At 36.0% G+C, this 57,671-nt stretch carries 48 protein-coding genes, 1 pseudogene and 1 riboswitch (2 of these 50 only partly in view); of the genes and pseudogenes, 13 read left to right on the forward strand and 36 right to left on the reverse strand.

Going from position 1 to position 57,671, the window contains the following annotated elements; translation table 11 throughout:
• The 6 genes from IGL32_RS08915 to IGL32_RS08940 form a co-directional block, all read right to left on the reverse strand.
• Positions 1 to 41, reverse strand: the beginning of a protein-coding gene (locus IGL32_RS08915; protein WP_010712654.1) for a nucleobase:cation symporter-2 family protein. The gene continues 1,279 nt to the left of window position 1, outside the view; 41 of the gene's 1,320 nt are visible here — the first part of the coding sequence; its start codon is at positions 39 to 41; its stop codon lies off the left edge, out of view.
• Positions 42 to 43: 2 nt separating this feature from the next.
• On the reverse strand, positions 44 to 625 hold the full coding sequence (locus IGL32_RS08920) for a xanthine phosphoribosyltransferase (protein WP_002356804.1): 582 nt from the start codon (positions 623 to 625) through the stop codon (positions 44 to 46).
• Between the two features lie 154 nt (positions 626 to 779).
• Positions 780 to 877, reverse strand: a riboswitch (purine riboswitch).
• Between the two features lie 147 nt (positions 878 to 1,024).
• On the reverse strand, positions 1,025 to 1,711 hold the full coding sequence (locus IGL32_RS08925) for a hydrolase (RefSeq protein WP_002356802.1): 687 nt from the start codon (positions 1,709 to 1,711) through the stop codon (positions 1,025 to 1,027).
• 19 nt (positions 1,712 to 1,730) lie between these two features.
• Positions 1,731 to 2,372 carry a glycoside hydrolase family 73 protein gene (locus IGL32_RS08930; RefSeq protein ID WP_010712655.1) on the reverse strand — a complete coding sequence of 214 codons (642 nt, stop codon included), beginning with the start codon at positions 2,370 to 2,372 and terminating at the stop codon, positions 1,731 to 1,733.
• A gap of 99 nt (positions 2,373 to 2,471) precedes the next feature.
• Positions 2,472 to 2,651, reverse strand: coding sequence for a hypothetical protein (locus IGL32_RS08935; protein WP_033623963.1), 180 nt, complete (start codon positions 2,649 to 2,651; stop codon positions 2,472 to 2,474).
• Between the two features lie 59 nt (positions 2,652 to 2,710).
• A complete protein-coding gene (locus tag IGL32_RS08940; RefSeq protein WP_002382789.1) occupies positions 2,711 to 3,235 on the reverse strand; it encodes a hypothetical protein in 525 nt (174 codons plus the stop codon).
• A gap of 166 nt (positions 3,236 to 3,401) precedes the next feature.
• On the opposite strand from IGL32_RS08940, the gene IGL32_RS08945 reads away from it, so the two are divergent.
• Complete coding sequence (locus tag IGL32_RS08945) at positions 3,402 to 4,361, forward strand: Gfo/Idh/MocA family protein (RefSeq protein ID WP_033624708.1); 960 nt, start codon at positions 3,402 to 3,404, stop codon at positions 4,359 to 4,361.
• Between the two features lie 46 nt (positions 4,362 to 4,407).
• Here the strand turns inward: IGL32_RS08945 and asnS are convergent, their stop codons facing one another.
• The 9 genes from asnS to rseP all read right to left on the reverse strand — a co-directional run bounded on the left by asnS (position 4,408) and on the right by rseP (position 21,505).
• Positions 4,408 to 5,760 (reverse strand): asparagine--tRNA ligase, encoded by a 1,353-nt coding sequence (gene asnS, locus IGL32_RS08950; protein WP_002376912.1) that lies wholly within the window; start codon positions 5,758 to 5,760, stop codon positions 4,408 to 4,410.
• Between the two features lie 16 nt (positions 5,761 to 5,776).
• Positions 5,777 to 6,976, reverse strand: coding sequence for a pyridoxal phosphate-dependent aminotransferase (locus IGL32_RS08955; RefSeq protein ID WP_002376910.1), 1,200 nt, complete (start codon positions 6,974 to 6,976; stop codon positions 5,777 to 5,779).
• A gap of 38 nt (positions 6,977 to 7,014) precedes the next feature.
• Positions 7,015 to 7,533 carry a DUF5590 domain-containing protein gene (locus IGL32_RS08960; protein WP_002382785.1) on the reverse strand — a complete coding sequence of 173 codons (519 nt, stop codon included), beginning with the start codon at positions 7,531 to 7,533 and terminating at the stop codon, positions 7,015 to 7,017.
• Between the two features lie 75 nt (positions 7,534 to 7,608).
• Positions 7,609 to 10,398 carry an ATP-dependent DNA helicase DinG gene (locus IGL32_RS08965; protein WP_156210249.1) on the reverse strand — a complete coding sequence of 930 codons (2,790 nt, stop codon included), beginning with the start codon at positions 10,396 to 10,398 and terminating at the stop codon, positions 7,609 to 7,611.
• 180 nt (positions 10,399 to 10,578) lie between these two features.
• Positions 10,579 to 11,955 carry a hypothetical protein gene (locus IGL32_RS08970; protein ID WP_156210248.1) on the reverse strand — a complete coding sequence of 459 codons (1,377 nt, stop codon included), beginning with the start codon at positions 11,953 to 11,955 and terminating at the stop codon, positions 10,579 to 10,581.
• A gap of 216 nt (positions 11,956 to 12,171) precedes the next feature.
• Positions 12,172 to 13,629, reverse strand: a complete 1,458-nt coding sequence (locus tag IGL32_RS08975) for an amino acid permease (RefSeq protein WP_002356790.1) — start codon at positions 13,627 to 13,629, stop codon at positions 12,172 to 12,174.
• A gap of 211 nt (positions 13,630 to 13,840) precedes the next feature.
• A complete protein-coding gene (locus IGL32_RS08980) occupies positions 13,841 to 18,196 on the reverse strand; it encodes a PolC-type DNA polymerase III (RefSeq protein WP_002381593.1) in 4,356 nt (1,451 codons plus the stop codon).
• Between the two features lie 250 nt (positions 18,197 to 18,446).
• A complete protein-coding gene (locus IGL32_RS08985) occupies positions 18,447 to 20,165 on the reverse strand; it encodes a proline--tRNA ligase (RefSeq protein ID WP_156210247.1) in 1,719 nt (572 codons plus the stop codon).
• 71 nt (positions 20,166 to 20,236) lie between these two features.
• Positions 20,237 to 21,505 (reverse strand): RIP metalloprotease RseP, encoded by a 1,269-nt coding sequence (rseP, locus tag IGL32_RS08990; RefSeq protein ID WP_002362168.1) that lies wholly within the window; start codon positions 21,503 to 21,505, stop codon positions 20,237 to 20,239.
• A gap of 415 nt (positions 21,506 to 21,920) precedes the next feature.
• Here rseP and IGL32_RS08995 point away from each other — a divergent pair, with 415 nt between their 5' ends.
• Together IGL32_RS08995 and IGL32_RS09000 are read left to right on the forward strand one after the other, a co-directional pair.
• Entirely contained in the window at positions 21,921 to 22,700 is a 780-nt protein-coding gene (locus IGL32_RS08995; protein WP_010713222.1) for an SDR family oxidoreductase, read from the forward strand.
• An 85-nt stretch (positions 22,701 to 22,785) separates the two neighbouring features.
• A complete protein-coding gene (locus IGL32_RS09000; protein ID WP_002389010.1) occupies positions 22,786 to 23,388 on the forward strand; it encodes a YczE/YyaS/YitT family protein in 603 nt (200 codons plus the stop codon).
• Positions 23,389 to 23,744: 356 nt separating this feature from the next.
• Here IGL32_RS09000 and IGL32_RS09005 read toward each other — a convergent pair whose 3' ends face one another.
• Both IGL32_RS09005 and IGL32_RS09010 read right to left on the reverse strand, forming a co-directional pair.
• Complete coding sequence (locus tag IGL32_RS09005) at positions 23,745 to 25,220, reverse strand: hypothetical protein (RefSeq protein ID WP_231594492.1); 1,476 nt, start codon at positions 25,218 to 25,220, stop codon at positions 23,745 to 23,747.
• A complete protein-coding gene (locus IGL32_RS09010) occupies positions 25,217 to 27,016 on the reverse strand; it encodes a restriction endonuclease subunit M (RefSeq protein WP_156210245.1) in 1,800 nt (599 codons plus the stop codon). The genes IGL32_RS09005 and IGL32_RS09010 overlap by 4 nt, the downstream gene beginning before the upstream one ends.
• 621 nt (positions 27,017 to 27,637) lie before the next feature.
• On the opposite strand from IGL32_RS09010, the gene IGL32_RS09015 reads away from it, so the two are divergent.
• The 5 genes and pseudogenes from IGL32_RS09015 to IGL32_RS09035 all read left to right on the forward strand — a co-directional run bounded on the left by IGL32_RS09015 (position 27,638) and on the right by IGL32_RS09035 (position 31,169).
• Positions 27,638 to 28,033 (forward strand): hypothetical protein, encoded by a 396-nt coding sequence (locus tag IGL32_RS09015; protein WP_156210244.1) that lies wholly within the window; start codon positions 27,638 to 27,640, stop codon positions 28,031 to 28,033.
• 51 nt (positions 28,034 to 28,084) lie between these two features.
• Positions 28,085 to 28,282, forward strand: a complete 198-nt coding sequence (locus IGL32_RS09020; RefSeq protein WP_167591359.1) for a JAB domain-containing protein — start codon at positions 28,085 to 28,087, stop codon at positions 28,280 to 28,282.
• 191 nt (positions 28,283 to 28,473) lie between these two features.
• Entirely contained in the window at positions 28,474 to 29,118 is a 645-nt protein-coding gene (locus IGL32_RS09025) for a hypothetical protein (protein WP_156210243.1), read from the forward strand.
• A gap of 90 nt (positions 29,119 to 29,208) precedes the next feature.
• Positions 29,209 to 29,598, forward strand: a complete 390-nt coding sequence (locus IGL32_RS09030; RefSeq protein ID WP_156210242.1) for a hypothetical protein — start codon at positions 29,209 to 29,211, stop codon at positions 29,596 to 29,598.
• Positions 29,599 to 29,978: 380 nt separating this feature from the next.
• Positions 29,979 to 31,169: pseudogene (locus tag IGL32_RS09035) on the forward strand (tyrosine-type recombinase/integrase).
• Positions 31,170 to 31,266: 97 nt separating this feature from the next.
• On the opposite strand, the gene IGL32_RS09040 reads toward IGL32_RS09035, so the two are convergent.
• Complete coding sequence (locus tag IGL32_RS09040; RefSeq protein WP_156210241.1) at positions 31,267 to 32,229, reverse strand: AbiH family protein; 963 nt, start codon at positions 32,227 to 32,229, stop codon at positions 31,267 to 31,269.
• 541 nt (positions 32,230 to 32,770) lie between these two features.
• A complete protein-coding gene (locus IGL32_RS09045) occupies positions 32,771 to 33,958 on the reverse strand; it encodes an FRG domain-containing protein (protein WP_156210240.1) in 1,188 nt (395 codons plus the stop codon).
• Between the two features lie 440 nt (positions 33,959 to 34,398).
• Here IGL32_RS09045 and IGL32_RS09050 point away from each other — a divergent pair, with 440 nt between their 5' ends.
• The 3 genes from IGL32_RS09050 to IGL32_RS09060 all read left to right on the forward strand — a co-directional run bounded on the left by IGL32_RS09050 (position 34,399) and on the right by IGL32_RS09060 (position 39,885).
• The gene (locus IGL32_RS09050; RefSeq protein WP_010709709.1) at positions 34,399 to 35,418 is read left to right on the forward strand and encodes a DUF4238 domain-containing protein; all 1,020 of its coding nucleotides are present in this window, start codon (positions 34,399 to 34,401) and stop codon (positions 35,416 to 35,418) included.
• Between the two features lie 363 nt (positions 35,419 to 35,781).
• Positions 35,782 to 37,803: a P-loop NTPase fold protein gene (locus IGL32_RS09055; protein WP_167591355.1), complete on the forward strand. Its 2,022-nt coding sequence runs from the start codon at positions 35,782 to 35,784 to the stop codon at positions 37,801 to 37,803.
• Positions 37,804 to 37,950: 147 nt separating this feature from the next.
• A complete protein-coding gene (locus IGL32_RS09060) occupies positions 37,951 to 39,885 on the forward strand; it encodes a SpaA isopeptide-forming pilin-related protein (protein ID WP_197080444.1) in 1,935 nt (644 codons plus the stop codon).
• Between the two features lie 85 nt (positions 39,886 to 39,970).
• On the opposite strand, the gene sufB is transcribed toward IGL32_RS09060, so the two are convergent.
• From sufB to IGL32_RS09115, 11 genes are all read right to left on the reverse strand, one after another.
• Positions 39,971 to 41,365, reverse strand: coding sequence for a Fe-S cluster assembly protein SufB (gene sufB / locus IGL32_RS09065; RefSeq protein ID WP_002356769.1), 1,395 nt, complete (start codon positions 41,363 to 41,365; stop codon positions 39,971 to 39,973).
• Positions 41,366 to 41,383: 18 nt separating this feature from the next.
• On the reverse strand, positions 41,384 to 41,851 hold the full coding sequence (gene sufU, locus IGL32_RS09070) for a Fe-S cluster assembly sulfur transfer protein SufU (RefSeq protein WP_156210125.1): 468 nt from the start codon (positions 41,849 to 41,851) through the stop codon (positions 41,384 to 41,386).
• Positions 41,838 to 43,073: a cysteine desulfurase gene (locus IGL32_RS09075; RefSeq protein WP_156210124.1), complete on the reverse strand. Its 1,236-nt coding sequence runs from the start codon at positions 43,071 to 43,073 to the stop codon at positions 41,838 to 41,840. Before IGL32_RS09075 ends, sufU begins: the two co-directional genes overlap by 14 nt.
• Entirely contained in the window at positions 43,070 to 44,356 is a 1,287-nt protein-coding gene (gene sufD, locus IGL32_RS09080) for a Fe-S cluster assembly protein SufD (RefSeq protein ID WP_002368983.1), read from the reverse strand. Before sufD ends, IGL32_RS09075 begins: the two co-directional genes overlap by 4 nt.
• A 14-nt stretch (positions 44,357 to 44,370) precedes the next feature.
• Positions 44,371 to 45,141 carry a Fe-S cluster assembly ATPase SufC gene (gene sufC / locus IGL32_RS09085; protein WP_002356763.1) on the reverse strand — a complete coding sequence of 257 codons (771 nt, stop codon included), beginning with the start codon at positions 45,139 to 45,141 and terminating at the stop codon, positions 44,371 to 44,373.
• A gap of 369 nt (positions 45,142 to 45,510) precedes the next feature.
• Positions 45,511 to 46,068: a ribosome recycling factor gene (frr, locus tag IGL32_RS09090; protein ID WP_002356762.1), complete on the reverse strand. Its 558-nt coding sequence runs from the start codon at positions 46,066 to 46,068 to the stop codon at positions 45,511 to 45,513.
• Between the two features lie 3 nt (positions 46,069 to 46,071).
• On the reverse strand, positions 46,072 to 46,794 hold the full coding sequence (gene pyrH, locus IGL32_RS09095; protein ID WP_002356761.1) for a UMP kinase: 723 nt from the start codon (positions 46,792 to 46,794) through the stop codon (positions 46,072 to 46,074).
• Positions 46,795 to 47,054: 260 nt separating this feature from the next.
• Positions 47,055 to 47,936, reverse strand: a complete 882-nt coding sequence (tsf, locus tag IGL32_RS09100; protein WP_002356760.1) for a translation elongation factor Ts — start codon at positions 47,934 to 47,936, stop codon at positions 47,055 to 47,057.
• A gap of 105 nt (positions 47,937 to 48,041) precedes the next feature.
• Positions 48,042 to 48,827 (reverse strand): 30S ribosomal protein S2, encoded by a 786-nt coding sequence (rpsB, locus tag IGL32_RS09105; protein WP_002356759.1) that lies wholly within the window; start codon positions 48,825 to 48,827, stop codon positions 48,042 to 48,044.
• Positions 48,828 to 49,010: 183 nt separating this feature from the next.
• Entirely contained in the window at positions 49,011 to 49,448 is a 438-nt protein-coding gene (locus IGL32_RS09110; protein WP_002379667.1) for a GNAT family N-acetyltransferase, read from the reverse strand.
• A 19-nt stretch (positions 49,449 to 49,467) separates the two neighbouring features.
• Positions 49,468 to 50,244: a TrmH family RNA methyltransferase gene (locus IGL32_RS09115; RefSeq protein WP_002367051.1), complete on the reverse strand. Its 777-nt coding sequence runs from the start codon at positions 50,242 to 50,244 to the stop codon at positions 49,468 to 49,470.
• A gap of 106 nt (positions 50,245 to 50,350) precedes the next feature.
• On the opposite strand from IGL32_RS09115, the gene IGL32_RS09120 reads away from it, so the two are divergent.
• Complete coding sequence (locus tag IGL32_RS09120; protein WP_002356756.1) at positions 50,351 to 50,626, forward strand: acylphosphatase; 276 nt, start codon at positions 50,351 to 50,353, stop codon at positions 50,624 to 50,626.
• Between the two features lie 166 nt (positions 50,627 to 50,792).
• The gene (gene yidC / locus IGL32_RS09125; protein ID WP_002356755.1) at positions 50,793 to 51,725 is read left to right on the forward strand and encodes a membrane protein insertase YidC; all 933 of its coding nucleotides are present in this window, start codon (positions 50,793 to 50,795) and stop codon (positions 51,723 to 51,725) included.
• 33 nt (positions 51,726 to 51,758) lie between these two features.
• On the opposite strand, the gene IGL32_RS09130 is transcribed toward yidC, so the two are convergent.
• The 6 genes from IGL32_RS09130 to IGL32_RS09155 form a co-directional block, all read right to left on the reverse strand.
• A complete protein-coding gene (locus IGL32_RS09130; RefSeq protein WP_002356753.1) occupies positions 51,759 to 51,950 on the reverse strand; it encodes a DNA-directed RNA polymerase subunit alpha C-terminal domain-containing protein in 192 nt (63 codons plus the stop codon).
• Positions 51,951 to 51,989: 39 nt separating this feature from the next.
• The gene (gene glyS, locus IGL32_RS09135; RefSeq protein WP_002362185.1) at positions 51,990 to 54,074 is read right to left on the reverse strand and encodes a glycine--tRNA ligase subunit beta; all 2,085 of its coding nucleotides are present in this window, start codon (positions 54,072 to 54,074) and stop codon (positions 51,990 to 51,992) included.
• A gap of 1 nt (position 54,075) precedes the next feature.
• Positions 54,076 to 54,984 carry a glycine--tRNA ligase subunit alpha gene (gene glyQ / locus IGL32_RS09140; RefSeq protein WP_002379669.1) on the reverse strand — a complete coding sequence of 303 codons (909 nt, stop codon included), beginning with the start codon at positions 54,982 to 54,984 and terminating at the stop codon, positions 54,076 to 54,078.
• A gap of 640 nt (positions 54,985 to 55,624) precedes the next feature.
• Complete coding sequence (gene recO, locus IGL32_RS09145; protein WP_002374343.1) at positions 55,625 to 56,419, reverse strand: DNA repair protein RecO; 795 nt, start codon at positions 56,417 to 56,419, stop codon at positions 55,625 to 55,627.
• An 82-nt stretch (positions 56,420 to 56,501) separates the two neighbouring features.
• Positions 56,502 to 57,404: a GTPase Era gene (gene era / locus IGL32_RS09150; protein WP_002359745.1), complete on the reverse strand. Its 903-nt coding sequence runs from the start codon at positions 57,402 to 57,404 to the stop codon at positions 56,502 to 56,504.
• Between the two features lie 13 nt (positions 57,405 to 57,417).
• Positions 57,418 to 57,671 carry the 3' portion of a diacylglycerol kinase family protein gene (locus IGL32_RS09155; protein WP_002382764.1) on the reverse strand. 148 nt of this gene lie beyond the right edge of the window, so only the last 254 of its 402 coding nucleotides appear in the window; its start codon lies off the right edge, out of view; it ends in the stop codon at positions 57,418 to 57,420.

The following is a 57,671-nucleotide window of genomic DNA, read 5'->3' on the forward strand; positions in this document are numbered from 1 at the left end:
GTTTCCGTCTGTTGTGGTGTATTCAATTGTTTTGTTTCCAAGATTATGCATCCTCCTCTAAAAACGTCACCGTTCCTTCACTTAATGAAGCAATACGTGCTAAAGAGACTACATTTAAGCCCATGTCTTCTAATAACTGACGACCATCTTGGAATGATTTTTCAATTACAATACCAATTCCTTCAACCTTTGCACCAGCCTGTTGGCACAATTCTACCAATCCTTTGGCAGCTTGTCCGTTAGCTAAAAAGTCATCAATAATCAACACTTTATCAGCATCAGATAAAAATTTTCTTGAAATTGAAATTTGACTTGTCACTTGTTTTGTAAATGAATAAACTGAAGCCGTTAAAAGCTCTTCATCCATGGTTAAACTTTTTGCCTTACGAGCGAAGATCATTGGCACGCCTAATTTTTGCGCTGCGTATAAGGCAGGAGCGATTCCTGATGCTTCAATTGTAATTACTTTGGTAATGCCTGCTTCTGCGAAAACCTCAGCAAAACGATTACCCATAGCCTCCATCAATTCTGGATCCACTTGGTGCGTAATAAAACTATCTACTTTTAAAACACCTTCACCTAATACACGGCCATCATTTTTAATACGTTCGACTAATTCCTTCACAATATGAACTCCTTTACTTATTTTTCGATAGATGCTTTGTTCTCATCCTGAGGAAAGGACGGTTCGTTAAAAACGAACGAAATAAAACAAAGTGCTATTTATATTCGTGTTCTAACAAAAGAAAAAAGCCCATTTTGCCAAAGCAAAAAAGGGCTATCCGCTCTTCTTCACTTATAGACCAGCATTTACGGTGCTGGGTAGAGACGGTCAACCGTATTTTGACCTTATACAAGCTTCTATGTTTCTCTAGGATAGTACAAAAATCTCTAACTTTCAATGGTTTAACAACTTTTTTTCATTAGAATTTTCAAATAATTGGTTCATTCTTCCATTGTTCCGTAAAAGCGAACATTAAATAGCCAAAAACGCTTTGGCAGTCTATCCTGCCAAAGCGTTTTTTTATTCTTCATCGGTTGCTTTTTCTTGTTCACGATATTTTTTCATTTTTTTGCTGAATAATTCACCGTTACTAGGGGGCGTATATGTAATAGCATTCGCTCCGGCGATAATGGTTTCATGAATACTCGATTCAGTTGGTCCTCCTGTTGCAATAATCGGTAATTCTGGATACTTGCCACGGAAATAGCGTACAGTGGCTGCAGTGTCTTTTCCTGCACTGATATTAATCATATCCACGCCAGCCGCAAGTTTTTCATCGATTGGCGTATGAATAGAAGTTACTGTGCTGATAATAGGAATATCGATTGCTTCATCCACCATTTTAATTGTTTCAATTGGTGTAGGACCATTCAAAACGACACCCATTGAGCCTTGTGCTTCTGCAAATAAACTCATATAAGCAGAACGCATGCCTTGCGTTAAACCGCCGCCGACTCCTGAAAAGACAGGAATATCCGCTGCTTCAATAATGCCTTTTGTAATCGCTGGATGCGGTGTAAAAGGATATACAGCAATCACTGCCTGTGCATCCGTATTGCGGATAATCGCAATATCTGTCGTAAAAATAATTGATTTTATTTTACGGCCAAAAATTTTAATGCCACTGGCTTGCCGAATAATCTCTGGCATTTTTACAATATCTTGTTTCAGCGGCGTCATAATTTCTGGAATCCACTTTTCGCTCATTGTCATCGTTCCTCCATGCTTAACGGTCGTATTTATTTAAATTGTATTCTTCAATTACATGAATGATCTTATCAGCGTATGTAGGATCTGTTGCGTATCCAGCATCTTGAAGCGCTTGTGCAGCCTCTTTATAATTTTTGGCTAACAAGACTTTTTCATATAAATTTGGATCCCAATCGACTCCATCAACAAATAACTTGGTATGATCTCGCATGGATTCTTCCCAATTGTCATAAACTCGAAAATCACCCTGAATCGTAATCCAGACCTCATTGACATACTCTTTTGTTTCTAAATTGACTTTTGGTTGATTGCCATATGCTTTAATCCCAAAAAGATTGTTATATTTCGATGCTAATTGACTTTGTCCAAAATTTGATTCTAAAACTGCTTGCCCCATAATAATACTTGGTAATACCCCGTAAGATTCTTGTAATTCACGTGCATACGGTGTGATTTCAGCAACAAATTCTTCTTTTGAGATGTTTTCATTTTGGCGATTGACTGACTCGTTTTGTCCCTTATCTGAATCAGAAAGGACAGATAACGAAAAGACAAAGGCCAAACCGACGACAACTACGCCTAAGAATAACTTTGGCAAATTCAGCTGCTTTTTTCTTTTTTTCTGATAGTTGCTCACTTCATTAATTCCCCACTTCATCTTTTATTTTCCGATAAAATGTTTCACTATCTTTCACTTTCGTGATTGATTTCATTTGTTACTATAACCGAATAATTGTATCATTTTCACAGAAAATTATCAACTTTCATCACTGCTTATGCTCGTGATTTCAGTACTTGATTCAGTGGTAGCAGTTGAAGAAACTGTACTACTTTCAGAAATTTTAGTGGATGATTTCACTGTTGTTTCAGTTGATGTGTGAACAGATTCTTCAACTGGCTTTTTGCCAAAAAAGACAAAAATTACCGCACCAAACATAATAATCACAGATAAAATCCCAGCAATTGTGTATTTCAAAAGACCATCCTTCCTATTCGTTATTCACCTACGTAAGTATCCATCAGATTTTCGTTGACCCAATCTAATAATTCAACTTTTGAACCTTCCAATTGTCGTTGAATCGTAGCTGGTAATCGGAATGTAATAATGTCATCAAAACCCCATTCACCATAGGCTAGCGTCACTTTCAAATCAATATAACCAGCAGCAATTTCTTGTTCCTGTTTATTGTTAGGAATTAATTCTACAACGCCCAAATCAGATTGCAGCCATTTTTTGGCAATTGTTGTTTTTAACCGTTTATATTCCGAAACAGCTAGGTTACGTTTTTCCGGAAATAAGATGGTTTGGCGGAGTATTTTTTGAGTCAGCATCCACTCATAATCTGTAAACAAATTCTTAATTTTTTGCATAACTTCATTGTCCAAACCAAATTGGCCTTCTTTCCAAGCTTGCCAATCGGCTGCTTGAATTTGATAAGCGGAGTAAAAATTTTCTTCTGTTTGATACTGTTCAATAATTGCGTCAACAATAATATCTACATAAACTTGATGCATAATCATTCGCCTCCATTTTCTATTTTACTGAAATTCTCTAAAAAAAGCATCTTTTTATCTCTGGATTTTATCATATTTACAAAATTGTCCTTGTTTTCTAATTTCTCTTGTTTACAGTATAATAAATAATGAAGAAGATTTGAAGAAATTGCATAGATTAGGAGGACTTCTTTTGACAAAAAAATTATATCAATGGGGCATCGTCGGATTAGGTGGGATCGCCCACGAATTTGCTTCAACGTTTAAACAAGAAACTAGCCAACTTGCAGCTGTTGCTTCACGGACATTGACTAAAGCAGAACAATTTGCCGCTGATTATTCAATCCCTAAAACCTATGGTTCTTATGAAGAATTGCTAGCAGATGAAACGATCGATGTTGTCTATATAGCAGTGCCAAATAAACAACATGCTGAACACATTTTAAAAGCGCTCCAGGCTGGAAAACATGTGTTGTGTGAAAAAGCTATTACGATGAACGCGGCAGAATTAAAACAAGCCTTGGCAGTTGCAGAAAAAAATGACCTTATTTTAGCAGAAGCCATGACTATTTTTAACATGCCACTATACGACGAATTACGTCGCTTGATGGATGCTGGCAAATTTGGTCAGTTAAAAATGATTCAAGCACCATTTGGAAGTTACAAAGAACCCGATCCTAAAAATCGCTTTTTTAATCCTGACTTAGCAGGCGGCGCATTGTTAGATATTGGTACTTATGCGGTTTCGTTTGCTCGTTGGTTTCTCAGCTCACAGCCAGACGTTTTAGCTTCTAGCATGGTTCCCTTCTCTACTGGTGTTGATGAACAATCGGTGACATTGCTTCGGAATAAAGAAAATGAGTTGGCTACTATTTCATTAACATTCCAAGCAAAAATGCCAAAGCAAGGAATTGTTGCTTTTGAAGATGCCTATATTACCATTACAGATTATCCACGCGCAGATGAAGCGATTGTTCACTACAACGACGGTACGGTTGAGACCATCGTTTCTGGGTACTCAGCTGAAGCCATGAATTACGAAATCTACAATATGGTTGAAGCAATCAAAGGTACACAACCCAACCGCTCCTTATTTTTCACGACAGAAGTCATTGATATTTTGGACCAGATGCAAAAATTATGGCAGAATTAAAAAAAGAACTTCGGCTTTTGCTGAAGTTCTCTTTTTTATTTGTTCTCTATGGATAAATACGGTTTAACATACGTGGGAACGGAATCGCTTCACGAATGTGTTCATTACCAGTAATGAACGTAACAGCACGTTCTAAACCTAATCCGAAGCCAGAATGTGGCACTGAACCGTATTTACGTAAATCTAAATACCAGCTGTATTCTTCTTCAGATAAGCCAAACTCAGCTACTTTTTCTTTCAAATAATCATAATCAGTTGCACGCTCTGAACCACCGATAATTTCACCATAACCTTCTGGCGCAATTAAATCGGCACAAATTACAACATCTTCACGTGTTGGATGTGGTTTCATATAGAAGGCTTTAATTGCTTTTGGATAATTTAAAATGAATGTTGGAACGCCATAGTAATTTGAAATAAAGGTTTCATGTGGGCTACCAAAGTCTTCGCCCCATTCAATGTGATCATAATCATTGTTTGCTTCTTCTTTTTGTAATAACTCAATCGCATCATCGTAAGTAATACGTTTGAATGGTTCCGAAACATATTTTTCCAGTAACGCTGTATCACGTTCTAAAACATCCAATGGATATTGTTGATTTTTCAATACTGATTTAATTAAATGTTTTACGTAGGCTTCTTGAATATCTAGTGATTCTTCATGAGTTGTGTATGCCATTTCTGGTTCAATCATCCAGAATTCCGTTAAGTGACGACGAGTTTTGGATTTTTCCGCACGGAAGGTTGGTCCAAAAGTAAAGACTTTTCCAAATGCCATCGCACCAGCTTCTGCATATAATTGACCTGTTTGTGATAAGAATGCTGGTTGTCCGAAGTAATCTGTTTCAAATAATTCTGTTGTGCCTTCTGGTGCTGAGCCTGTTAAAATTGGGCTATCAATTTTAATGAATCCTTGTTCGTTAAAGAACTCGTAAGTAGCACGAATAATTTCGTTACGAACTAACATGATTGCATGTTGTTTGCTTGAACGTAACCATAAATGACGATGATCCATTAAGAAATCTGTGCCGTGTTCTTTCGGCGTGATTGGGTAATCTTCTGAAGCGCCAACGACTTCTAAATCAGTGATATCCATTTCATAGCCGAATTTAGAACGGCTATCTTCTTTGATAACACCAGTAACCATGACTGCTGTTTCTTGTGATAAATGTTTAATTTCTTGGAATTTTTCTGTACCAGCTTCTTCACCAAAAGCTTCAATGAAGTTTGGTTTGAACACGACACCTTGGAAAAAGGCTGTCCCGTCACGTAATTGTAAAAAGGCAATTTTTCCGCTTGAGCGTTTGTTAGCAATCCAAGCGCCAATTTTTACTGTTTCTCCAACATGTTTGTTTGAATCAATAATTTGAATTTGTTCCACGTTTGTCTCTCCGTTCATTTCTTAGTTTATTCTTTTAGGCGTTGTGCTGAATCCGTTTCTTTTCTATAAAGTCGTTCATTCGCTCAATCGCTTTTTCTAACGTCATTAAATCTGTCGCATAGCTCATCCGCACATGTTCTGGTGCACCAAAGCCCTCTCCCGTTACCAGAGCAACATGCGCTTCTTGTAATAAATCTTCCACCCAATTAGTCACGTTATCATACCCACAAATTTCTAATGTTTTTTTGACATTCGGGAATAGATAAAAGGCGCCTTCAGGTTTTATTAGCGAAACACCTGGCAAAGCTGCTACTTTTGGATAGATATGATTCAGGCGTTTTTCAAAGGCCTGACGCATGTCTTCAACTGTCGTCTGTTCACCTGTTAAAGCCTCAATTGCCGCATATTGGCTAACTGCGACTGGATTACTGGTAGATTGTGAAGCGAGTTGTGTCATTGCTTGAATAATTTTTTCATCACCGACTGCAAAACCAATGCGCCAGCCTGTCATTGCATATGTTTTGGAAACACCATTAATAATGATTGTCTGTTGACGAATTGCTTCTGAGATGGTTGCAATTGGTGTGAACCGATGTCCATTGTACACCAAACGGCCATAAATATCATCTGCAATAATGAGGATATTATGAGCAACTGCCCATTCACCAATTTGTCGTAATTCTTCTTCCGTATAAATAACACCAGTTGGGTTAGATGGTGAATTTAAAATGATTGCTTTCGTTTTGTCTGTTCGTACAGCTTCTAATTGTGCGACTGATACTTTAAATGATTGCTCTTGCGTGCTTGATACAAACACTGGCTTGCCTTCTGCTAACTTGACTTGTTCACCATAACTTACCCAATAAGGGACAGGGATAATCACTTCGTCCCCAACGTTCAAAATGGCTTGAAATAATAGATATAGCGCATATTTGGCACCATCTGTCACAATAACTTGCTTGGGTTGATAACAAAGTTGATATTCTCGTTCCACATAAGAAACAATCGCTTGCTTTAATTCAGGAATACCGCCAGAAGGTGTGTAATAACTTGCTCTTCCATCCTCAATTGAAGCAATTGCTGCTTTTTGAATATTTTTCGGGGTTACAAAATCTGGTTCCCCAACCGTTAAGCTTAAAACATCTACACCTTTTGCTTTTAATGCTTTCGCTTTGGCGGCAGCTGCTAATGTAACAGAAGGAGTCAATTGCTGTGCTCGATTTGATACGTTCATACACCTTTCACTCCCACTTTCATCAAAACCTATCTAAATTAAATATCTTTGACAACGTTAATCTCTTCGCCTTTATCAAAGCTCATCAGATAATACGTTAGTACTCCTTGATCATTTTCGGTGACCACTTCCCATGCAGGGCGCTTATCATAAAGCCCTAACGTAGCTTTCATCACCGATTCATCGGGATGGGCTTTAGCAACAATGTCTGTTATTTGTTGTTCTGTTTGACCATCTTTTTGATTTAAGACCGTGACTTTTTCTCCCGATTTAGGGACAATCACGACAATCTCTGTGCCTTTATCATTTTTGCCGGTTAAAGTAAAATACGTATTTTTGCGTGTAAACCAGTAAAATTTATCAACTGTTTCTAAATTAGCAGAAGTTTTGGCAATTGCGGTTGCTTCTTTTTTGGCTTGAGCCATTGGTTGATTGGTTCGTACAAAAAAGATAATTATTGTTACAAGAATTGCTAAAAGGATTGCCAATAGGGTTAAAAGGACAGTAATCCGTTTCTTCTCTTTCTTTTCTTCTAATTCCTCCAAAAATCCTTCCATCCTCTCTAAACTTACTGGGTCTTATTATAGCAGAAAAATAGCGGCCTTTCACAAATATGACCTAAAAATAATCGATTATTTGTTTAAAAATTCCTTTAATTCTTCTAAAATTTCAGGCATGGGCGCTTCTTTTACTGAGAGTCCCTTAGGAAACGCTTTGATTAATCGTTTGCCATATTTTGCAGTGACTAAACGACGATCCAGAATCAGCAATGCCCCTCTGTCTTCTTCAGAACGGATTAGACGGCCCAGTGCTTGTCGCAAACGTAAGGCTGCTTTCGGTACCGCTTCTTGAGCAAATGGTTGTATCCCTTCTGCTTCTAAATATGCATATTTTGCTTGCACAAGTGGTCGTTTCGGATTTTCAAAAGGTAAACGCGTGACTATCAATAACTGTAAAGCTGTTCCTGGTAAGTCCACACCTTCCCAAAAGCTATCGGCTCCTAGCAAGACATTCGGTTTTCCATTAGAGAACCGTTTAAGAATTTTTTCACGACTGCCGCTAATCCCTTGGGCGAGGACCTCTTGTCCTTTTTCCAATAATCTTGGCTGGACTTGATGATACACGGTGGACAATAATTCATGCGAAGTAAAAAGAACCAACATCGAACGTTCCTCTTGCGCCATCAATTTTTCAATGGTATCTGAAATGTATTGACCCATTTCATAGGAAGAGGCATTTTGAATGGCTACTGCTTCTTCCGGTACATAGACTCGCGCATTTTCTGCATAGTTATATGGCGTTGGCAGGGTTTTGAACGTCACCTCTGTTAAACCTAACCGTTGCGGTAAATACTTTTTATTGTTGCCAAACTTCAATGTGCCGCTTGTATAAATAATTCGTTCATACCGCGGATACCACTTTGTTTCAGGAAGCAAACTAGCTTCTAAGTCATGAATTTCAATCAAGCCATGGTCTTCATTTTGTGGTAAATATTCTTTTACCCAACGTGGACGCCAATCATCAAGATAAATGGTAAAACAGTGGTGAATACGTTCAATTTCATCAAAAAATTGAAACAAGCGAACAAAAACGATGCGATCAGCCAAACTAAAGGTTTCCAACTGACTCATAATTGTTTGCTGTAACTTACTTTGAATAGTTAACAGCTCCTGCAGTAAAAGCTGGAGCGTTTGACTATGTTTTTCTCCCGCAGCAGATAAATAATCAATACGTTCTTTGGTTAAAAGCAACTCCTGATGGTCTATCCGCTTCTGCGTTTTACTAAATAAACGATGCAATTCAAAAAGAAAATCTTGCCATTCATCCACAAAATCCAGTAAACCTTGCTGATAAACTTTTACAAGCCGCTGCTCTTCAGAAAACTGTTGAAAAATTTGCTGTAAAGCAACAAAAAGTTGCTCTTTTTCAATAAAATGCGTGACTTGTTTTTTTAGTATCACACTGTTCACTCGTTCGCTCGCCATCCGACTAGCGATGTCTGGTAAATGATGTGCTTCATCAATAATTAGCCACGGACTTTCAGGTAATAACGGTTGTTTCCTTAGCGACTCTTGCGCCAAAAATGCATGATTAACAATCAACACGTTACTTTGAGCGACTTTTTTATACAGATATCTTAAAAAGTCAACTTCATAAAGTTCATCTTTTTTTGAAAGAAAATCCAATCCGCGATGTGTAACTTCTTTCCAGAATAAATGATTTAAATTCGTCAATTGTAGTTCATCTAAATCGCCCGTTTCTGTTTCTAGCAACCAGACGAGAACGCCCATTTGATAAAGAGCGTATTGTTTTTGCGGAGTTGGCTGATTCAACGTTGCCTTAAAGCGTTGTAAATCAAGATAGTGTCGATGGCTTTTAATAACAATGCCACGTAATTTCCCTTGGCAGATTTGATTGGCTAACGGTAAATCTTTTTCCACTAATTGATTTTGTAAAACAATCGAAACTGTTGAAATGATGACTGGTTTTTCTGGCGTTGCTAAATAGCTCATCGGCAACAGATAGCCTAATGTTTTTCCCGTTCCAGTCGCTGCTTCAATAAATAAATCTTTTGTCGTTCCTTCTGTAAAATGATCATAGACTAAATTCATCATCCGACTCTGTTCCGCACGATAAGCGAAACGTTCGCCAAACAGTTTTTCTTTGGCTTTTTTAGTTTTGGGATACGTACTAGTCTGATAGAACGTTTCTTCAAAAAGAGGAACTTCTTTTTTGCGTAAAGCAATACCACTGACCACTTGATAAGCTGGATTTAATGGCGTCACTTGTTTTTTCATTTGTTCATACGTTTGTTGAATAAAGGCACTGGTTTCCCGCGCTGTCTGTTGACTTAATTCCGCAATTTTTTCCATAGTGACTAATGGTAAAGATTTCATTTTTTCTTGAATTAATAACAAAAGTTCGGCTGTAACCTGCGCATCACTATCTGCTTGATGGGGATTCTCATGAGACAAACCTAAGCTTTCCGACAAATCACTTAAACGGAAACTTTTTTCTGTCGGTAAAAAAATCTGTGCCAATTCCACTGTATCAATGGCTGGAATGGTAAGTGGCGGCGTGCCACACCGTACCAGTTCACGAGCTAAAAAATTATAATCAAAGTGGACGTTATGCGCCACAAAAATAGTATCTTCCAGATAATGATAAATTGTATGTGCTACATCTTCAAAATAAGGCGCTTTTTGAACTTGCGTATTACTAATCCCCGTTAAACTTTGAATTTGTTTTGGTACTACTTGATTGGGATTCACATCTGTCGCAAAGTTCGCAATAATCTTTCCATCTTGAACGAGAACGCATCCAAACTGAATGATCCGATCACTTGTAGGATCTGTTCCAGTCGTTTCAAGGTCAACTACTGCATACACTTGTTTGTCTTTCAATGACTTCACGCCTTTCATTCATCTTTGAAAATTATACTACAATTTATAGGATTTTCACTAGTATTTCAAAAATTCTCTTGAAATCTTTTCCAGAGATAATAAGAAAGAACCTGAAACAAAAATCCAAAGTGATTTTTGTTTCAGGCTTAAAAACTGATAAACTGAACGTTTTTGTCTTACCTTTTCCTAAATAAACGATTAATAACAGTCAAAGATTTTCTGCATATACTGGTTTAATTGCCCATAGCCTTCCAATTCTCTGATTACTGGTAGCGGACAACGAACCTTTTTATTAAATAATGTCCGCTTTTCAACATATTCTGTAACTTCATCTAAAAATTTATCTAATCCTTTTTCTAATTTCATACAACTTAACTGATTGCAAATTTGTATGTCTCCTGCCTTTTTCTTTTGAACTTGTTTAAATGATTGTGAGAATGCTTTTGCTTCAAGCATTTGTGCTTCTAACTGTCTTTTTTCAATCGTTATTTTTGGTACTGCTTGATTTCCATCAGTATCCTCTAACTGGCGACTCATAAAGCGACGATAAATTTCCTCTTCTAATTCGTCCAATTGTCGTTGAAAGTCTGCAGGAATTGTCCGACTTGATGAACTTTCTTCTTCACTTTCCATAGAGGCAGCTTCTTTTTCTGGCTTCTGCTCCTCCTCTTTTTCGGCAGACTCATTCACTGAATTTAGCGAGCTTTTTTCTGTTTCTTGTGGAAAAGTAAATAAAGGTTTTTCCACGGTGCTCTGCTGGTTTTCTTGAGGTTCTTCTGGCAGCGCTTCTTCAAATGGCGCTGGTTTAGATAACACTGGTTCTTTCGCTGGTTCTTCAAGTACTAGTTTGTTAACAGGAAGCACTGCTTCACTTGTTGCTACAGTTGTTTCACCTTCCTGATTTTCCAGATTATCAGGCGAGAGATTGACGTCTGGTTGTTTCAGATTAGCATCCTCTGATACTTTCAGCGATGCCTGTTCTGCGGTTATCACAGGAGAAGCTCTTTTCAAATGGATCGTTTTTATTTGTCTAGAAATGACGGGATTTCTCGTTTGATTAACGGCTTCATTCAAGGAGGCTAAATTTTCTTTTAAAAGTGTCAACATTTCACGTAAGACAGCAATTTCACCAGCTAATTCCGTTATTTGATTTTCTTGCGGCACTACTTGCACATTGGTTTCATTCGTACGGACTGTTTTTTTATTTTTAGTTGTCGGTATTTCATACATCCATTGTTTTAGTGCGAATCGTAAGTCACGAGTGGTCGGCTCAAAGCTTCCAAAATAAATAGTGTAGTACATTAACTCCGTTTCAACATAGACATAAATCTTTTTAACAATTAACTCTTCAAACTGTTCTGATTCATCCCAACTTTCACATAAAGCCTCAAAAAATTGTTCCCCTTCTGCTAAATTTTGGTACTCTTTCGCTAAATAAAGCTTGCGAATTAAGTAAAAATTATACGGTGTTTCAACATTATCCGCATAAATTTCTCGTCCTAAAAAATCTGGATTTGTTTCTTTACAAAGAAAGACCGTTTTCTCTTCTGGTTGTGTTTCAAGTGTTTTAGTCATGAGGTTCACTTCCTTTTTCTCCGTTAATAACCATTTTTAATGATAGATACCTTTAGTATACAGGAGAAATTCTTCTAATTTTCTCATATTTTTAAGAGACAATAGAAATTTTAGAGAAAAATCGACAGAAAAAAACGTGAGACAAACAGTCCTATTGACCATTTATCTCACGCAAAATACTTATACTAACTATTTTATCCTTGGACATGTAACCAATTATTCTGCTGAATCAATTGGCAAAATTGTGTCTTTTTTCTCGCGACGTGCAATTGCTGGTAGAATCATTCCTAATAGAATTAAGACGATTGGTGTCACAATGTTAGAAGCTAATTGGAACAACCAGCCTTGAGGGTCTGAGGCATACTCAAATTTAGGCACCATTCCTAGGATACAAGCAAAGGCTGTAAATAGGAAACACCAAAGACCAAAAACAAAACCAATTTTAGGATTTTTAACAAATTTATATTCTGAATTAAATTGTTTGTATGCTTTGTTTAGAAGCATATAGGCAAAGAAGACCCACAAGTAACGCATTGGCATAACTACAGAATTTAAGTTAGTTAGCCATTTAACCACTTCGTTCATGTCCTTCAACCCAAACATCGGTAAAGCGATAATAATACTTACTAAAATACCTGTTAATAGGTAACCATTAATTAACGTACCTTTTTTCGTACGTTTACGTAACCAACTTGGAACAAATTCTGGATCTGCTTCAGCTAAAAGAATTTTCAGTGGAGCATCAATTGAAAAGGCTAGCGCAGCCACTTGACCCACTGTATTCGTTAACGCATAAACAATCATTAAGAGATTACCGACACCATAATACGCACCTAATTTTTGGAAGGCACTGTAGGCACCATTTGCCATTAAATCTTTAGGAATATTGTCACTTGAGAATAACATGCCCATTGCAAATGAACCTAAAACAGCCGATAAACCAACCATTGCTGCTAGGAAAATCATTCCTTTAGGGAACTCTTTGGCTGGATTTTTAGTTGCATTTACGTAAGGAGAAATTTTTTCAGCGCCACCTACCGCAAAAACTAACATCGATACGGTTGTAAAATAACTAAAGTCAAATTTAGGAATATAGGTGCTGACTTGTGACATGTTTGGCGTCGCAAATTCAACCGTTGAATTAATAAATGGAGCGCCTACCGCTAATAAAATGAATAAAATAGACATCACAAACATGGCGGTTCCAGCTAAACCACCAATAACTTTTAAGGTGGTTAACCCTTTTGTTGATAATAACAAGAAAACCAAGAAAATTATTAATGAAATAAATGATACCGTTACAATTGGCATCGTATTGACTAAGTTTCCATTCCCTTGAACTGCCCAACCTAAGGCAATTAAAATTGCTTGTGGTTTTTGTGCCAAGTAAGGAATGTGCACTACCCAATAAGTCCATGCTGCATAATAGGCTAGACGTTTAGTACTGGTGTTTTGCACCCACGAACTAACCCCACCATTGCTGTCTTTAAATGTTGAACCTAACTGTCCTACGATTAACGCATAGGGAATAAAATATAAAACTAAAATCAAAAGCCATGAAGTGACCACTGAAATCCCTTGTTGTGCATAATTATTCACAACATTTCCAAGACCCCAGACCATGTTAAAGGCAATTAACCCGACAGTGAACCATCGTAATTGCTTTTTGTCCATATAACCAATTCCTTTCTTATTAAAAAAAATAAAGCTCTTCATTTATCATAAGCATTTTACTTTTTATGCACAAGCTCAACATAATTAAATAAAGATGGCTTTTTACTAAGTAATTAAAACGCTTCTAGCAATGATTTTCTAATTTATTTGATGACTAAAAAAGGCCGGTGAATAAGTTGCTTCACCAGCCTTTTTCTAAAAGATTTTTCTTTTATAACATATCAAATAATGATAATTGGTTTTCATCTGGCAAGTCTTTTAAGACACCATTTTCATTCATGTATTCAATCAATGTTTTAGAAACTTTGCCTCGTGTTGCCAAATCTTCTTTCGACAAGAACGGTTGCTCTTCTCGCGCAGCAACAATGGCTTTCGCTACGTTGAGGCCTAAACTTGGCACTGCTCGGAAAGGTGCAATCAAGGTATCCCCTTCAATCACAAAATTTTCAGCATCTGATTTGTACAAATCAATCATGCCAAATTTATAGCCCCGTTCCAACATTTCATTACATAATTCTAAAACCGTTAATAAGTTTTTCTCTTTGGTGGAGGCGTCCATCCCTTTGTCCGTAATTTCTTTCATTCGTGCTTTCACAGCTTCTTTCCCTTGTGACATTGCCACTAAGTCAAAGTCATCCGCCCGAACGGAGAAAAATGCACAGTAATATAAGATTGGGAAATAAACTTTAAAGTAAGCGACCCGCAATGCCATTAATACGTATGCTGCCGCATGGGCTTTCGGGAACATATATTTAATTTTAGAACAAGAATCAATATACCAGTCAGGGACGTTGTTTTCCTTCATCGCATTTAAATACGTATCCCGTAGTTCATCAGGAATCTTATTCCATTGTCCTTTACGTACCGTTTCCATAATCTTAAAGGCCATCCCACTGTCCAAACCAGCATGAATTAAATAAACCATGATATCATCCCGACAACCAATTACTTCAGCAAGATTGGCTTCGCCACGGCGAATCAATTCTTCTGCATTCCCTAGCCACACATCGGTTCCGTGAGACAGTCCAGAAATTTGAAGTAATTCTGCAAAAGTTGATGGATGGGTCTGTTCTAACATACCTCGAACGAAACGTGTCCCAAATTCAGGAATTCCTAAAGTTCCTGTTTTAGAATAAATTTGCTCTGCATCCACACCTAGAACATCAGGTCCTTCAAAAATACGCATCACTTCTGGATCGTCTGTTGGGATGGTTTTTGGCTCAATCCCAGATAAATCTTGTAACATCCGAATCACGGTTGGATCATCATGTCCCAGAATATCAAGTTTTAAAATATTATCGTGAATGGAATGGAAATCAAAGTGCGTCGTTTTCCATTCTGCCTCTTGATCATCAGCAGGGTATTGGATTGGCGTAAAGTCATAAACATCCATGTAATCAGGAATTACAATAATACCGCCGGGATGCTGCCCAGTCGTCCGTTTAACCCCTGTTGAACCTTTAGCTAAGCGATCAATTTCAGCACCACGCAAATGTAAATTATGATCTCTTTCATATCCTTTAACAAAGCCATACGCTGTTTTGTCGGCTACTGTACCAATGGTTCCTGCCCGGTAGACATATTCTTCACCAAAAAGAACTTTCGTGTAGTTATGGGCTTCGGCTTGATAATCGCCAGAAAAGTTCAAATCGATATCGGGAACTTTGTCGCCATGGAATCCTAAGAACGTTTCAAAAGGAATGTCGTGACCATCTTTAAACAATCGAGCGCCACATTTTGGACAGGCTTTTTCAGGCATATCAAACCCTGAACCATAGGAACCATCTTCATAGAACTCAGAATATTGACACTCAGGACAATAATAATGTGGCGCTAAAGGATTTACTTCAGTAATCCCTGTCATTGTCGCAACAAAACTCGAACCGACAGAGCCCCGTGAACCAACTAAATAACCGTCTTCATTACTTTTATGCACCAGTTTTTGAGAAATTAAATAAATGACCGAGAAACCATTCCCGTTAATCGAATTCAGTTCCTTTTCTAACCGTTTTTCGACAATTTCTGGTAAAGGATCGCCATACAATTCGCGCGCACGATTGTAGCTTAAATCAGTGATTTCTTGTTCAGACCCAGGAATTTTTGGCGTATACAAATCGTCTTTTACTGGAATAACTTCTTCACATAAATCAGCGACTTTGTTGGGATTTTCTACTACAATTCGCTTAGCGACGTCTTGTCCTAAAAATTGGAATTCCGTTAACATTTCATCGGTGGTTCGGAAATGAACCTTTGGTAAACTATGGCGATTTAACGGATTAGCGCCACCCATAGACCCGACTAAAATTTTCCGATAGATGGCATCTTCTTCATTTAAATAATGAACATTTCCAGTGGCGACAACCAGCTTGCCAAGTTCGTCACCGATTTTCACTAAATTACTAATAATTTCTTCCAAATCTGCTTCATTTTTCACCAATTCTTGTTCAATTAATGGCGCGTATACTGGTTTGGGCATAACTTCAATATAATCGTAGAATTTGGCACGATTTTTTGCTTCTTCGACACCTTTTTGCATCATTGCTTCAAAAATTTCGCCGTTTGAACATGCGGAACCGATTAAAAGCCCTTCTCTTAATTTCGATAATTGCGAACGAGGAATCCGTGGTACTCGGAAAAAATAATCTACATTGGACATGGAAATCAATTTAAAAAGATTTTTTAATCCTGCTTGAGTTGTTGCTAAAATCGTTGCATGGAAAGGTCGAGCTCGTTTGTATGAGTCTCCTTCGCCAATATGACGATTCAAATCATCATGGAAATGCATATCATGATTCTCTTTCGCTTCTTTTAAGAAAATCCAGCACAAATGACCTGTTGATTCCGAGTCATAGATGGCGCGGTGATGTTGTTCTAAGTTGACGCCAAATTTTTTCGATAAGGTATTTAGACGATGGCTTTTGAAATGCGGATACAAGAACCTAGATAATTCTAATGTATCGATGACGGGATTAGCCGCTTCAGGTATTCCATGTTTGCCATAACTTGTATTTAAGAACCCCATATCAAAAGAAGCGTTGTGGGCCACTAAAATAGTTCCTTCTGAAAACTCTTTAAACATGCGTAAAACTTCTTCTTCGGATTTTGAACCGCGCACCATTTCATCTGTAATCCCAGTTAAATTAATTGTCGTTTGAGATAATGGATGGCCAGGATCAATAAACTGCTCAAAAGTCTCAATGACATTTCCTTTGTGCATTTTGACTGCGGCCAATTCAATAATGGTATCATAAACAGCGGAAAGCCCCGTTGTTTCCACGTCAAAGACCACATAGGTAGCATCTGTTAATTCAATATGTTCTTCGTTGTAAGCAATAGGTACACCATCATCAACAATATTGGCTTCCACGCCGTATAAAATTTTAACGCCTGCTTTTTTACCTGCAGCATGGGCATCAGGAAACGCTTGGGCTCCGCCATGATCCGTAATTGCGATGGCCTTGTGCCCCCATTTCCCCGCTTGCGCCACCAAGTCACCGACTTTATTGGTCGCATCCATTGTACTCATGTTACTATGCATGTGTAATTCTACACGTTTTTCACCTTCTGGCGCGTAGTCTTTTCTTGGCGCATGGGCGACTTCCATCAAATCTTGAGCATTCATGACTAAATCACGCATGAAGGTATCTTCTTGTACACTACCACGAACACGAATCCAACTTTGTGGTTGAATCGCATCAAAAACTTGTTCATCTTTTTCCCCATTCGAAAATTTCTTCACCACGAAAGAGGAAGTATAATCAGTTATTTTCAAAATTAAAATTTTTCGTTTAGAACGCAATTCACGCACTTCTTTATCAAAAATAAAGCCTTCAATCGTTATCCGACGTTCTTCTTCCAGTATATTTCCCATTGGCATAATGGGTTCATCATTGGGAATATTCCGACCTAAACGAATTGGACCATCAAACGCAGGCGCTTGTTGTTGTTTTTCTTTTTTCATTTGTTCATGTTTAACAAGCGATTCAGCAGCTTGTTGTTGAAAGGCTGCGGCTTGTTCTAATTTTTGCTCTTCAAACTTTTTCAGCACTTCTGCAGCTTGCTGTTGATCCATTTTTGGTTCAATATGAAATTTAGGAAACCCGTAAGAGAAATAAAGTTCCTCAATAATTGGTAAATATTGTTGCTTCAAATAAGGAATAACTGCTTCATTATCAACAGGTAAGATAATTTTCCGATCTTCAAATTGTGGTGTCTGTGTTTTTAAGACTTTCTGAACTAACGGCGTATTGCATTGGCTATTTAACAAGGCCAATTGCCAATAATCCGTTAATTGTTCCTCAGTAAATGTTGTCTGATTTGTGGTTATTTGAACGGATACCTGCGCAATTTGTTGAAAAGCTAGTTCCAATTGTTGCATAAATGTTTGATATAGCATCACTGGCATCAATTCATCAAAACTTAAATGAAATTCCCATAAGCGACTTTGTTGGTGAACAATGACCTTGTCAATCCGGCCATTTTGAATTAAGGGATGTTCTTTCGCTGTGTCATCTAACTGAATTTGCGTCATCAGTTTATCAAATAAATCGCGTGCTTTTTCTGTCACAAAATGAACCTCCTTCTATCATTGAAAAAAGGCCCTCAGACAAATCTGTCAAGTGCCTTTTTTCGGTTTCTCTGCATTCGCTTCTCTTTTAAGTATACTCGTTTTTTGTAAAAAAACAATCTTGTTTCTTTTCTAAAAAGAGCTAAGAAGAGCTTGAAGCAAAAATCACTTTAGATTTTTGCTTCAAGCTTAAACGCTGATAAGTGGCGGAAACAGTTTATCCTAATCATTCTGTCCGCCCTTTTCATTATTATTCCGCTTCTGATGTTGTGTTCATCAAAATAGAAAGTGTACTTTCTAATTCTTCTTTGCGTACTTCTAACATTTCACCAGTACGTTTGATTTTGACTTCTACCACACCATCGACTGCTTTTTTCCCGACTGTGATACGGATTGGACAACCAATTAAATCAGCATCAGCAAATTTTACGCCTGCGCGCTCATTGCGGTCATCAACTAATACTTCGTAGCCCGCTTCGGTCATCATTGCTTCAACTTCTTGTGATAGTTTTGTTTGATACTCATCTTTCACATTCATTTGGACCACGTGTAAATCAAATGGCGCAATTCCTGTTGGCCAATTAATACCGCGCTCGTCTGCATTTTGTTCAACGATTGCTGAAAGTAAACGACTAACACCGATGCCATAGCAACCCATGATCACTGATTTTTCACGACCATTTTCATCTAAAACTGTTGCGCCCATAGCATCACTGTAACGCGTTCCTAATTTGAAGATATGACCAATTTCGATTCCTTTGGTAAAGGCTAAGACACCATTGCCATCAGGAGAAGGATCGCCTTCTTGAACAAAGCGTAAATCTTCGTAACTAATTGGTTGGAAATCACGATCTGGATTTACATTTGTCAAATGATAGCCATCTTCGTTAGCTCCAACAATGGCGTTGGCTAAATCTTGAACAGCTAAATCTGCATAAATTTTAACATCTTCGGCAACATTGACTGGACCAATTGAACCAAAGCCAGCTCCTAAGACACGGCGAGCATCTTCTTCTGTTGCTTCATCTAGGAAATCAGCGCCTAAGAAGTTTTTCAATTTGACGTCATTGACATCATGATCGCCACGAACCAAGACCATTACTGGCTCTTCATCGGCAATAAATAGTACTGATTTAATAATACGTTGTGGCTCAACTTCAAAGAAGTTTGCCACTTCGGCAATTGTACCCACATCTGGTGTTGCAATTTTTTCTAAATCTAATTGTGTTTCATGTGATTTTTTCGGCGTATAAAGACTTGTTGCCATTTCTAAATTGGCAGCATAATCACTTTCTGTTGAATAACAAATAGTATCTTCCCCAATTTCAGAAATCGCCATAAATTCTTTAGAATCTTTACCACCCATGGCACCACCGTCCCCAATAATGGCACGGAATTCTAGTCCACAGCGTTCAAAAATGCGTGAGTAAGCTTTTTCGTAATCACGGTATGATTGATCTAAACTAGCTTCATCGGCATGAAAAGAATAGCCATCTTTCATAATAAATTCACGGCCTCTTAATAAGCCAGAACGAGGGCGTTTTTCATCACGATATTTTGTTTGAATTTGGTATAAATTCAAAGGTAATCGTTTGTAAGAATTGATTTCATCACGAATTAATTCTGTGAAGGTTTCTTCATGCGTTGGGCCTAAGATATAGTCACGGTCATTGCGATCTTTTAAGCGATACAAGTTAGGTCCATAAGTTTCATAACGGCCTGATTCTTTCCAAAGTTCTGCGGGTAATAACGCAGGCATTAACATTTCAACTGCATCAATTTTCTCAAATTCTTCTCGCATAATCGTTTTTAATTTTTCTAAAACACGATTGGCTAAAGGTAAATAAGAATAGATCCCTGCAGCGACTTGACGAATATAGCCTGCGCGCAACAGAATTTGATGACTTAAGACTTCTGCATCATTTGGTACTTCTCTTAACGTTGGAATTAACATTTTTGACTGTTTCATTAAAACTCTCCTCTATTTTAAAATCAACTATTTTTGATTTCTTTACACACTTTTTTACTTAAGCTTTCTCCTTAAAAGAAAAAGCGTTGAATATCGTTCCAAGTAACTAACACCATTAACACCATGACAAACCCAAAGCCAATTAACGTAATGATGCCTTCTTTTTCAGGACTAATTGGTTTTCCACGTACACCTTCAATAATGTTTAAGACAATTTTCCCGCCATCTAAAGCTGGGATCGGCAACAAATTAATAATCCCTAAGTTCATTGACAACATGGCCATTAAGAATACAACTGTACTTACTCCAGCATTGGATGCTTCTTCCGATAATTTAAACATCATGACTGGCCCACCTAGTTTGTTTAAGCTAAAACCGGTGAATAGTGAGCCGAGTGCTTTAAAAATCTGTGTCGTACTATTTAAAGTATCCTGAATACCGCCCATCAATTTTGACGGTAAATCGGTTTTCATATAAGGATAAACGCCGACTTTACCAATCGTTTGTTTTTCCACTTTTTGTTTTTCTGGTGTCACTGTTAGTTGCTCTTCTTTGCCGTTACGCTCAACTACGAACGTTAACGGCTTTTCGGGGTTCTTCTGCACAATGGTTGTAAAATCTTCGTATTTTTTGATTTTTTGATTATTAATCGATAAGACTTTATCATTTTCTTTCAACCCAGCTTCTGCGGCTGGGCCATTAGGAATCACTTGTCCAATTTGATTCGTGTTTAAATCAGTAACGCCTCCTTGTAGAAAGACCGCTAACGTAAACAGAATAAACCCTAAGATAAAGTTATTCATGGGTCCCGCAAAGTTCGTCAAAATGCGTTGCGATAATTTCGCTGATTGAAATTGAACGTCAAGTGGCGCAATCCGCACCTCGGTTCCATCACTTTCAATAATCGTTGCATCATGGTCAACTTTATAAACGGTTTCTTCTTCCTCGTTTCCATTGACATAGCCCTTGATGAATAATTCTTTTTCAAGATCAAAATCAACGACTTCCATCGGAATACTATGAGGTAATTGTACTTTTTTACTTGTATTAATTTTAACCACATTACCCACGGCATTTAACTCAACAGATAGAGGCATACCTGGTGTGATTTCTGTCATGTCTTCGCCCATCCCAGCCATTCGCACATAGCCACCAATTGGCAATAAGCGAATCGTATAAGTGGTGCCATCTTTTCCACGATGCGCAAAAATCTTTGGTCCCATTCCGATTGCAAACTCACGAACTAAAATACCCGCTCGTTTTGCAAAATAAAAGTGGCCAAATTCATGTACGAGGACAAGAATACCGAAGACAATAATGAATGTGATAATTGTTTTCATAGATGTCCTTCTTCCTTCATTCACTGACGTTCAGTGCTTTTTATTATTACATGGGAAAGTCTCGTAAAACTTGCTCTGTTCCCTTCCCGATAAACCAGTGCAACTGTTTACTGAGAACAGTCGCCACTGTTAGTGAACAAATCTTTCCTTATGTAAGACAAGTTTTATTTTAGCATATTCACTCATAAATAACCATTGGACTTGACCACTTCGCCTAGATATTTTGTGTTTTTTTAGAAAACTCTATAAATGAGAGGAATTGATTACTACGACCAGTATTTTTTTAAAGACCTTCAACAATAGTAGCTAACTTTAGACCATAAACTTTTCCGACAGTTTGTCGTATTTTATCAACACGCTGATTGACATGTGCTACCATGAAAGTATTAATAGTAATTTTAGGGGGAATGAATCAATGTATGGAGAATTACATGGTAAAGTGGCCGTTGTCACTGGTGCAGCTACGGGTTTAGGATTATTTATTACTCTGCGTTATATCTTAGAAGGTATGAATGTTGTTGCTGACTATGTCGGTGAGCTGCCTAAAGAATTTGAAGATGTTCAAGCCAAGCACGCAGACCGCGTAAAATTCGTGAAGGCTGATGTCTCTAATGAAGAAGATATTAAAGCGTTAGCTGAAACCGCTTTAAAAGAGTTTGGTCATGTTGACATTTGGGTAAATAACGCCGGTGTGGAGGCTTCTTTTCCGACAATTGATATGCCATTAAAAGAATGGCAACGTGTCATTGATGTCAATTTAAACGGTGTCTTTTTGGGTTCTAGAGAGGCACTCCGAATATTTAGAGAACAAAAAATCAAAGGGTCAATCATTAATATGTCCTCCGTTCACCAAAGAATTCCTTGGCCAACGTTCGCCCACTATGCGGCAAGTAAAGGCGCAACCGAAATGTTCACGAAAACAATCGCTTTGGAATATGCGGAATATGGTATTCGTGCCAACTGTATTGCACCTGGAGCGATTAACACACCTATTAATGCTGAAAAATTTTCCGATCCCGAACAGTTAAAACAAACAACGAGCATGGTTCCTATGGGCATTATTGGTAAACCAAATCAAGTAGCTGCTGCGGCCGCTTGGTTAGCTTCTGATGAATCCTCATACGTAACCGGAACAACACTCTTTGTAGATGGTGGGATGTCTCTATACCCTTCGTTCCAACACGGAGCTGGTTAAAAAGTAGTCTGCAACAAAAATTCTCTATGAATTTTTGTTGCAGACTTTGTACTATCACACACAAAATCTATTCAGGAGGCTTACCATGAAACTAGTCAAAAATGTTCTTTTAATTTTAATTGGTTTAGTTATTATCGGGATTGGCGCATCCACTTTAAGAGTGGCAGGTTTAGGAGTTGATCCTTTCACTGCTATGAATATCGGACTTTCTTCGATGTTTGGTATGCAATTAGGCATTTTTCAAATTATTGTCAATGCGTTTATTTTATTCTATGTCTATTTAAAAAACAAAAAAGCCATTGGTCTAGGAACTATTTTAAATATGCTTTTAGTAGGAATTTTGATTCAACAGATTTCTACTTGGCTTCAACCTTACGCCAATAGTTTAGGAGGCTCAACAATTGGCAAACTACTTTCTTTATTCGTCGGAGTCCTGATTTTTACATTTGGCTGCGCCTTATACATGGCTACAGATCAAGGCGAATCCCCCTATGATGCGATTGCGCCAACCATCTGTCAACAAATCAACAAACCTTACGCTTCTGTTCGAAAAGCACAAGATTTGTTGGTCCTATTAATTGGCTTTATTGCTGGTGGTCCAATTGGGATTGGTACAATTATTTGTGCATTTGGTGCTGGCCCACTCATTAGTTTCTGGAACAAGTTACTTCAACCTTTAGTAAAATAATTTTTTAACTAAAATATAAGAAAAAGCGATGACTTCATAGAGATTTTTTTCTCGAGTCATCACTTTTTTATTTGTGCTTCTTTGAAGAAGCATGATTAGTGTGTTTCTTGTTTGGCTTTCCGTTGTTATTTTGGTTGATTATTTTGTTGGTAGAGTGAAAAACTAGCTGACAGAGCCTTCCAGCAAAGGGATGGTGTTTTCTACAAGTTTCAATAGCTTCTAAATGCTGTTATATCAACATCCGCCGTTTTGGACGGTACCGTGAAATTCTGATGTTTTTTCGGTATTGTTGCTAGTTTGGGTGTTAGTTTTAATTGCTTCAGTATAAAATTTTCAACGTTTTATCAAATAAATAATTAAAAATTCGTCAAATCAACAGCGGATGAAAAAATATTTTCTCTTGCTTCAATCCGTTTCTGAACAATATCCTCTACTTGTTGAGAAATGACTTTTTTCATCTGATTGGATTTTGGAATAGGTAACAGAACTTCATCCAGCCGTTTCCCAATTGTATCTATTACATCCCTAGTAAATTGTTTAGTGCGTATTTGTCGTTTTACAATATAAGAATTTAGTAAACCTAGAAGCAAATACGAGGATAGATATGAGGAATCATTGGTTCTAATTTTGTATAACCCTCCACTAAATAAGCTTTTTGAATCATACTGAGTAATCATACAAGAACTCCCTACTAGATAAGTTCCATCTCTTACTAATAAAATGTCTTCGCTTTGTACATCTTCTTTCTCTTTATATAAATCATATATTTCTTCAGAAATACCTTGCTTTACATCTGTTTTTATTTCCCAATTTGAAAAATCCGATGTACGTAAAAAAGGTATATTACCAGTGCCATAAGCCATTTTACCTATTTCATCACCAGTTGAAAGAGAAAGTATACCACTTTTAGTTAGTTCCCCAATAGTTCTCAATTCACAATTTTTCTCTAAATCATGTAATTCATCATAGATTGAAGGATCATAATATTTGGGAATAAAAATTGAGTTTTTAATTTCACTAGAGCGTATACTAAACGTTGAAAAGTCTCCAAATTCTAGAGTAACAGTATCCTGAATCATTTCCTCTAGTATTTCATCTAAATCTTTAGATAGAAATTCCGAAAAATTATCAGTCCCCCCATTCCTCAAAGATTCCTCCATTAGCAATGGAAATTGTTTAATAACGGCTTTATATTTCACTCGATCTGTTAACATTTGTTGAACTTGAAAAGAAGTATCCAAAGCTTCCTTATTATTTTTTGGAATAGGTAAAACAATTTCTAAAAATCTATTTCCTATTGTGTCAATGATATCAGCTGTAAATTGAAAACTACGTATTTGCTTCTGAACAATTTCTGTATTTAATAATAAGAACAAAAGATGCGGTGTTATAAGTTCATTTTCATTTACCCGTACTTTATATATATGGGATTGATATAACATAGGTAAATCCAATTTACTTACTAAACAATTTGTTCCAATCAAATATGTTCCATCTTTTACGAATAAAATATCATTTTCCTGAATATCTTGTTTTTCATTATAGTACTCAAATATCTCCTGAGACACTCCCTGTTTAGGGATAGTCTTTATTTCCCAATTTGAAATATCCGATGTACGAACAAATGGAATGTCTCCTGTACCATATGCCATTTTACCAATCTCATCTCCGGTAGATATTGATAATACTCCATTTTGTAAAAGTGTTCCTATTTTAATTAAGTTATGATTATTTGAAAGTCGGAGAAGCTCATTCTCGATTTCTGGATCGTAGTACTTTGGAATAAATATATTGTTTTTAATATCCGTACTCTTTATTCGAAATGAATTCATCTTTTATCACCCATTTCCCAATATTGAGCTGCAATTTTAGGAATATCGTCAAGTAATACTCTTTTGCCTTCTTCATCAAAAGTATAAGTAGGATTTCCACGACTATCATGTCCACACCATTTTACATCACTCATAAAAATATCATATGGTTCAATTATTTTTCCCACTTCATTTTCAGATAGTTTTTCACAAATTACAACACAACATTTCGCATGCGTATGCGGCTGAAAAAGATCCTCAGGCATTGCAACTACACCTAAAATTTTAGCTTTACTGGTAATATAGTCTACAACATATTGATACTTTGGCATTCCAAAAATACTCTCCAACAAAACAATGCCTAGTTTCCCTCCAGGTTTCAAAAAATCAAAGCATCTCTCAATAAATAAAATTTGTGGTGGTTGTTTGTCTTGTAATGTCATTTTTTCGAAAACACCATCATCATTTTGTTTCCACTTGTATCCTAAATCAAATTGTTCAAGAATATCAGTACTCATGATAGCTAGCTTTTTTCCAAAAGGAGGGTTAGTAATAACCATATCAAATTCCCCCATCCGGATATCTTCCTTGGTAGAACTACCCCAATTTTTCCACCGTTCCAAGCTGTTTTCACTATGAACGCCGCCTCGACCATCTCCTAATATTGCTAAATAAGCTTTGGCTACTTTACTTAGAAAATAATCTTTATCTATTCCTCGAAAGTTTCGAATTGCAACTTTTTGTTTTTCTGCTTCAATTTCATGAACAGGCCATCCTAACTCACGTCCTTCAGTTTCAACTTTATTCCAAACATATCTTAATGACTCTACTAGAAACCCTCCTGATCCACAAGCTGGATCAAGGATTTTATCATCTCTACTTGGATCTAACATCTCTATTACCATATTAACAACATTTCTCGGCGTAAAAAACTGCCCTTGTCCTCCCTTAAGAGATGGGCCAATAAATATTTCAAAAGCTTCACCCACAGCATCCCGAGAACTTTCTTGTAAACTATATAATTGAAGTTCCCCAACTACATAAGTCAAGCTTTTAGCATCAAATTGAATTGAATCACTCACTTCAATAACATCATTATATTGACGCTTTACTTTCTCAAAAAGCTTTACAACTCGAGATCTTACTTTTTCATAAGATTCTCCAATTCCTGCTCTAAATTGAACGGTGTCTTCTGGTCTCGTAAATCGTTCGTCATAAATCTTACAAAAGATTAAATTAATTATTTGAGAAGCAAAAACTTCATCTCTAGTTATACCAACAGCATTTGCTGCCAAATAATTTCGAATTGTTTTAAATGTTGGCTTTAAATTTTCTGCTGGCTTCAGATCTCTCCTTTTAAATTGACCTATATCTTCAAGGCGCTCCCCATAGCGTGGAATATTGGGAATTTCTGAAAATTTAACTTGCCCATCTTCCTCAGTCTTTAAAAGAAATAATCTTTCTTCTCCATTAAACCAAACACCAAATCTGGCTTTAGAAAATCTCAAATAGTCCTCTAATTGACTTCTACCATCTTTTCTAGTTTTTTTCTTACACTCCACAATAATACTTGCTGAAGAGTCATCTTTCCTACTATCAGAAAAAACAGCTATATCAACAGGATATTCTTTCTTTCTATCAGATGGTCTAACTTTAACCCTCCACTGAGGTCTAGTAACAATATTTTCTTTTGGGTAACCATAATCATCTACTAAAATTTTTGAAAATGGTTGAACAGCCTCTATCTCTTCTGGTGTCTCCTTTACTTGGATTCCAGAAATAAAATCTTCAATATATCCTTCTCTTTTATCTGACATTAATTATCTCCTATGCTGTTTATTGACATTCACTATTATTATATTTCATAACCTCCTTTTTTTCAATTTGAATCTTAATTATCTGAATACAATAAATAGCTTACTGAACAAAGAAATTGAGAGAGCATGCTTATGAAGATCTACTGGAAAACTATTATTTTAAATTTTCTTCTTTTTCTCGCTCATCAAATCAACAAGATTACTTAAAAATACACAGAATTACTTCACTATTACATTTCGAAACTCCGTTCCTTATCGTAAACACTCTCTTTTCAAATAGAATTACACTTATTACGATTTTTTCTAATAAAATATATATAAATTGTATCTATGATTGTATATCAATGTAAGATAAGAACTCCGAAAATATGTAATTTTGTAATTCCAACATAAAACCCATTAAAAACACTATCATACCAACCTTTTAATGATTACAGTAAAACGTAATATTTATTACAAAAATACACTTCCATCCTCTTATTCTAGATTACACGAGAACCAAGAAGAAGCTGTCTATACTACTCTGTTCTTACTTCCATAATCAAACCTTTCTTTTATAAATCAATGCAAGCCATGCTTGCCAAAAAGAGTGACGAATAAATAGAAAAGGAATGATGAACAATGGCAGTAGCAACAAAAAAAACACTAAAAAGACAACTAACAATTTCTAATATGTTCAACAATCGAATAAGAACAACAAATTTTAATAAGCTAAGCAATCAAGAATTGGTTGAACTTTCATTCAATTTGGAACCTTTAAAAGCAGCTGAACTATTAGAAAGTATAGATACTCTAGCAGATTTGAAAAATGGACTTACCGAATTTCCTTCAACTATGGAATTCCAATTCATGGCAAGCTTTGAGCTATCAAAACGTATTCTCCAGTTGGATGTTAAAAAGGAGAAAATAACTAACTCGTATGGGCTTGATCAACACTTAATTCAAGAAACACGTGATTTAGAGCAAGAACATTTTATTCTCCTAACATTGAATACTAAGAATCAAATTATTAGGTAAAGAACTTTGTTTATTGGAACTCTTAATCAAAGTATTGCGCATCCTTGAGATATTTTTCGAGAAGCAATAAGAGATAATGCCACTCAAATTATTGTTGCCCATAATCATCCTTCTGGTGATTCCACCCCCAGTGAATCCGACAATATGTTTACATCAAGATTAACAAAAGCATGTGAGCTTATTGGAATACAAATGTTAGATCATTTGATTTTAGGCGAATCAACTTATCATTCTTATGCTGAGAATTAACAGTCATTTTTAGTCGATTTGACAAAACTTGACACGTATATTAAAATTAATTTCATTCAAAAATATTTTTAAATAACGAAATTAATTCATATGCCTTCGAGCTATTCACAAATCAAAAATAATGTTGTATTCTAGCCTTAGCTGTTTTAGCTAAGGTTTTTTAACGCCAAAAATCCTCTAATTCAGCAAATATGAAAGAAGATTACAACCATTCCATTGATAGAGTTCTTTTATCAAATATAGAAAATGGAAAAGCTATAGCAGGTAAAAATAAGTACCTATTTTCAGCAAGCTTGTTAGAGGGTTTCTGTAACATGATGGCAGTTACTAGAGATGAATTAATATTCGGTGATACTAAGCAAAAGGAACAATTAATAAAACTCATCTTATTACCTCTGCTTATGAATGGTGATAAGGTTGCTGATGATACGGCTATTGAGGATGATAACAAAATTCTGATTCCTTTCATCGAAACAGGTGACAGCATTGAACACTACATGACAAACGATCGACACTACATCTTAGATCGGTTGTTTTATTCAAACAGAATAGACACCTCTTCTACAGATGAATATCCATTGAGTTTAGAAAATATCGAGCAATTTTTATCCGAAAATTATCCATTTTTTTCAAATTCTCAATTTCAAGAAAGCTACCTACTTCTCACGACAGAAAAACAGCAAGATTTTACAAAGCTATCCAATTTACTACTAAAGCTACTATTTAGAACCTTAGATTTCGCCACTGACTTCATTGAAAGATTTCGTCTTCTGTATCAAAATCAGGATTTACTTGTTTCAGAAGTACAAATATTTTTGCAAAATAGAGGTTGCTAGGGAAGCCTAGCAACAGATTGGACTAATTCAAACTTTTACTTATTTGTAGATGCATTTAACAGTTTTTGGACACGACACAAACAGGATATAATGACTTATTTTGAAGAAAATTTATTTGATTTAAACAATAAAAACTTTAACCAAATTAGAATTATGTGGCATTTAACTGATGAATATTTTAACGAGCTCATAACCTCAAAAGATTTTGAAACCTTATTAGTAAATCTACTTATCACCGATGAATACAGCGAGCAAACAATGATTGGACATAATCACGTTAGAAGTGTCATCCAATCTGACTTAATGATAGACCCAAATATTGGATATATGAACAATCCAACTATTAAAGGCTATGACTTAAACAAACTCAATTCGGATATGCAAAGCCTGACACGTTTTTTTGAAGAAATGAGCAAGAATAATCATGGTAAAACTGTCATATTACCGCTTTTTGCTAGTCAATATGCAAAAATTCAATGATAAGGATTATTAAAATAAAGAAAATTACACCTCTTGCTTATCTTGCAAAAGGTGTTTTTTGTAGTAGTTTTTTTCATATTTTCTACTAAAAATCTCCTGTGGTTAAACGTTAAGACATCGAAGTAAAATAAGCGCATAGCTTAGCTAAGCAAAAAACGAAAGAGGTAAACTTTTATGCAAACACTTAATAAAATAAAATTAATCTTGGAACGATATGTTAATCAAAAAATGCTGCTTAAAGAACTCAGGATTGGCTATGAAACTCTGAAGGAGCTACATCTACAAGTCTTGCAGGTCATCCATCTTGGTAGACAACGTCTTTATGATATAAACGACGTAAACGAACTACTCTCACAGCTAAAAAATGAGGTGTGAATGGTATGGCGATTACTTCTTTGAAACAATATGAAAAACGAAAAGAAAAGCTTTGGAAATTTAAATGCTATTTGGGAAAAGATGAATTTGGTAAAGATGTGGGAACAACATGTAGTGGCTTTAAAACGTAGTGGCTTTAAAACACAGAAAGAAGCTAAGCAAGCGTACCGCGAATTACAAATTGACTTTGATAAGAACAAACTGAAGCAAAAAGGCAATATCACCTTTGAAAAACTTTATGAAGAATTTTTACAGAGCTATCGAAACAAGGTTAAACCCTCAACTATTATGATCCTGCGACGTGCAATTGAGGATTATGCTCTTCAATATATCGGTAAGAAAAAAATTAAGGATATTAATGTTCGTCTATGTACTAGAATGAATGAAGAATGGGTCTCAGATGGATATAAACAGGCATATTACTTCCGCAGAGCCGTTGCTCAAATCCTACAATATGCCGTGCAGCAAGAACTAATTTATGAAAATGCAATGCGTAAAACTGCCCCTATCAATCGAGCAGAAATAGATGAAAACCTCGTAGACACCGAAACCATCAACGTATATATCCCAAAAGAGTTATCAGAATTCCTTCACTATAGCCAAAAGCATGGTAATTACTTTAGAACTCTAGCCTACACAGGAGCAAGAAAATCAGAAATTCTTGCTCTTGAATGGAATGATGTTGACTTTGAAAACAGCAAGCTAACAATCAGTAAAACCCTCGCAGAAGTAGAACTCAACCCGAAGACTAAGAAAACAAATGTTGAAAGTGCCAAAACCAATGCAGGAAAAAGAACCATCTCTATTGATACAGAAACCATAAGCCTTCTGAAAAATGGAAGGAACAGCAAACCATCCACCATACCATTCAAGGCTTCGACCCTTCAATTCCACACCAATTAGTTTTCCCAAGCAAATCAAATGAATTTTGCCGCCCAGGTCAACCAAACGATTGGTATGACATGATTGTTAATAAATACAATTTAAAGAAACGAATTACACTTCATGAGTTTCGTAAAACTCATGTCTCTTTATGCGCTATGGCTGACATGAAGCTTGAAGATATTATGTACAGAGTCGGTCATAAAGACTCAAAAATGACGAAACAAGTTTACAACTATTTCTACCCCGAGCGAGAAGAACGCAGCGCTGATAAATTCGCACAATTTATCGAAACAGAAAAAGATTTGTTCTAAAAATGCCCATTGGTGCTAGAATTGGTGCTACTTTTATTTTCGAGCATTAGAAAAAGCTAGGAATGCCTATATAACAGCGTTCCTAGCTTTTATTTTGTTATTCCTCAAATTCTTCTTCTATTGCCTTTAAAATACTATATTTTCCATTTTCGTAGGTCAATATTTTGTAATTTTCGATGTCAATTGTCTTTATTAGTTTTTCAATATTAAGTTTTGTTTTATTATCAAAAGCATAAAATACCCATTCAGCTTCCCAAAATTTATCACTTAAATATTCAAAGTACGGAAAATCAATTGCGCAAGAATGGCCATTTACTATAATTTCTTCTATTTCATTTCTGCCTAGAAATCCTTCTAATAATTTGATTTGTGGTACTTTATTGAACGATTCTACCTTATTGATTAAGCCTTTAAATGCTGTATAGGTATAGTAATCCATCATATTATTTTTCACCATATCTTCAATATGCTCTCGGATGTCAATCTTTCGATAAGGTCCTCTTCCTTTTTGCCTCACATCATATTGATATTTTTCTGGTGAAAAATCATCTTTAGGATAACCTAATATTAAATTGTCTTGACCAACCTCACCATGTACATGCAAAACACTATTTGCTTGTATGTCATATACCTTTTCTAATGTATGTGTGTAGTTAAAATTCACAAATAAACCTTTAGGCTTAAATAACTCATTATTTGATGAAATTGCAACTGTCTTAATTAGTTTCTCTTCAGCTTGTTTAGCAAATTCATATAGAGATGGCATCAAGTTACCATTTAGATCTACTTGTGTAATAATTGCATCCCTATCGCTTTCACGATCAGATAAATAATCCGGTTCATATCCTTCAAATATTTGTTCCAATTCATTAAAATCAGGCTTTCCTAAAAGATTTTCAAAATCAGACCAAATATCTATTTCTTGCGATTGATACATTTCCCAAAAATAAGGATTTTGTTCATACTTTTCAGCAATCTTTTTAAAGTCTGGATTAAAAGTTGTTGGCAACTTATGAGCTAAATCAAATCCATTACCTATAATAAATAATTTTTTACTCATAATACTCTCTCCTTATTTAAATAACTTTGATATCATCATTTTACTTCATATCGAACAGAAAATACTAATTCAAAAGTCAGCCAAAAGATTTGATCTAAAAATGCCCGTTGTTGCTAGTATTGGTTCTACTTTTATTTTCAGACATCAAAAAAGCTAGATATGCTTATATAACAGCCTTCCCAGCTTCTATTTTGTTATTATCCCACAGACCCTTCCAGCAGAAAGTTAGCTTTTTCTGAAGGCTCTAAGGGGCTCTAAACGTTGATATAACAGTATTCTATTTTTCTAGTGAATACTGTTTGTATCCCGTTAATTTTTGCCAATTGTAGTTAGTTTTGAGTTAGTTTCAAACTTTTTTGGCAAGAAAAAAATGGATATTTTCGGGAATTTTAGTAAGAATTTGCGAGCTAGGTTAGATACTAAAAAAAAACATTTCTGAATTAACTTATGCTCAAGATAACTTAGCAAGATTATCTTGAGTAATTTATTGCTGTATGCTCACTCAAAAATATCTAAAGAATTTAATAGAATATATTCTTAATTATTCCAATAGTTCCTTTGTCTTTAAATACTCAGCAATATTGTCATGATCCGGGAAAATAGTTTTTTGATTAATACCTAATCTATTTAAACTCCTAAACACTTTTTCTTTATCTGTTATAACAAATTCTACATCACTATCAACTTTTGAAAAGCCTATATAATCACTAGTTTCATTAGCTGCTCCTCTATAATGAGGCAGTTGATAAAGAAATGTTCCCTCTTGTGATTTCATACGCTCAAATTTAACAGATGGTTGAATAGAAATTAACGGAAATACAACATGCGACCCAACTTCATAAGATATAGAAAATTGATTTGAAAAACTATCTACCATATTCCTACTTTGCTGATTAATAGCCAATAAGATAATCACTGCAAGTGTATCTGACAAATATTGTTTATAATGAACTTCAAATATAGGATCTTTTCCAATCATTGAAATTGCAGTCCTAAATTTGTTACGCTCTTTATTATACTTAAAATCTATTTCGAAATATTTCAAAAAAATTTCCTCAAAATTTTGGGCATACGTCTCTAGATTTTCGTATTCTTGTGACTTAAACTCTCGTAATATTTGAGCAAAAGTCGCATCAACTTCAATTCCAATATATTTTCTTTCATACAAAACACTATTTTTTACCATAATTGATTCTAAATTTTCAATACATTTAAATAATAGTTCACGTTTAGCTTCAATGGATTGATTTTTTATTTTTACTAAAACTTGATATGTGAAGTCATTATCTAAAAAGAAAGAATTTAAAGTCATTTCTTCTTTATTTTCAAAATCAGACATATCAATGAATCTTTCTTTATTAAAAACATGAACTTTACATGTACTTTCCTGATAATTAGAAGAACATGCAAAATAGAGTGCCACCAGTGGACTAGAGGTGATATCTATTAACGAAGTTGGTAACCCATGATGTTGTGAGTATTGAAGAAAATTTTCTCTTTCAATTTCATTTAATTGATGTCCAACTTCACTATAATATTCTTTTAACGTTTTTCTATAATCGATTCTTTGTCTCATTTCAGAAAAAGGAATATTGTACTCTCTAAAAGCAGAAGCCGTTATTTCTGGAAACTTAGTACTCGATTCTCCCCTATAATAATAATTACCATCTAAAGCTTCTATATTAGAAATATAGTCTTGAATGTTATTAATGTTGATTATCGTCTTCATACAATTATCCTTTCATCAATTATTTTTTATATGTTCATGTTAACATATAATTTTATGTAATAGCCAATTAGTTAAGTATTCATTCGTTATGAATACTTATATATTCTGTCTAAATCAACCATCAATTATATTTATATTCTACCAGTACTATTCAAAAAAAGATGCACCAGAAGCCTTGATATAACGGCATTCTGATTTTCTGACGAATACCAACTGACTCATCTTAAAAATGAGTATCTTTTTTCATATACCCCACTTGATGTACTGATCTCTATGTGAGAGCCAGTCTGCTAATAATTCTCACTTTATTTTTGGGAACAAGACAAAATTCACGTTACTTTCAATAAAGATGTACTTCTTAACTTGAACTATCGGATTATTCGAGGTTAGTTGATTACCAAAATAAAATACTATAATATAGCTATAAAGGAGGGATTCATTTGAAAATTAACAATCATTATGTTCCTAAAACATATCTAAAACAATGGGCTCGTGAAAATAAAATTTATGAATATAAGCTTCTAGCTCCTCATGATAAATGTCCTAAATGGAGTAATGTTTCTATCTCAAGAACTTCAAGCCTTGACTCTTTATATTTGTATTACGATGAAGGCGAAATCACCGATGAAATGGAAGATTTTTTTTCAACTGAATTTGAAATGCAATATAGCTCATTCATCGATAAAATTAACTCTTACTCTATTCTTGATGAGATTGACAAAGAATATATTTCAAAGCTAGTTGCTAGTCAATACCTCAGAACATTGAAGGGTTTTTACCGTATTCAAAAATTTGTAATAGATACATTTCCTGATATTATTGAAGATTTAACATTCTCAATGGAGCAAGAGTTTAAAACAACAGGAACTTTGCGAGTTGATAATAAATCAAAAACAGAATACAACAACTTCATTCCCTTAAAAGTTGATATTCAGAAACTTGATGAGGAAAAATCTGGTTTGATCGTACAAACAATTGCTGGTAAATCATTGTGGTTGTTTGGTATAAAACATCTCCTTACTTCCACTTATAAAGCTTTAAATAAGATTTCATGGTGTATCTATGATGCTCCTAATAACTTTGAATGGGCTACTTCTGATGACCCAGTAATTTTTCTAAACTTCTACAATAAAAAGAATTACAATTTCGATGGTGCTTGGGGTGTAAACAATACAAATATCATTTTCCCTTTATCTCCAACCAAGTTATTATTTGCAACAATTGGTCAACCTACAACTCCATACCAAAAAGCGTCTCTGACTTTTGCTGAGGAAATCCAAAGATACATTGTTGAGAATGCATATTCTAAAGTATATTCGCGAATTGCTGTTAAAAAAATCACGAAAATACGCAAACGTCGTGTAGATGAAAAAGAATTCAGAGAATTTAATGACTCATTAAAGAATTTCCATGACAATTATGTGAACGATGAAATTCCTCTTTTAAAAGACAAACTTTAGATAAATAAACTCTTATTTTTTCTTTGAAAAATTGATACATCATTCAATAAAATAAACTTTAAAAATTTGTTAGAAGACCAGATTATTGGCGAGTTTCCGATAGATCCTAAACATTTGTATTACAACATTATTTCCTATAAATACAATTAAGGCTTGAAATTTTTTGTGGATTATAATTGGTTTTAATTGAATTTCAAACTAATTAGTAAATAATTCGCGAGCTAGAATAAATACTGAAGACGTTAATTAACGTCTTCAGTTTTTTCAAAGATACAAAATTTTATCTCCCTATGTACTAAAATTATATTTTCTGAATTATGCTATACTTTAGGAGATAACTTCTAAATTTAAGGGGGAAATTTAATGCGCGATAAACCTATATCTGGAAAAAATGATAATAACTATTCCATTAAATACAATAAGCGAGCTCACTCGGATTATATAAATTTTTTCAAAGAAAATAATGATGATGTTATCTTTCTAAATGGAAAATGGGGAAGCGGAAAAACTAGTTATCTTAACATTATTCTTGAGGAAAATAAAATAGACTTTAAATTTATAAAACTCAAAAAAAAGATAATAAAAACAATAGATTTATGGAGAATAACAACTAATCAAAAAACTTCAGAAATTTGCTACAGAACACTTTTTCCGATAACTGGTTTCATCACTAAATATATTTTCTTTTTAATATTCTTATTGTTTAGCGGATTGGCTGTATATTTTTCCAATATAAAGTTTCCTATCGAATCAGCTACTAGTAGTTCTTCATCTATTACTACCACTACTTATTTTTTCTTTATTTCTGGTTTTTTATCTGGAATGACTCAAATTTTAGGACAGATTGATTATGATAGTTTATTTTTAAATCTACTAAAAATTCGCACAAAGAAATACTTTTTATGGAGAAAAAGAATAATCATTATTGACGATTTTGATCGCATTACTCCTTCTAGACAGAATGAATTATACAAAATTTTCAATTTGATAACTAACAAAAAAATAAAATTTGTATTTTTGGGTGATTACAATTCTATTCAACAAAATGAAGATAGCTACTTACAAAAAATAATTGATAGAAGAATAGAATTGCCTTATGAACTATCACCTTCAAATTTTTGGTCACTCTATTTTGAAACTATTATTAGCTCTATCGAAGAAAAAAGAGAAGATGCATTAAGTACTACTGAAACTAAAAACTTAGAAACTTTAAAAAATGAAATAATTATGGAAAATAGAACCTTAAGAGAAAAAAAATTATTTGAGAAGTACGTGAATGAAATCATATATCATGAAGATCGATACGATAAAGTTAATATAGATCAACAGTTTTTAATCATCTATCTCTACTTATTTCATAATAGTCATTATAACATCTTAGTTAACAAAATCGATAAACTTTTAGATGCCTACCATCATACTGGCTTTAGATTAGCTATTCAAAATGATTCTGAAAAAAAGAATAGTGAATTAGAAAATATCAAAAATGAAGCTAGAAAATACTTTGGAGAAAATAGCACACCTACTATTCCGACTATTCTAATTCTAGATATCCTTTTGAGATACGATGATTTATACGGAAATACACAATATAAAAATTATAAATACAATGACTTTATTACCCAATTCCCAAATTATCTCATTAACTATGTTCCTGTAAATATTGCTGGAAAAGATATTAGAGATATGATTAATAGTTCCTCTACAAGAGAAAAAGTATTACAAAAAATCCAAGAAAACTCTAACTCAGACATATCTGATTATATTAGAAGAAATCAGAATCAATTAACTATTTCAGAAAAAAATAATTTATTTAAATTAGCCATGGACTTTGTTGGTCATCAAGATTATAAATATCCTGATGATGCAGATATAGATAAACAAGCAATTAGAAAAGAAGTTTGCATGATTATTAGTTTAGGCCTGCACTTAAACACTTACTTTGATTCTAGAAACAAAGATGAAGCTAGAGAATACTTGCAAAAACATTTTATCCATAAACTTGATGTTTCTGCTCAACTTCAATTCTATCAGTACTATCTCTATATAGAGCCAACAAATGTATTAGATTCCCAGAGAAAAGCTATTGTATCTGCCATACAATCTGATACTATTAATGATTTAGAATATCCAGAATTTATTTTTCACTATCTATATCTAAATAATAAAAAATTTACTGATAAGCAAGTAGAGACACTAATATTGTTATCAGACCGACAGTTCTATCACTTTATTGCTAGAAACAGCTATGATCGCGGTATTAACAGAATTGAATTACGTTCAACTATCTCAGATATGCAATTAAAAAGAATACAGACAAGATATACAGATATGGATAGCTATTACAAAGATAAATTGAATATACAATTAGTCAAGGATCACTAATTAATATTGAAAGACGTTCTTATATGGACGTCTTTTTTATATAAATGAAGTTAACTTTAAGATAATGGAGATTAAAATGGTAATAAAAATAAGAAACCCTACTCTCATTTTTCAAAAATTATCAATCAACTTAAGGAGACAAATTAAATGAATACAAAAAACACCAAAGCGATTACGCTGTTTAGTTTACTAACAGTCCTAATCGCTTTTTTTATTTCCCCTATTACTACATTCGCTGCTACGGTCAATTATGAAAAAGTTGCGAACTATATTTCTACCTGGCATGTTAAATCATTAGGTGGCTTACACTGGACTGATGAAGGTATCCATATGATCAAAGCGGACAATCAACCTGCATTTTGTATTGAACATGGAACACTTCTTACTGGTGGTTCTGGATTCACCCCATCAGAACTAACTATCGCAGAAAAAGAACGCCTTTCATTAATTGCGTATTACGGTTATCAAATAAACCCTACTATTGATAATTATGGGATTACTCAAAACTTAGTCTGGCTTGAATTTGGCGATGAATTATTAACTACAAATATTCCCAATTTTGAGAATCGGAGAAATGAGATATTAAATCAAGTCAAAAATCATAACGTCAAACCGCCTTTTAATAATCAAACAATCAATCTAAAAGTTGGTGAGTCCGTTACTTTAGAAGATAAAAACAATGTCTTATCCAAATATGTTAAGCAGCTTAGTAATTCCGCTAACCTCAAAATCGAGAAAAACAGCAATAAATTAACATTGACTGCTACCAAAGATTCTAAGGAATCTGGAACGATTAAATATGGTATTGCTGATTCCAATTCAGTGGGTCAAAGCTTTGTTTATGCTAAACCTAATGAACAAAAAGTCGCCACCTTTAAACTTTCAAATGCGGGTGAATTCAACCTGAATATCAAAGTGAAACTAAATGGAAATATCAAAGTAAAGAAAATCGATAAAGATACAGGAAAACCTTTACCAAATGCTAAATTGAAATTTGAGTACGACAATAAAACCAAAGAAGTGATAACAGATTCTAATGGACTTGCTCAAATAAATGATATTACTCAAGGGACAACCGTAACGATTAGCGAAGTGACTGCACCAAATGGTTTCTTTAATCAAGGTGAACTAAAAAAAGTGGTAGTAGAACCAAACAAAACGATTGAAGTAACTTTAGATAATAAACCTCAAAAAGGACAACTTTCCCTCATAAAAAAAGGACAAGTACCTGTAGGTCTTGAAAAGAAAGAAACTAAATATGGTGATTTATATGAATTCAAATTTGATTACAGACCTCTTGCAGGTGTAACTTACGAAATTCAAGCGACAGAAGATATCAAAGTTGGAAGCACAATTCATGCTAAAAAGGGCGATACTGTGGCTACTGTTGTAACAGGTGATGATGGAGAATTAATTGACATGCCTCTTCTCTACCTTGGGAAATACCAAGCTATTGAAAAATCTGCACCTGATGGATTCATTATTGATTCCACTCCGATTCCTTTTGAATTCACTTATCAAGGACAAACCATTGAGTTAGTCTCTGAATCCTTATCCACTACCAATGAATTTCAAAAAATAAAATTAACCCTTCACAAATCTGAAGAGATCATTAAAGAATGGAAAGGTAACCTCCCTATTCTTGATGTTCAAGAAGCAAATGATAAAGTATTTGGTTTGTACACAGATCAATCAATGGCGTTTGCTGATCAAGAAATCCCTCAAGACTCTTTAATTAATTATGGAACGGTCAAAGAAGGTCTTTTAACCCTGGATGAGCTTCAGTATCCAAAAGGTAACTATTACTTCAAAGAGCTAGATTCAGGCACTAATCACGACTTAAATCCCAATAAGTACCCTTTTAGCTTTAAAGCTGAAGACAATGATTCACTGAAAGAAATTACGATCTATGAGTCTCCTACCGAAGAAGGTTCTGATATTTCTATCTTGAACAAATTACATTTTAATGAATTCCGTATCAAGATGACTCGACAAGTATATAACTACTTCTACCCTGAACGTGAGGAGCGTAGCGCTGATCAATTCGCTCAGTTTATTGAAAAGGAAAAATATCTTTTCTAAAAGAAATTGTAGTTAGTTTGCTTTTTTGAAAAAAAGAAGCACCAGAAACATTGATAAATCAACATTTCTAGCGCTAAAATTGGCTTTACCCTACACTACCTTCCATCTCATAACTAATCAACCGATTCAACTCAACCGCATATTCCATCGGTAATTCTTTCGTAAATGGTTCAACAAAGCCCATAACAATCATTTCTGTCGCTTCGGCTTCAGACAAGCCGCGACTCATTAGATAATATAATTGTTCTTCAGAAATTTTTGAAACTTTGGCTTCGTGTTCTAAGGACACTTGGCTGTTATGGATTTCGTTAAACGGAATCGTATCTGATTTTGATTTTTCGTCCATGATAATCGTGTCGCATTCGATGTGGGAAATCGAGCCTGCGCTGTCTTTTCCAAAAGTCACTTGGCCACGGTAATTAACTTCGCCGCCGTCTTTAGCAATTGATTTTGAAACAATTGAGCTAGAAGTATTCGGCGCATTGTGAATCATTTTGGCCCCAGTATCTTGGATTTGGTTAGCACCAGCAAAGGCAATCGATAACATCGTGCCACGGGCACCTTTGCCATCTAAGTAAACGCTTGGGTATTTCATGGTTGTTTTAGCTCCTAGGTTCCCATCAATCCATTCGACAGTGGCACCTTCGTAAGCTTTAGCACGTTTGGTTACTAGGTTGTAGACGTTATCTGACCAGTTTTGAATAGTGGTATAACGACAATAAGCATCTTTTCTAGTGAAAATTTCTACGATGGCCGCATGCAAGCTGTTACTTGAATACGTGGGTGCCGTACAGCCTTCGACATAGTGAACGCTGGCCCCTTCATCGACAATAATCAAGGTCCGTTCAAATTGGCCGGTATTTTCAGCGTTGATTCGGAAATATGTTTGTAATGGTACATCAACTCGAACACCTTTTGGTACATAAATAAAGGTTCCACCTGACCAAACAGCTGAGTTTAAAGCGGCCAGTTTATTATCTGTTGGCGGCACAAGTTTTGAAAAATACTCTTTGAATAAGTCAGGATATTCTTTTAAAGCAGAGTCAGTATCTGTAAAAATGATGCCTAATTTTTCAAATTCTTCTTTCATGTTGTGGTAAACAACTTCTGATTCATATTGAGCAGAAGCCCCAGCTAGATAAGCACGCTCAGCTTCGGGAATCCCAATTTTTTCAAAGGTTTCTTTGATTTTATCAGGTACATCATCCCAATCGCGTGCGGGTTTGTCACTCGGTTTTTGGTAATATTTAATTTTACTAAAGTCAATATCTGACAGGTCTGGACCCCATTCTTGCATGGGCATTTTATTGAATTGTTCTAACGATTTTAAACGGAAGTCAAGCATCCATTCTGGTTCGCCTTTCACGCGAGAAATTTCACGAACGACGTCTTCGGTTAGGCCGTCTCCGGTACTAAAGACTGGTTCCACATCGTCGTGAAAGCCAAATTTATATTCTTCTAATTCAGGTACTGTACTCAATTCGTCGTCACCCTTTCTTTATTTTTCACAATGTAAATGACCGGCTTCCCCTTGGCCGTTATTATCAACAGCCTGCTCTAAGGCTTTCCAAGCCAAGGTTGCACATTTAATCCGAGCTGGAAATTTAGCTACGCCGCTTAACATTGCTGCATCGCCTAATTTTTCATCTTCGGCCACTTCATTTCCTTGAACAAGTTGAGAGAAATCCTCTGCTAAGGCCGTTACTTCGGCGATTGTTTTTCCCAAGACCGCATCAGTCATCATACTAGCACTGGCTGTACTGATGGAACAGCCACTTCCTTGAAAGGCGATATCTTTAATCACACCGTCTTCAATGGCCACATCCAGTTCAATCACATCTCCACAAGTAGGATTATTCAGTTCAATTGTTTGGCTAGACGCATCTAGCGTTCCGTGGTGATGTGGGTGGCTAGAATGGTCCAAAATGACTTGGCGATATAAGTTATCTAATTTAGAAAGTGCCATGCTGGAAAAACTCCTTTGTCGCTTTAATCGCTTCAACTAAGCGATCTGCGTCTTCTTTGGTATTGTATAAATAAAAACTTGCCCGTGCGGTTGCTGGCACGCTCAAATAGTTTAATAACGGTTGCGCGCAATGGTGACCCGCTCTGACAGCGACCCCTTCCATATCTAACGCCGTAGCCACATCATGTGGATGTAAACCTTCAATATTAAAAGCAATCACACCTGTGTGGTCTTTTGGATCCTGTGGACCATAAATCGTCAAGCCCTCGATAGCTTGCAACTTCGGCAAAACATAGTGAACAAGGGCTGCTTCATGTTGATGAATGGCCTCTAAACCAATTTCTGTTAAATAATCAATGGCGGCACCTAAGGCAATTGCCCCGGCAATATTAGGTGTGCCAGCTTCAAATTTCCAAGGAAGCTCTTTCCAAGTACTTTCTTGAAGATGAACAAAGTCAATCATTTCGCCACCAAATTCCACAGGTTCCATTTGTTCCAATAAATGACGTTTGCCATAAAGGACACCAATTCCAGTTGGTCCACACATTTTGTGACCACTAAATGCATAAAAATCAGCATCGATGGCTTGAACGTCCACAGGCATATGAGGAACTGCTTGCGCGCCGTCTACCACCATCACAGCGCCATTTTGATGAACTAATTGTGTTAATTCTTCGATTGGATTAATGACCCCTAACACATTTGAAACATGAGCAATCGAAACAATTTTCGTTTTTTCTGTAATTTGTTGACGTGCACTTGCCATGTCTAAAAAGCCGTCTTCAGTGACGTCTATATACTTCAAAATGGCCCCTGTACGTTGAGCTAATTGTTGCCAGGGAATAATGTTTGAATGATGTTCCATGTAAGATATGACGATTTCATCCCCGGCTGTAACTGCCAAGTCACCATAACTTTTGGCAATCCAATTCAAACTGGTTGTTGTTCCTCGTGTAAATAAAACTTCCGCTGTTTCTTTGGCATGGATAAATTGGCGAACCTTTTCGCGGGAGGCCTCATAGTCCTTCGTTGCTCGTTCGGCTAACGTGTGCACCCCACGATGAACATTGGCATTATCGGTTTCATAATAATGTCGTAAAACATCTAACACCGCCGTTGGTTTTTGGGTTGTCGCAGCATTGTCTAAATAAACTAGCGGTTCATCATTAACTTCTTGAAATAAAATAGGAAACGATTGACGAATGATTGCTGCATCCATCATGCGTTTAACTTCCCTTCAATTACTTCTACAAATTCATTTTGTACTTCTTTAACTGGAATTGCTGTAATGACAGAACCTAGGAAGCCACGAATCACCAAACGTTCCGCTTCTTCTTTACGCAAGCCGCGGCTCATTAAATAATACATTTCTTCTGGATCTACTCGACCAACGCTGGCTGCGTGTCCGGCAGTCACTTCATTTTCATCAATTAAAAGAATTGGATTGGCATCACCACGAGCTTTATCAGACAGCATTAAAACACGACTTTCTTGCTGTGCGTCGGCTCCTTTTGCTCCTTTTAAAATGTGGCCAATTCCGTTAAACGTTAAAGTACCACGTTCACGAATAACTCCATGTTGTAAAATATGACCAATCGAATGTGGCGCTTTGTTTGTCACTCGTGTGTCGATGCCTTGTGTTTGTTTACCTGCACTAATTGCAACGACTTTAACTTCTGAATGAGCGCCTTCGCCAACTAAATCAGAATCAAAATCAGCAACAACATCGCCATCATTCATGACGCCTAGAGCCCAATCAACAGAGGCATCCCGCATAATATAGCCACGACGATTCATATAAGTCGTTACAGTTTGCCCTAATTGATCCACAGCTGAGTATTTAACTTTTGCGCCATCTTTCGCAATCACTTCCACAACAATATTTCCAGAAGCTTTCTCTGCGTGATGACCAGTTGATTGAAAACGTTCTAAATAACTGAATTCACTATGATTATCTGCAACGATTAAAACATGTTTAAAGAAAGGTTGGTTGCTATCTGAATCCTGAATAAACAAAGATTCAATGGGCTCTTCAATCACTACGTTTTTAGGAACGTATAAGAAAACGCCACTATTCATGAAAGCTGCATGAGCTGCTGTCAGCTTATCTTCTTCTGGTAATACAGCTTTAGTCATATAGTATTCTTTAACTAATTCTGGGTGCTCTTGTAAAGCAGTAAAAATGTCTGTAAAAATTACCCCTTGTTCCGCTAATGAGGCTGGCAATTGCTCAAAAGCATGAAAAGATCCTTGTTGAACAATTAAAGGATTGTCTTTCATTTGATCAAAACTTGCGACATTTCCTTCAGAAGGCACATAACTTTCCATGTGAACATTTAATAAAGGCCAACGATGAAATTTCACACGATCAATATGTGGTAACTCACTTTCGTCAGCGTTTTTTAAAGCCGTTGTTCGCAATTCAGTCATCCAAGCTGGTTCTTCATGTTCTAGTGAAAAAGCGGTGACTTCGTCAAGATAATCCATTAGATTTACTTTTTTCATTTATCTTGTCCTCCTTACGCTTCTTCTTTGTAATCAATACCTAATTCTTGGCTGATACCAGCATAGCCTTCTGTTTCTAAACGTTTTGCCAAATCAGCCCCACCGGTTTTCACAACGCGGCCTTCCATCATGATATGAACAACATCTGGCGTGATATAGTTCAATAAGCGTTGATAATGGGTAATAATTAACGCACCAAAGTTCTCGCCGCGCATTTCATTAACCCCTTTAGAAACAACTTTTAACGCATCGATATCTAAGCCTGAATCAATTTCATCTAAAATGGCAAACGTTGGCTCTAACATCAATAATTGTAAAATTTCATTTCGTTTTTTCTCGCCGCCAGAAAAACCTTCGTTTAAGTAACGCTCAGCCATTTCTTCAGGCATATTTAATAATTCCATTTTGCTATCTAATTTTTTTAAGAACTGCATGACTGACATTTTGTTGTCTTCGTCACGTTTTGCATTGATTGCTGCACGCATGAATTCAGCGTTGGTAATCCCTGGAATTTCACTTGGGTATTGCATTGCTAAGAATAAGCCTAAGCGAGCGCGTTCGTCTACCTCTAAATCTAAAACGTTGACGCCGTCAAATAGAATTTCTCCTTCTGTGACTTCATAGTTGGGATTTCCCATAATTGCTGCTGATAAAGTAGATTTACCAGTTCCATTAGGTCCCATAATTGCATGGATTTCTCCAGTATTAATTGTTAAATCGACTCCTTTTAGAATCTTTTTATCTTCAATTGATACGTGTAAATTTTTGATTTCTAACACAGACATGTACAATTCCCTCCAACTTGTTTTAATCGTTTTTCCGTTCTCACTCATTTTAGCCTAATTGAGAATGAATCGCAAATTACAATTGCTAAAAATAACAACTCTTATCATCAAATTTTAGGATTCAATTTGTGAAGAAAAATTTTAAAAGGCTGATATTTCAAAGTTTCTCTATATTTTTAAGTGATCCTCCCTACACAAAGAAAAAAATTCTGGTAGAATAAAAAAATTTATTCAAGAAAGCGTTTTCTTAAATAATTACTTTAGAATGACTTTCGCAAAGAGAGCGTTGAGATACGCCTTCCTCATCTATACAAAAAAATCCAGAGCATTTGCTTCTCTGGATTCAATAATTTTTATTAGTGATTGGTTTTATACTTCTAAAAGTTCTTGTTCTTTTTCAGCAGTAATCGCATCGATATTTTTGATGCTATCATCTGTTAATTTTTGAACATCTTTTTCAAATGAACGTAATTCATCTTCAGTGATGTCGCCATTTTTTTGAGCTTTTTTCAACTCATCCATTGCATCACGACGAACGTTACGAACAGCAACTTTTGAGTTTTCCGCTTCTTTTTTCACGTCTTTGGCTAATTCTTTCCGACGTTCTTCCGTTAATTGTGGAATCACTAAACGGATGACATTTCCATCATTGGTTGGGCTAATGCCGATATCACTCATTTGAATAGCTTTTTCAATGTCAGCGATAGAATTTTTGTCAAACGGTGTAATCATTAATACACGTGCTTCTGGGATATTGATACTTGCTAATTGGTTAACTGGTGTTGGTGCACCATAATATTCTACTTGAATACGGTCTAATAGACTTGCGTTCGCACGACCAGCACGAATTTGACCTAATTCACGGCGTAAGCTTTCTTCCGCTTTTGTCATTTTTTCTTTGGCTGTTGCTAAAACTTCTTTAGACATTCTTTATTTCCCCCTTACAGTTGTTCCGATATTTTCACCAAGGATGGCACGACGGATATTTCCTGCTTCATTTAGGTTAAAGACAACTAAAGGAATATCGTTATCCATACTTAATGAGCTTGCTGTTGAATCCATTACTTGCAGCCCTTTAGAAATAACATCTAAATGTGTTAGTTCTTCAAATTTTGTCGCTGTTTCATCCACACGTGGATCTGCAGAATAAACACCATCAACATTATTCTTCGCCATTAAGATGACGTCCGCATCTACTTCTGCAGCTCGTAACGCAGCCGTTGTATCTGTCGAGAAGTAAGGATTTCCTGTTCCTCCGGCAAAAATAACAACGCGGCCTTTTTCTAAATGACGTTCTGCACGACGACGAATGTATGGTTCTGCAATTTGACGCATTTCAATTGATGTTTGAACACGTGTAGGCACACCAAGATTTTCTAATGTATCTTGCAATGCTAAGGCATTCATCACAGTAGCTAACATGCCCATATAATCTGCTTGTGCACGTTCCATGCCCATTTGAGCACCAATTTGTCCACGCCAGATGTTTCCGCCGCCAACCACGATGGCCATTTCGATACCTAATTCATGGACCTCTTTAATTTCTTGGACGATTTCTTTAATGACTGGTGGTTTAATGCCAAAACCGTCTTCTCCGGCTAGCGCTTCTCCACTTAACTTTAATACGACACGTTGATACTTAGGTTTAACCATCATAATTCCCTCCAAGATTCTCTAAAAATCATTCAATTCCTCATTTAGATGACTTTTCACCAAAATGATTTTTTAGACCAAGCAGTGCGATCCACTGGTTTTGCCTAAAAAAAGGGAGCGCATATCAAAGTTATGCGTTCCCAAATGGCTGAAAGACTGCCTTGAATCAAGCAGTAATCAATTTATGCAGCTTCCTTTGGGGATCGCTGTCTGTTTAGATACTTATGATTCACGGCTTTTCAACCGAGCGTTTGATGCTCTTAGTTTTTCATTTGGCTCATTACTTCATCCGCAAAGTTATCTTCACGTTTTTCGATACCTTCGCCAACTTCAAAACGTACGAATGATTTCACTTCGCCGCCTTTAGAAGCAACAAATTTTTCGACAGTCATATCTGGATCTTTAACAAATGGTTGGTCAACCAAAGCGATTTCTGCTTTGAATTTTTGTAGACGACCAACAACCATTTTTTCAACGATATTTGCTGGTTTACCTTCGTTTAATGCTTGTTCAGTTAACACAGCTTTTTCGTGTTCTAATTCTTCTTGAGGAATTTGAGATTCGTTGACATAGCGAGGGTTGATTGCCGCGATGTGCATAGCAACATCTTTCGCTACTTCTTCGTCAGTTGTGCCATCGATAACTGTTAATACAGCAATACGGCCACCCATGTGTAAGTAAGCGCCAAATGCAGCATTGTCAGCTTTTTCGACAACTTCAAAACGGCGGAAGCTGATTTTTTCACCGATAACAGTTGTTGCTTCGATTAAATCAGATTCGATTGTGCCTTTTTCAGTTTTAATAGCCATTGCTTCTTCCATCGTAGCTGGTTTGTTTTCAGCAACTTTAGTCGCAATGTCTTTAACTAAATCTTGGAACATTTCGTTTTTAGAAACGAAGTCAGTTTCTGAGTTTACTTCAACGATTGCTGCAACGTTACCCACAGTTGCTACGTTTGCTAAACCTTCAGCCGCAATGCGGTCATTTTTCTTCGCTGCTTTAGCCATACCATTTTCACGTAAAAAGTCTACGGCTTTTTCCATGTCGCCTTCTACTTTTACTAATGCTTTTTTAGCGTCCATCATTCCAACGCCAGTCATATCGCGTAATTCTTTTACCATTTTAGCTGTAACGTCTGCCATTATTTGTGTCCTCCTCGGATATTATCAATTCTTTTTAAAAAAGCTATCTCAAAGGAGAATCAGGCTTTTTGTCGCCTAGCCTTTGAGACAGCTCCGTAATCATTATTATTCAGCTGATTCGTTGTTTCCTTCAACAACATCAACGATTTCTTCGATTGAAGTTGCTTCTGGTGTTTCTTCAACGAATAACTCTTCAGTTGCTTGGTCTTCCCCTTGGTTACCTTCGATGAAAGCGTCAGCCATTTTAGCAGTGATTAATTTCACGGCGCGGATTGCATCATCATTTGAAGGGATTACAACATCGATCTCATCAGGATCACAGTTTGTATCAACCATTGCAACGATAGGAATGTTTAATTTGTGTGCTTCTTGAACAGCAATGCGTTCTTTACGCGGGTCAACGATGTACATTACATCTGGAATTCTTGGCATATCAGCGATACCACCTAAGAATTTTTCTAAACGTTCACGTTCTTTGTTTAAGCCAGCAACTTCTTTCTTAGGTAAAACTTCGAAAGTGCCGTCTTCTTCCATTGCATTGATTTTTTTCAAGCGAGCAATACGTTTTTGGATTGTATCCCAGTTAGTTAACGTACCACCTAACCAACGATGGTTTACATAGTATTGACCAGCGCGGATTGCTTCATCTTTGATTGCTTCTTGTGCTTGTTTTTTAGTTCCTACGAATAAAGCAACGCCGCCTTCTTCTGCAACGTTTTTCATGTAATCGTAAGCTGCATCTACTAATTTCACTGTTTTTTGTAAGTCAATGATGTAGATACCGTTTCTTTCTGTGAAGATATATTTCTTCATTTTTGGGTTCCAGCGACGAGTTTGGTGACCAAAGTGTACGCCGGCTTCTAGTAATTGTTTCATAGAAATTACTGCCATGTTGTGTTTCCTCCAGTTTGGTTTTTATTTTCCTCTTCTTTTCGTCAACTCCTTGAAGAACTACCGTAGTAGCACCACTTCGCAGATGGAAAAGAATGTGGATTTCGTGTGTGAAAATCACACCTTTAACAGTATAAGATATTTTCAGAAAAATAGCAAGCCTTAAAACTAGAAATGTCGCTCCTAATGCGCTTGCCAAACAAGATGACATTCTTCGTTTCCCGTTTCATCGATGGTTCGCTTTTGTTGGACAAAGCCTTGTTTTTGATAAAAGGCGTAAGCTGCTTGATTTTTCCTGTAAACAGCCAAAGATAAGATGTCCTGTTCTTCTTTTGCTACTTGCAGTAATTTCTGACCGATGCCCTTCCCTTGAAACGCTTTTTTTATAAAAATTCCTGCGATATAGTTATCCATTAAGCCTAAAAACCCAATTATCTGACCCTCTTCTTCTGCTAAGATCAGTGTTGCTTTTGGTAACGCAGCGCGGACAAATGCCTTATTTTCTTGCCAATAAGTTGGTGCGACAAATGGATGAGCCTCTAGATTCGTTTGCAGCCAAATAGCCATAATGGTTTCTAATTCTTTTTCTGTTAACTGGGTTGTCTTTTTGATAGTCAGCATTTTTTGACACTCGTTTCTGTTATTGATTATTTTCAAAATAAAACATTAACACGCCCGCTGCGATAGCGACATTCAATGATTCTGCTTGACCTTTCATTGGAATATAAAGATTTTTCGTGGTTTCTGCTAACAATTCTGGCGAAACCCCGCTACCTTCATTGCCTAAAATCAACGCATAATTTTCCACTGCCTCTTGTTCATAATAAGCAATCGCAGCTTCATTTAGTTCTGTACCGAAAACTGGTAGACCTTGCTTCTTGAATGCCTGAACCACTTCGGTCAATTCTCGTTGGAGAACCGGCAAATGATAGTGACTTCCCTGCATTGAGCGCAACACTTTTGTATTGTAAATATCTGCTGTGCCCTTACCTAAAATCACACCTGCTAAACCTGCTGCATCAGCTGTGCGAATCATCGTACCAACATTACCAGGGTCTTGGATATTATCTAAAAGTAACCAACCACCTTTAAAAGAAAGCGACTGCTCTTGTTGCGTTTCCAAGGTGACAATTGCCAAAATTCCTTGTGAAGTTGGCAGCTCCGACAAGCTATTTAAAACCTCATCACTTACAAAAATTAATTTTTCTGTTTCTTGTTCAGCTAACCAAGTTCTCCATTCTTGTTGACCTCTTTGGTTAAACAAAATCCACTGAACATCGGCGTTGGCCTTCACGGCTTCTTCAACTAAATGAAATCCTTCTATTATATATTGGTTCAGTTCTTCTCGGTACTTCTTTTTGTGTAATTTTTTCCATTCTTTTAATTGGTTATTTTTCGTTGATATAATTTCTTTCATAAGTCACCTCGCCTTTGTATTATAGCATGCTTCTAGCTTGCTTGGATACTTGCTAGAACCAAGAAAAATCGCTATCATAAAGAAAAAAGCAAAGGAAGTGTCTCTCATGGAAAAACTAAGAATGAATGTACAAGGGCGTGTCCAAGGTGTTGGCTTCCGCTACATGACCAAAATGGTGGCAGATCAATTAGGTGTCACTGGTTCGGTGAAGAACGAAGACGACGGGTCCGTTTCAATCACAGCAATTGCACCTGAAGACATAATGGAAACATTTATCAAAAAAATCAAAGATTCCCCCAGTCCAGCGGGACGTGTAACGTATGTTGATATTCAAGAAGACCCTTTGTTAGAAGAAACGGAACAATTTAAAGTGATTCAATAAACTTACTTTCTAACGATTGATTTCTTTGGGAAGAAGCCTTGAACAGCAAGTAGTTCCTGCTTTTTATTGATTTTTGTAAGAGCTTCTTTTCGATTTTGATTGAAAAAGAGCGCTGTTTCAAGTATAGTTAACCATGTAAAAATTTTTTAGAAAAGGACCGAATTACATGCGTAAATTAAACCGATGGCTTTACGGCTCTGGCTTACTATTTTTAGTAATGTTTTTATCAGGCTGTGTGAAAACAGGAGCAGATGGACAACCAACTGGTGAAGGTTTTGTCTATAACTTCCTTGTTTTACCGATGAGTAATGCAATTACTTATCTTGTCGATAACTTTAATTGGAACTATGGTTGGGCGATTATTTTTATCACCATTATTGTACGGATCATTATTTTACCGTTAGGCTTACATCAATCGAAAAAAAGCTTTATCCAAACGGAAAAAATGCAAGCAATCAAACCCCAAGTGGATGTTGCACAAGCAAAAATGAAACAAGCAAGTACGCGTGAAGAACAAATGGCCGCACAAGCAGAACTACAAAAGATTTATAAAGAAAACAATGTGAGTATGGTTGGCGGAATTGGTTGTTTGCCTTTATTAATTCAAATGCCTATTTTCTCTTCTCTGTTCTTTGCTGCTCGTTATACAAAAGGTATTGCCACGGCAAGCTTCTTAGGAATGAATTTAGGGCAACCAAATATGATTTTAGTGGCATTAGCTGGTTTAGCCTATTTAGCTCAAGGTTATATTTCAATGATTGGTATTCCTGAAGAACAAAAGAAAACAATGAAATCAATGCTGATTGTTTCACCATTAATGATTGTTTTCATGTCCTTTAGCTCACCTGCAGGCGTAGCGCTTTACTGGGTAGTTGGTGGTATTTTCACATGTATTCAATCTGCCATCACAAATATCCTCTTACGTCCAAGAATTAAAAAACAAGTACAAGAAGAATTGAAAAATAACCCACCAAAACAAGTGGTTACTCCTATTAAGGATGTGACACCAAAAGAAACAAACAAAGTAACACAAAAAACGAACCAACCAAAAGCAAACGGCAATAAAGGTCGCAATGCTGGAAAACAAAAACGTAAATAAAAAAAGGATCGCCTCTAAACGGCGATCCTTTTTTTACTTCAATTCTTTCCCAGTCATCTCTTCAATAGTTCGAATAGACTTTGGACCAAAGCCATGCAACGAAAGTAACGCTTTTCGGCCTCGTGCGTAGAGTTCATCCACACTGTCGATTTTTTCATTCGTTAGCGCACGAACAGCTGGCTTTGATAATTGTGTTAAAATTTGTTCAAACGTTGTTTCTAGCATGCTGTCGGTTCCTCCTTAGCGGTCGAAAAACAGCGCTTTTTATTTTACAATTAATAAATCTAAGCTAGCAATTGATAACGCCATTTTAGCAATTTGCATTAATTGTTTTAATCGGTTTTGTTTGACTTTTTCATCCTCAACCATAACCATCGTTTCATTGAAGTACGCATCAATTAACGGACGTAGATTTACTAGTGCTTCATAGTTTTCTGCAATCGTGCGTGTAGCAAAAGCTTCAGATAAATCGTTAACTGCTTGATACAGTTCTTTTTCTGCCTTATTTTCAAACAGACTTGGATCAATCCCTTCTTCAGTATCACCTAAAAGTTCTTGACCTTTTTTCGCTAAATTAATAACACGCGTTAAGGCTTCCATTGATGGTTTAAAATCTTGATCTTCAAAACGGCTTTTTAAAATATTCGCTGAAGCAAATAATTTCGATAAATCGGCTTGCTCAGCAGACACCACTGCATCGATAATGTCATGGCGAACATTTTTCGTCATTAATAATTGACGTAAGCGAGCTTTCACAAATTCAACGACTTCTGCTTGTCCTTCGTTTAGTAAAACGCCATATTTCTCAACATCTTGATTCACTGCTTCATCAACTTCTGTTTGTAATTGAACTAATGGGAAGGTCCAGCCTTTATCTTCAATAATTCGGATAACGCCATAGGTTTGACGACGAAGTGCATAAGGATCGTTAGAACCTGTTGGAATCATACCAACTGAGAAGAATGAAAAGACGCTGTCAAGCTTATCGGCTAAGGCCAAAACAGCCCCGATTGCTGTTTCTGGCAATTCACCTTCACTGGAAGTTGGTAAATAATGTTCTCGAATCGCCGTTGCTACGGCTGGTTTTTCGCCTTGTAATAAGGCATATTTTTCTCCCATAATTCCTTGTAATTCTGGGAATTCACCAACCATATTTGTTACTAAGTCAAATTTATAAATTTCAGAGGCACGTTTTAAATCTTCCAATTCCTCCTCAGATAAGCCAACTTTTCGACCAATGATTTGTGCAATTAAAGCAACCCGTTGCATTTTTTCATAAATTGAGCCAATCTTTTCATGGAAAGTCACATTTTTTAGTTTTTCAACACATGCTTCAATCGTTAATTTTTTATCTTCATTGTAAAAGAATTCTGCATCTTCTAAACGAGCAATTAACACTTTTTCATTTCCTTTAATCACGTTTTCAAGGTGAACATTATCCCCATTGCGAACAGCGATAAAATGCGGCATTAATAAGCCTTGGTCGTTACGAACTTCAAAGTAACGTTGGTGTTCTTTCATAGAAGTCACTAATACTTCATCTGGAACAGATAAATATTTTTCATCAAAACTGCCTACAAATGCAGTTGGATATTCCACTAAATTCGTAACTTCTTCCAATAACTCTTCATCTAAAGCTAACTGCCAATTTTTTTCTGCAGCGAGAGCGTTCGCTTGATCAACAATCATTTGTTTCCGTTCATTCGGTTGAACCACTACAAATTGTTCTTTTAATTTTGCTTCATATTCATTAGCATGTTGGAACGTCACATCGTCTCCCAAGAAACGGTGGCCACGAGAAGTTTGCCCTGTCGTCACGTCTAACACGTTGAAAGGAATTACTTCATCATCAAGTAGTGCCACAATCCAATGAATTGGACGAATATATTCGAAATCATAGTTTGCCCAGTGCATTGTTACCGGGAAAGTTAGACTTGTAATCACGTCATTTAATTTTGTTAATACTTCTTTGGCACTTTGGCCTTTGGTAAACTTCGTCACATAGACATATTCGACACCATTTAATTCTTTGAAAACAATGTCCTCAGTTGTAACTCCTTGGCCGCGTACAAAACCTTGTGCAGCTTTTGACCAATTTCCTTCAGCATCTAAAGCAATTTTTTTCGCTGGACCTTTTACTTCTTCTTCAACATCCGCTTGTTTTTCAGGAATCGCAGTTACTTTCACGGCTAAGCGACGAGGTGTGGCAAAGGATTGCACTGTTTCATAGTCTAAATGATGTTCATCTAAAAATTTGATTACTTTTTCTTCAAGTTGGATACGGCTTGGTGTGACAACATGTGCGGGCATTTCTTCTAAGCCAATTTCTAATAATAAATCTTTTGCCATGTTATTCTGCCTCCTTGGATACACTTTGATCTTTATTTAATAATGGGAACCCTAATTTTTCACGTTCAGCCACAAAAATTTTCGCTACGGAACGAGCCATATTCCGAATGCGGGCTAAATATCCTGCACGTTCCGTTACAGAGACAGCGCCGCGAGCATCCAATAAATTGAATGTATGGCTACATTTTAAAATATAATCATAGGCTGGGTGAACTAAGCTTTCTTCAATACAGCGTTTAGCTTCTTTTTCAAATTTGTCAAAGTTTTCTAAAAGCATTTCTTGGTTACTAATTTCAAAGGAATATTTTGAATGTTCATATTCAGGTTGCACAAAAATTTCACCATATTTAACGCCTTGTGTCCATTCTAAATCATAGACACTTTCGACTTCTTGGATATATGATGCCAAGCGTTCTAACCCGTAAGTAATTTCAGAAGTGACAGGATGACATTGTAAGCCGCCGACTTGTTGGAAATACGTAAATTGGGTAATTTCCATGCCATCTAACCAAACTTCCCAACCTAAACCAGCACAACCCATTGAGGGATTTTCCCAGTTATCTTCTACAAAACGAATGTCATGTTCTAATGGATCAATTCCTAATAATTTCAAACTTTCTAGATAAAGTTCTTGGATATTTTCAGGAGAAGGCTTCATTACAACTTGGAATTGATGATGTTGGTATAGACGGTTTGGATTTTCACCATAGCGTCCATCAGCTGGACGACGAGAAGGTTCTACGTAGGCAGCATTCCATGGTTCAGGTCCAATGGCACGTAAAAACGTGTAAGGACTCATGGTGCCGGCTCCCTTTTCTGTATCATAGGCTTGCATTAACATACAGCCATTAGATGACCAAAATTTTTGCAAGGTTAAAATCATTTCTTGTACGGTTAACTTGTTTTTCATTGTTTTCCTCCTTGGAATATTTTTTATAGACATAGGGATTGGCTTTGCTTCGGGAATGTAAATTTAAAAAGGGCTACAGAGAAACAATTTTGTAGAATGGGATAATTTTTATGCTGTTCATCATCTACTCTGTCGCCTTTGCGCCAATTGAGCTTTTTTGAATAAACGTTACTATTTTTTCTTTTGGTGTTAACTGTTTGCTTTTTTTATTCGGTTACAACGTTCCCTTTGGTCACCTTGTGCTGTTCATCATCTACTCCATGTTTTTGGCTAAGCAGTTTGTTTTAACATAGAGGAGACAACGTTCCCTTTGGTCACCTTGTACTGTTCATCATCTACTCTGTCGCATTTGCGCCAATCGTAGTGATTCACAGCAAAAAGTCCCCATGCCTATTAATAGACATAGGGACGAATAATTATCGCGGTTCCACCCTACTTCCGATGTGTTCATCGGCAGCTTCGTTTGTCGTACTCCAAAGTGCCTTTCAAAAGTTCCGTGTTTCTGGCTCCCACTCTCCCAGATTCGCTTAACAGAGGGTTCTTTTTACTTCTCTTTTTCTTCGTACGTATTTAACTTCTCTATCATAATACGGTGTCTGAGGGAAGTTGTCAAATTTTTTTTAGAAAAACGTCTGCTTGTTTATGTTTCTTTTTCTTCCTTCTTTCGTGGCGGAATTTTTAACGTATTTTCCCACGTTTTCATTTGATCAATAAATTTTTTACTTTTTAAGTGCAAACCAACATATTCATCGTATAACATATCAATCGTTTCTCGAATACTCTTCTTAGTTTCTTCTTTTACTTGAATGTTTTGGACTTTTTCATAGGAGACTTGCGAAAATAAGCGAATAAAATGAATTGCTCTAGGATCTGCATGGTAGCGCTGTTCATCTAAATGCCAATGTTTTTCACAAAGCACACCGCTATACTTTGAGGAATAATCAAATTTCCCTTGTGTTTCGCCACAAGCCACACAATGATGCCATTCTGGTCGTACACCAAACCGTTCTAACAATTGAATTTCAAAAATATTTGTAATGATTTCCGGATCTTTTTGCTCATTTAAAGCGGATAATGCCATGTGGGTAAATTGAAATAAGTTCGGATCATAGTGCTGATCTTCAATTGCTGCATCGACTAAGTTTAAAATATATGTTCCATATGCGTTAATAAATATGTCTTGTTGAATGTTTCGAAAAGGTTGAACTTCTTTGCTGCTATTGAGAAAAGATAAGCCTTCTTCTCTAAAGTTTCCGATGTAGACGGCTTCTGTAAATGGCAGAATCGCTGGCAAAAGAGGATTATTTTTTCGATGCGCACCTTTCACAAAAAACATCAATTTTCCATAGGATTCTGTAAAAATTTTGACGAGTTTATCCTTCTCTTTAAAATCCTTCGTAAATAAAATAATGCCTTTGGTCTCCCCTAATGCCATTCAATTCACTTCCATTTCTTATGTAAATTAGTGTAGTGTTTGGAAAGTTCGTTTATACACTCGCTTCCCAAACACTACTTTCTTAATATTCTTCTTTGCGATAACCAAAATCTTGTAAATAGATTTTTTTGTCACGCCAGTCTTTTTGGACTTTTACCCACAGCTCCAAATACACTTTGTCATCTAATAAATATTCAATATCTTGACGCGCCTTGGTACCAATTTGTTTCAGCATTTTTCCGCCTTTGCCAATAATGATACCTTTTTGACTGTCCCGTTCCACAATAATGGTTGCTTGGACATGGACTTTATCGTTTTCATCCCGTTTCATTGAGTCCACAACAACAGCGACAGAATGAGGAATCTCATCTCTTGTTAAAAGTAACACTTTTTCACGAATTAATTCGGAAACGATAAAATATTCTGGATGATCCGTAATTTGGTCATCAGGGAAATACTGTGGTCCTTCTGGCATTTGCTCAACGAGAACATCCATTAAATGCTCAAAATTATTTCCTTCCGTGGCAGAAATGGGAATAATTTCTTTAAAGTCCATTTGTTTCGAATAGTCTTCAATAATACTCAATAAATCATCTGGATGGACTTTGTCAATTTTATTAATAATCAAGTAGACTGGACTATTATTATTTTTCAATCGTTCAATAATAAAGTCGTCACCTTTCCCGCGTTTTTGATCAGCACTTACCATAAATAAAGTAGCATCTACTTCACGCATCGCATTGTAGGCACTTTCCACCATGAAATCGCCTAAGCGGTGTTTAGGTTTGTGAATCCCTGGAGTATCGATAAAAACAATTTGTGCTTCAGGAATTGTATAAATTCCTTGAATCTTATTACGAGTTGTTTGTGCTTTGTCACTCATAATTGCAATTTTTTGGCCGACAATTCGATTTAACAATGTTGATTTTCCAACATTTGGTCTGCCGACAATGGCTACGAAACCAGATTTATGTTCAGTTGTCATTGTATTTCTCCTCTTATTTCCACATTTGAATGATTTGTAAAATTTTTGGTACAAATAGAATTAGTCCTACTAGCACTGCGAAACCGGCTGTTAATAAAACAGCTCCTGCGGCCATGTCTTTAACCTTTTTTCCGATTGGATGAAAGTGAAAATCCGTAAACATATCTACGACATTTTCAAAAATTGTGTTGATAATTTCTGCCAACCAGACAAGAAAAACGGCCAATAACAACCACAGCCATTCAGCAAGTGTTAAAGAAAACAAGA

Origin of the sequence: Enterococcus sp. AZ035 (assembly GCF_050548325.1) — a bacterium.
Taxonomy (GTDB): Bacteria; Bacillota; Bacilli; order Lactobacillales; family Enterococcaceae; genus Enterococcus; species Enterococcus faecalis.

Coding starts and splice junctions, on each gene's coding strand:
- IGL32_RS08925 (WP_002356802.1), bottom strand. CDS start 1,711: ATGAGCGAAAAGTGGATTCCAGAAATTATGACGCCGCTGAAACAAGAT.
- IGL32_RS08930 (WP_010712655.1), bottom strand. CDS start 2,372: ATGAAGTGGGGAATTAATGAAGTGAGCAACTATCAGAAAAAAAGAAAA.
- IGL32_RS08935 (WP_033623963.1), bottom strand. CDS start 2,651: ATGTTTGGTGCGGTAATTTTTGTCTTTTTTGGCAAAAAGCCAGTTGAA.
- IGL32_RS08940 (WP_002382789.1), bottom strand. CDS start 3,235: ATGATTATGCATCAAGTTTATGTAGATATTATTGTTGACGCAATTATT.
- asnS (WP_002376912.1), bottom strand. CDS start 5,760: ATGAACGGAGAGACAAACGTGGAACAAATTCAAATTATTGATTCAAAC.
- IGL32_RS08955 (WP_002376910.1), bottom strand. CDS start 6,976: ATGAACGTATCAAATCGAGCACAGCAATTGACTCCTTCTGTTACATTA.
- IGL32_RS08960 (WP_002382785.1), bottom strand. CDS start 7,533: ATGGAAGGATTTTTGGAGGAATTAGAAGAAAAGAAAGAGAAGAAACGG.
- IGL32_RS08965 (WP_156210249.1), bottom strand. CDS start 10,398: ATGAAAGGCGTGAAGTCATTGAAAGACAAACAAGTGTATGCAGTAGTT.
- IGL32_RS08970 (WP_156210248.1), bottom strand. CDS start 11,955: ATGACTAAAACACTTGAAACACAACCAGAAGAGAAAACGGTCTTTCTT.
- IGL32_RS08975 (WP_002356790.1), bottom strand. CDS start 13,629: ATGGACAAAAAGCAATTACGATGGTTCACTGTCGGGTTAATTGCCTTT.
- IGL32_RS08985 (WP_156210247.1), bottom strand. CDS start 20,165: ATGAAACAGTCAAAAATGTTAATTCCAACGTTAAGAGAAGTACCAAAT.
- rseP (WP_002362168.1), bottom strand. CDS start 21,505: ATGAAAACAATTATCACATTCATTATTGTCTTCGGTATTCTTGTCCTC.
- IGL32_RS08995 (WP_010713222.1), top strand. CDS start 21,921: ATGTATGGAGAATTACATGGTAAAGTGGCCGTTGTCACTGGTGCAGCT.
- IGL32_RS09000 (WP_002389010.1), top strand. CDS start 22,786: ATGAAACTAGTCAAAAATGTTCTTTTAATTTTAATTGGTTTAGTTATT.
- IGL32_RS09005 (WP_231594492.1), bottom strand. CDS start 25,220: ATGAATTCATTTCGAATAAAGAGTACGGATATTAAAAACAATATATTT.
- IGL32_RS09010 (WP_156210245.1), bottom strand. CDS start 27,016: ATGTCAGATAAAAGAGAAGGATATATTGAAGATTTTATTTCTGGAATC.
- IGL32_RS09015 (WP_156210244.1), top strand. CDS start 27,638: ATGGCAGTAGCAACAAAAAAAACACTAAAAAGACAACTAACAATTTCT.
- IGL32_RS09025 (WP_156210243.1), top strand. CDS start 28,474: ATGAAAGAAGATTACAACCATTCCATTGATAGAGTTCTTTTATCAAAT.
- IGL32_RS09030 (WP_156210242.1), top strand. CDS start 29,209: ATGACTTATTTTGAAGAAAATTTATTTGATTTAAACAATAAAAACTTT.
- IGL32_RS09040 (WP_156210241.1), bottom strand. CDS start 32,229: ATGAGTAAAAAATTATTTATTATAGGTAATGGATTTGATTTAGCTCAT.
- IGL32_RS09045 (WP_156210240.1), bottom strand. CDS start 33,958: ATGAAGACGATAATCAACATTAATAACATTCAAGACTATATTTCTAAT.
- IGL32_RS09055 (WP_167591355.1), top strand. CDS start 35,782: ATGCGCGATAAACCTATATCTGGAAAAAATGATAATAACTATTCCATT.
- IGL32_RS09060 (WP_197080444.1), top strand. CDS start 37,951: ATGAATACAAAAAACACCAAAGCGATTACGCTGTTTAGTTTACTAACA.
- sufU (WP_156210125.1), bottom strand. CDS start 41,851: ATGGCACTTTCTAAATTAGATAACTTATATCGCCAAGTCATTTTGGAC.
- IGL32_RS09075 (WP_156210124.1), bottom strand. CDS start 43,073: ATGATGGATGCAGCAATCATTCGTCAATCGTTTCCTATTTTATTTCAA.
- sufD (WP_002368983.1), bottom strand. CDS start 44,356: ATGAAAAAAGTAAATCTAATGGATTATCTTGACGAAGTCACCGCTTTT.
- sufC (WP_002356763.1), bottom strand. CDS start 45,141: ATGTCTGTGTTAGAAATCAAAAATTTACACGTATCAATTGAAGATAAA.
- frr (WP_002356762.1), bottom strand. CDS start 46,068: ATGTCTAAAGAAGTTTTAGCAACAGCCAAAGAAAAAATGACAAAAGCG.
- pyrH (WP_002356761.1), bottom strand. CDS start 46,794: ATGGTTAAACCTAAGTATCAACGTGTCGTATTAAAGTTAAGTGGAGAA.
- tsf (WP_002356760.1), bottom strand. CDS start 47,936: ATGGCAGACGTTACAGCTAAAATGGTAAAAGAATTACGCGATATGACT.
- rpsB (WP_002356759.1), bottom strand. CDS start 48,827: ATGGCAGTAATTTCTATGAAACAATTACTAGAAGCCGGCGTACACTTT.
- IGL32_RS09110 (WP_002379667.1), bottom strand. CDS start 49,448: ATGCTGACTATCAAAAAGACAACCCAGTTAACAGAAAAAGAATTAGAA.
- IGL32_RS09115 (WP_002367051.1), bottom strand. CDS start 50,244: ATGAAAGAAATTATATCAACGAAAAATAACCAATTAAAAGAATGGAAA.
- IGL32_RS09120 (WP_002356756.1), top strand. CDS start 50,351: ATGGAAAAACTAAGAATGAATGTACAAGGGCGTGTCCAAGGTGTTGGC.
- yidC (WP_002356755.1), top strand. CDS start 50,793: ATGCGTAAATTAAACCGATGGCTTTACGGCTCTGGCTTACTATTTTTA.
- IGL32_RS09130 (WP_002356753.1), bottom strand. CDS start 51,950: ATGCTAGAAACAACGTTTGAACAAATTTTAACACAATTATCAAAGCCA.
- glyS (WP_002362185.1), bottom strand. CDS start 54,074: ATGGCAAAAGATTTATTATTAGAAATTGGCTTAGAAGAAATGCCCGCA.
- glyQ (WP_002379669.1), bottom strand. CDS start 54,984: ATGAAAAACAAGTTAACCGTACAAGAAATGATTTTAACCTTGCAAAAA.
- recO (WP_002374343.1), bottom strand. CDS start 56,419: ATGGCATTAGGGGAGACCAAAGGCATTATTTTATTTACGAAGGATTTT.
- era (WP_002359745.1), bottom strand. CDS start 57,404: ATGACAACTGAACATAAATCTGGTTTCGTAGCCATTGTCGGCAGACCA.